We start from the raw sequence: 57509 nt of genomic DNA, 5'->3' as shown, positions 1-57509 counted from the left end.
GTCGACACCAACGTGCGTTCGCTGAACAAGCTGCATCATGCGCTGGCCGATTTTCCCGACCACACCATTGTGACCTGCGATGATGACAAGCTGTACCCGGCCGACCTGCTGGAAATACTGGTGGCAGCTCACACAAGGTTTCCCGGTTGTGTAGTCTGCAGCAGGTCGCGCGAGATTGTGCTGGACGAAAACGGCAGCGTTGCACCTTATCGCTCCTGGCCGATGGTGAAGGCCGTGCAACCGTCCATGTCACTGTTGCCGATGGGCGTGGGCGGCGTGCTGTATCCGCCCGGTTGCCTTGATGCCCGGGTAAGGGATGTGCAGCTGTTTCTGCAGCTGTGTCCAAATGCCGATGATCTTTGGCTCAAGGTCATGGCTGTGCTTGCGGGAACGCCGGCGGTTCAGGCCGGACCGCAGCCTCGGGTGTATCCGTCAATTCCGTTCTGGAACGGACAGAAACTGTCGCCGCAAAACATCTGGAATGACGGCAACAATAACGCCCTTACCAATCTTGTCCGGCATTTCAGAATTCCACCTGAAGCATTCCGGGAGCCGGCAAGTTGATCCTCTATTCCACTGATCAGGTGTTCCTTCCCCTGGTATGCATTTCGATCGCATCCATGGTCGAGCATTGTCGCGGCAACCGCCCGCCGGTCACCGTGCTGCTGCACGATGTCGATGAAACGGCCCGAAAAGGCGCTTCATCGTTTCTCGAGGAGCTTGGTCTGCAGTTAGATCTTGTCGATGTGGACGGCAGCTGGTGCCAGCCGTGGGCGAAAGCGCGCGGGCAGTCCCCGGCCAAGTTCGGTTTTCTGCGCATGCACGAGCTGCTTCAAAGACCGGTCGGCAGGGTTGTGGTTGTGGATGCCGATACCCGCTTCATGGACGATGTAAACAAACTGCTCGCACACCCGCTCGATGGATGCGCGGTGGCAGCGGTCAACGACATGGCCGTCGTTGCGGAAGGACGGGTGCCGGATCTGTGTGCAAAACTCGGTATTCCGCAAAGCCCCGGCTACTTTAACTCAGGTCTTCTGGTCATTGACCTGGAAAAGTGGCTGCACGCGAATACCGGGCAGGCCGCCATTGATGTTTTTACACAACGATCCGAGATCCTGACCTTCAACGACCAGTGCGCGCTGAACGCGGTACTTGCCGGCAACTTCAGGCAGCTGCCGATTCGCTGGAATGCGCTGCAGGGCACCCATCGCGCCGACTGGCCGGTCTCGATGCATCACTTTGCCGGCCACTTCAAACCCTGGAAAATGGGACTTTGCAGACGTTTGCCGTCGGTGGAAAAAATTATGGGTGCGCCAAATATCGACTTTTACCGTGCAGCATGCCGGTCAGCTCGCAGCCACAACCTTGATCCTGCCGGCAATCAGCTGCTCGAAACCATCAGTGCCGGTCTCCTGCTGGGTAAAATGAGTGTCAACGGCAGGTTGCGCCAGCACACGCTACGGTCCTCGTCATCGCTGCTGACAAGCTTTGCGTCGCAACACCCGCATTTAATGGAATGAGATCACGGCTCAATAGTCTTGTTCATGCTGTAGGAGGATAACTTGCACCTGACAAAGCCCGTCCTGACCGGTGCCGCAGTGCGGCTTCGGCCCCTGGTCGCCGACGACGCAGCGGCCATGTATGCAAGCCTCGATGATCCGGAGAGCATGCGCCTGACCGGCACCCAGTCGGCTTTTACGTTTGAGCAGGTCAAGCGCCATTGCGAACACGTCGAACATGCTGATGATCGGCTCGACTATGCCATTGAGGTTGCAAGCCAGCCTGTCGGAGAGGTGGTCCTGAACTGCGTCGATGATATCAACCGGTCAGCCTCGTTTCGAATAGCGATCTGGTACAATGACCACCGGAACCGGGGCATCGGAACCGAGGCAACCCGGCTGCTGGTCAGGCACGGGTTTGACGTGGTCGGCCTGAACCGGATCGAACTTGAAGTCTACTCGTTCAATCCGAGGGCCAGGCGGGTCTATGAAAACGCCGGCTTCAGACTGGAAGGCACCCGCCGGCAGGCGCTTTTGTGGGACGGCGAATTTGTCGACGCTCATACCATGGCAATGCTCAGGGAAGATTTCCCGGTCGTGTGATCTCCTTCATCTGCGGCCAGTTGGCCGGAATCGGACTCCATAATACATGTCATCTGGTTCACCGGGAGATGGTTGGCTAACATGTTGCCATGTTGGATTTTGATCTGTGCAACGAAGCCCGGCTGCGGCGGGACCCGGCCTATGACGGTGTGTTTTTCATAGCCGTCAAGACAACCGGCATCTATTGCCGGCCGGTCTGTCCGGTAAAGCAGCCGTTGACGAAGAACGTCTGTTATTACCCGACAGCACCCGCCGCCGAACGTGCCGGCTTCCGGCCCTGTTTGCGCTGCCGCCCGGAAACGGCGCCTTTTTGTCCAGCCTGGAACGGTACGCAGACCACTGTCGAACGGGCGCTGCGACTGATCAATGACGGCGCGCTTGACAACAGCAGCGTCGAGCGGCTTGCGCTGCGACTGGGGGTCGGATCACGACAGCTGGCCAGGCTGTTCAAGCGCCATGTCGGCGCCAGCCCTGTGCAGACAGCGAACACCGTTCGCCTGCAGCGGGCCAAGCGGCTGCTGGACAATACCGGCCTGTCAATGACCGAAGTCGCCGACCAGGCGGGCTTTGGCAGCGTGCGGCGTTTCAATGCCGCTTTTCACGGTCTTTACAAACGGTCTCCCTCTGAGCACCGAAAGATGGCAAGATCAGCTGGCTGAAGGAGGATCACCTATTGACGGGCAAATCTGCGGAACCACTGGTTTACGGCTATCTTGACAGCCCGGTAGGGCAACTCCTGCTGGTCGCGGATGCAGATCATCTGCGTGGCATCAGTTTTCCCGAAGGCAGCAGGAAGCAGGAGCCGCAAACGGGTTGGCGCCGCGATGATGCCTGGTTCCCGGACACCACCGCGCAATTGCGGGCATATTTTGCAGGGGAGTTGAAAGAGTTCAACTTGCCGCTGTTGTTCGACGGCACGCCGTTTCAGAATTCTGTGTGGCAAGCCTTGTGTGATATTCCTTACGGCGAGACAACCTCTTATGGCGCATTGGCGTCAACGGTTGGCAATGCCAAGGCCAGCCGCGCGGTCGGCGCAGCCAACGGCGCCAATCCGTTACCAATAGTGGCGCCCTGTCACCGCGTCATCGGTGCCGATAACTCCCTGACTGGCTTCGGCGGTGGTGTGGATGTGAAGCACTTCCTGCTGACCCACGAAAAGGCCAGGGGCTACCAGGGTCAGTTGTTCTGACAAGCGCAAAATGAGGTCACAAGCCTGGCACAGGCCCGGGCTACGTGAAAACCGTTGTGTGGCTCAGCATTGTCAATCCGCTGGTGGCTCTTCAAAATCTTCCCACGGATCCCGTTTGTTAATATGGGCATGCTCGGGGTCGGACCGTGTCCACTGAATTGTCGAGACGCCGTAGTCTTCAATTGCAATGACCGGACGTTGCTCATGGTGTACAGGCAGACCTCGCAAGGCCGACCTCCACAAAAGCTCGTCGGAAGGTTGAACGCCCTTCCTCCGGGTTTGCGCCACGGCCAGATTGGCCCCGGCCGGGGTTAGCAGGTAACCGGCTGTTCCCGGTGCGTCTGCGACTTGATAGTTCACCGCCAGCGCGCCTTCGGGTATCTCCGGAACCGGGCCAACAAGTATCGCGTCGTGTTCCAGGACCAGTGTCGGTTCGCTTGCCCTGGCCGCCTTGCACCAGACCAGGTAGTGCGACAGCGCACAGCCCAGTTCGGGTCTGGTCAGATGCCATTGGCCTTTCTGCTGCGTGGCCCTGTCACCGATCGGATCGTCGGCGATGCGCGAATAGGTGTCCGGGTTTGGAAACAGCCCCATATCATGCATGAGCTTTTCCGCCTTGAATTTGTTGACGGCCGCAAACGCCTTGCCAGTGATCCCGTGGCGGTGTCCGGTTTCAATACACCTGGCCGCCCCGTTTTCCGAATGAGGCAGGCCGAATATGGTAATGACATAACCGATCATGGGTTGATGTGGTTATCTTGGCTTCGTTGTGACATCCATGGCCGGAAGAGCCAATCCTGTCAAACTGCGCAGGCGTTTGGCAGCAATACTCAGTTTGCAACTGCCAAAAACAAAAACTGTCTGTTCGACACCTGAGCCAGTATCGAGAGAAGGTAATGGTGCCCAGGGGCGGAATCGAACCACCGACACGCGGATTTTCAATCCGCTGCTCTACCAACTGAGCTACCTGGGCATGTGAGCCGCGCGAAGAATCCTTCGTGCGACCGCAGCGGTTTATAGGTGATCGCCCGGCACCTGTCCAGCATCAACCACCATACATCATGACGGTTTTCCAAAGCAGTGCGGATTGGCTGCCTGAGGCACCGGTTATGCGCTCTCGCCGCCATCGTCGCGCTTGGGCGACAGGCTCTCTCCGGTCTCGTCGAAATCAGGCGGATCGGCGGCCGGAATGGCGTATTGGCCGCCCAGCCAGCGGTGCAGGTCGATGTCGGCACAGCGGGCTGAACAAAACGGATGATATTTCTGTTTCGAGGGTTGCTGGCACAGCGGACACGGGCGCCTGGTGCGCAACCTTACCGGCGGTTCCGGCTTCCTGCCGCCCGGACCTTGTGGATCGCTCATATCAGGTCTCCGTAACCCACTTTCCGTAAACCGGATATCCGCCGGCCTGCAGCATCTGCACGGTTTCATGCAGCGGCAGGCCGACCACACAGGTGTATGACCCGCTCATCCAGCGCACGAATGCGGACGCCTTGCCCTGGATGGCGTAGCCGCCGGCCTTGCCGCGCCATTCGTCGCTCATCAGGTAGGCATCCATGTCGGCGCGCATCAGCCGCTTGAAGCGGACCTTGGTGTCGACAACCCGGGAGCGCTCGCGCCCGTCCGGCGACACCACGGCAATGGTCGTGAACACCCGGTGTGAACGCCCCGACAACAGCCGCAGCGCATCACGCGCCTCGTCCGTGGACTGCGGTTTGTCAATCACCCGCCGGCCAACGCTGACCACCGTATCGGCCGCCAGGACGAAGACGTTCTCGCCGAGATTGCGCACCAGCGGCGCAGCACGGGCAGCTTGTGCCTTCTCGCGCGCCAGCCGCAGCGACAGCGCCCTGGGAGATTCACGTTTGCGCCGCGTCTCGTCAATATCCACCGGATTGAGCAGGTCCGGATAAATGCCCACCTGTTCAATCAATGACAGCCTGCGCGGCGAGGCGCTGGCCAGTACCAGCTTTGCATCGGTAATCGACATATCCTGAGCCTTCTGAACCCTGCTGTATGCATCATCCTAGATTGATGCGGTATGTGCTACAGATTCTGGGTAGTTGTCCAGCACCACGGACAATCACCGCCCGCCTCATCTCAGTTTCGGCAATCCGGTTTCACCGAAGCGGTCCCGCATCCGCTTGATCAGATGGTCCCGGCATCTGCGATAGGCGTCCAGCACCTGTTCCCTGCTGCCCATCTCCAGTGACGGGTCGATGGTCGGCCAGTACACCACGTCAATGGCCATGGTCCGGGTCAGTTCCATGGCCTTGTGATGGGCTTCCGGAGACAGCGACACCACCAGGTCGAAGCTGGAATCGACAAGATCATCGAACGACTTGGCCTTGTGTTTGGAAATATCAACCCCGATTTCGTCGAGGACCTCGATGATGAACTCGTTGCGCTGGGTGGGACGCACACCGCAACTGTCCACAAACACCCGGTGGCCGTAGTAATATTTCATGATGCCCTCGGCCATCGGCGAGCGGATGGCATTGTGCGAGCAGCAAAACAGCACAGCACCTGGCAGGTCCGTGCTCATATGGCTGGACTCCGCATTATCAGCCGCGCCAATGCAGCACGCAGACCAGCGTGAACAGGCGCCGTGCTGTGTCGAAGTCCACGGCAATCTTGCCGTCCAGCCTGTCCATCAGAACCTGGCTGCCTTCGTTGTGCAGCCCGCGCCGGGCCATGTCGATGGTTTCGATCTGGCTCGGCGTTGCCGTGCGAATAGCCTGGTAATAGCTTTCACAGATGCCGTAATAGTCCTTCACGATGCGCCGCAGCGGCGACAGGGCCAGCGCGATGACGCTCAAGGTATCGCCGGCCTCATTGCACACATTGAACACAAGCTTGGTGCCGTCGATTGACAGATTGAGGGAGTAGGGCCCTTCAGGCTTGCCGACGACCTGGAAACTGTTGCTCTCGATCAGGTCGTAGATTGCCACCTTGCGCTCGTGGTCCACGTCGGCCGAGAAGGTCTTGGACAGCGTATTGTCCAGGTTGACGGCGACCAGTCTGTTATTGTCGGTGTCCATGTCCCCGGCTTCCAGAGCGTTTGCGGTGTGTAGGGCGATTTAGCTGCCTTATTCGCTTCGCACAAGTGCGGGGGTCAGGGCAAGTTCAACCGCATGGCTACCGACCGTGCATGGGCCTCCAGGCCTTCCGCGCGCCCGATGGTGATGGCGTCCGGGCCAATGGCCCGCAGCGCATCCGCGCTGCATTTCAGGATGGATGTGCGTTTCATGAAGTCGAGCACGTTGAGCCCGGAAGAATATCTTGCGCTGCGCGCCGTCGGCAGTACGTGGTTGGGCCCGCCGACATAGTCGCCGACGGCTTCCGGTGTAAAGGCGCCCAGGAAAATGGCGCCGGCATTGTGAACGGCTCCGGCAATCTCGTCTTCGTTTTCGCAGACAATCTCCAGATGCTCCGGTGCCAGCCGGTCTACCAGCGGCACTGCATCCAGCAGGTTGTCGACCTTGATGATGCAGCCGAACTCGCGCCAGCTCGCCCCCGCAATGTCGGCCTTCGGCAAGGTCGCAAGCTGGGTATCGACAGCATCCGACACCTCGCGCGCCAGTTGCTCGCTGTCGCATATCAGGATCGACTGGGCCGACGGGTCATGTTCAGCCTGCGCCAGCAGGTCGGCTGCAATCCAGCCTGCATTGGCGCTGCTGTCGGCCATGACAAGAACCTCGGACGGGCCGGCAATCATGTCGATGCCGACGGTGCCGAACACCTGCCTTTTGGCGGCTGCCACGAAGGCATTGCCCGGGCCGACGATCTTGGCGACCGGTTCGATGGTTTTGGTGCCGTAAGCCAGCGCCGCCACGGCTTGTGCCCCGCCGATGGTGTGGATTTCGGTAATGCCGGCAATGCGTGCTGCTGCGATCACCTGGGCGTTGATGACACCCTTTGGTGTCGGCACCACCATGACCAGCCGTTCAACGCCGGCCACCTGCGCCGGGATGGCATTCATCAGCACCGAGGACGGATAGGCGGCAAGCCCGCCCGGCACATAAAGCCCGGCTGCCTGAACGGCGCTCCAGCGGTGGCCAAGCTCGACACCCTTGTCGTCCGTGTAGCGTTCACTGTCTGGCACTTGCCGGCGATGATAGGCCTGGATGCGGGATGCCGCGGCCTCCAGTGCGGCCAGCACGTCCGCCGGGCATTTTTCGGCTTCCTGCTCGATCTGGTCCGCCGACATGCGCGCGCCGGTCTCAGGCAGGTCGAACCCGTCGAACTGTTTTGTGTAGTCAGCCACCGCGGCATCACCACGGGTTCGGACATCTGCCAGAATGGCTGCCACGGTATCGTTGACGTCTGCGGCCTGCTCACGCTTGTCGCCCAGCAGCCTGACAAAATCCGCCTCGAACCCGGCGTCGTTGATGTTCAGCCAGCGTGTCATTTCCGTGCGCCCTTCGAACTGGTGTCTTCAGGTCCAGCGTCATGGTCCGGCCGGGCCCGGGCCGGCCAGGCCTCACTCAGGTCTGCCATTGCCACTTCAATGCATTCGACCTCGATACGCACCGCCCCGCCGCCTGCGAACGACAGCTCGATGGTGCCTTCCGGTGCATCGGCGCCGGGGATGAATGTCATGGCGAGCAGGGACACGATAGCCGTCTTGTCGTTCATCATGATGTTGCGCGAACTTACCCGGCGGACCCGGGATATCTGTACCCCGCACAACCGCCGCTCGCCGCTGCCGCCCTTGTTGCCGAAGTGGACATAGCGGTTGGCCACGATTGCCAGCTTGCCGGTGGCCTTCATCCAGCGAAGATCGCCCACCGGCATCACCGCATCCTGCAAATGCGCGGAAATGACCGCCAGATCCTCATCATCCAGTGCGGCAATCTTTATAGCGGGAGTGTCGCCCATCTTCTTTGTCGCTTCTTGCTTTCAGCCCTGTAACAGGAAGGGTTTCCGGTTGCGGCAACCAGAAACCACAAACCTGATCGTTTTTAAAGAGTGAGAGCGACAAAGGCCCTTGGATCTTGAGCCTAGTCGGAGATGCGCGAGATATCAGCACCACACGCGCTGAGCTTGTCTTCCAGTGTTTCGAAGCCGCGATCGAGATGGTAGACCCGGTGCAGCATGCTTTCGCCTTCCGCCGCCAGGGCCGCAATCACCAGCGATACGGATGCGCGCAGGTCGGTTGCCATCACTTCCGCCCCATGCAGCTGATCCACGCCCTTGACGGTTGCGGTATCGCCACTGAGTGAAATATCGGCTCCAAGCCGGGCCAATTCCTGAACATGCATGAAGCGGTTTTCAAAAATGGTCTCGCGAATGACTGACGTGCCGCCGGCGCGTGTCATCAGCGCCATGAACTGGGCCTGCAGGTCGGTCGGAAAGCCGGGATAAGGCTGGGTTTCCACATCAACAGGTTTCAGGCCGTTGCCGTTGCGCCTGATCCGCATGCCATTGTCTTCGACGTCGATCGTGGCACCTGCCTGCTCCAGCACCGAAATCATGCTGTTCAGGTTGTCCGGGCGCCCGCCGCGCAGTGTCACATCGCCCCCGGTCATGGCAACCGCCATGGCATAGGTGCCTGTCTCGATCCGGTCAGCCAGCACTTCATGGGTCGCGCCATGCAGTTCATCGACGCCCTGTATGGTCAGCGTCGAAGTGCCGATGCCATCGATCTTGGCACCCATCTTGACCAGGCATTCGGCAACATCGATGACCTCCGGCTCGCGGGCGGCGTTTTCGATCACTGTTTCGCCTTTGGCCAGCGTGGCCGCCATCAGGGCGGTGTGGGTTGCCCCGACAGACACCATCGGGAAGGTGATCCTGTTGCCTTTAAGGCCGCCGGGGGCCTTGGCCACCACATAGCCGTTTTCGATGTCAAGCTCGGCGCCCAGCTCGCGTAGCGCCATGAGGTAGAAATCCACCGGGCGGGTGCCGATGGCACAGCCGCCTGGCAGGGAAACGCGGGTATCATGAAAGCGCGTCAGCAACGGCCCGAGAACCCAGAAACTGGCGCGCATCTTTGACACGAGATTGTAGGGCGCGGTGGTGTCGACAATATCGGCAGCGGTAAAGTGCACCGTTTCACCGGCCTGGCTGCACTGGCCGGCCCGTTTGCCGTCAGTGCGCTGGTCAACACCATGATTGTGCAGGATGCGCTTCAGCAACTGTACGTCGGCCAGCCGGGGCAGGTTTTTGAGCGTGAGTGTTTCAGCAGTCAGAAGGCTGGCAATCATCAGGGGCAAGGCGGCGTTTTTCGCACCCGAAATCGGGATTTCGCCATTCAATTCGTTGCCGCCGCCGATTCTGATCCGGTCCATGCTCTGTTCGTGCCTTTTTGGTACAATGTGGAAGGTATGCTGCGATAGTCCTGCTTTGTGGCGCTTTCATGCACCTAAAGTGCCAGTTCGGGCAAGAGGGCATATTACGCTGCAAAAATCGTTGGTTTTCAGCCCTTTTTCCTGTCGGATTTGTTTTTCTGACCGCCTGCTGCCGATGTTTTGCCGCGGGCCTGCTGCTTGCGCCGGGCAAGGTTGCGCCTGAGCGCCTCCGCCAGGCGCTTTTCGCGTTCAGCCGCTGTCTCACTGGCCATGCCTTGAGCCACTTCCCGGTTAGCAATTATTGAACCTTGATAATGTAGGCTTCGCCTGTGTTTTTGTCATGCAGGTTCAATCATGCTTGCACAGTTTAAGCTGCTGTGGCATTACGCCTGCCACATGGCCGGGTTCGGTCGGTTCAAGCTGTCGTAGCTCAGGGGTAGAGCACTCCCTTGGTAAGGGAGAGGTCGAGAGTTCAATTCTCTCCGACAGCACCAGAATTATCCAGAAAAACTGCCGTTTTAGATGGCTCTGCATGACGGCATGCCTCAAATGACCGGGAACAGACCAACACTACACTTGCTCGTCGGGAAGATCGCCGCTGGAAAATCGACCATGGCGGCTGAACTGGGCCGGGCGCCGGCTACCGTTGTTGTAAGCGAAGACCATTGGCTTGCTGCACTGTTTGCAGAAGAGCTGACTTCAGTCGGTGACTATGTCCGCTGCTCCGCCCGGCTTCGAACCGCCATGGAGCCGCATCTGGTTGGGCTTTTGCAGTCCGGTGTTTCCGTGGTTCTTGATTTTCCTGCCAACACACCTGAACTGCGAAAATGGGTCCGAGGCGTGCTGGACGAGGCCGGTTGCGCCCACAAGCTGCACTTCCTGGATGTACCGGATGATGTTTGCCGGGACCGGTTGCGCAGGCGCAATGCGGCGGGAGACCACGCCTTCGCGGTCACGGATGAACAGTTTGATCTCATAACGAAGCACTTCGTGGCACCATCTGACGAAGAGGGGTTCAAGGTTGTCGTGTACACTCATGATGAACCCGGCTGAAAGTGACCGGCCACTGGTTTCCTGTGCGCGGTTTGCAGTGGGGCCGGTTTTCGGTTGTTGAATTCCCCTTGCAACTGTAACTTGCAACATGTGCGCCGAAATCGGTAAGCACAAGTCGGCGGTTAATGGCAAAATTACTGTATTGAAACAGCGTTTACCTCTCTTTGTCGGTAAATCAGTGTGTGTTGCGTTCGCATCAAGTCACGTAAAACCACTATTACGGCAATGTTCGAGGGGGCAATGCAGGAACTGGACCCGCTGGGGATCAACCAGATTGTGACGCGGTTGCATATGCATGTCGTCGCTGTCCATGGCATAGAGATCGCGACCAGTGTTGACTTTGACCGGTTTGCGACGGTCAGGGCGCAATTGCGCGATGATGCCATTTCACCCTACTTCGACCCGCAACATAACGGCCCCGAACTGTCGCAGTCGGCGTTCTGGATCGAGGGGCGCAAGGATGGCGAGCCTGTCTATGTCGAAGCCTATCGCCTGTATGAACCAAGCGGGCCGTTCAATCACTGGTGCCGTGCCTGGCTCATGGAAGCCCACACCAGGGCCGGCGAAGACGTGCATATTGGTTCGGTTGCCGAACCGATGTCCGATCCAGTATCGAGACTGGGCGGCCGCATGGCCTATCGCGGTGAACTGTTCATGTCGCCTGCGCTGCGCGGAGGCCCCAAGAGCAGGTTGATCAACGACATATCACTGCTGCATCACGCCCTGGTCTGGGGCTACTGGAAACCGGACTACATATGGGGTCTGACGACCGAGAACAGGGCCCAGCGCGGCATGCTGCGCCGTATCTATTACAACCACCTGGAAGAAGGCTTTATTGTCTGGAAGCGCCGGCCTGAGTGTGTGGAACAGGACCGTGAGACCCTGTGCTACCAGCCCCGCCACCAGATCATCAGGGATCTTGCCGCGGTCGGTTCGCGTTATGAAATGTCTATGGGCACTTCGTAACCGGCCCGCCCGAACGGTTCCAGGCGATCGGGCTGGGTTTCACCCTGCATGAGCAGTGACCCGATCGCTATTCCATCTCCGCTTTGAACCGGAAACAGAACCCGGTGATAGCGCAGCCAGTAGGCCTCTGCCTGTCCCTGCGCCGGTATCAGCGCCATGCATTCATCAAACAGCACCCGGCGATGTTCCGACACTTCAAGATACCTGTCATGGACGTGTTTTTCCGTCTGCGTGAAGCGCTCATCCAGCTGAAACTGCCTGCCCAGGCACCAGTCCACGCCCATGATTTTCCCCAGCGGTGTATGCGTACCAACCGCGCGGATCGGAAAACCGCTGTCCGGATCGTCCTCCGAGAGCACCAGCCTGGACCCGATCAGGCGCGGTGACTTGATGGCCTGCCTGGCGTAACCGGGTATAGCGTCCGGGTCCCGCGGCGCCTGCAATGCAGGCTGCAGCAGCGAAACTCTCATATCCTGCAGAAACGCCATCCGGTCCGAAGCTGCCCCGGGCGTGTCGAAGCGCTCTGCAAACCATCCCCGATTGTAGAATTTCAGGAAATAGGGCGCCGGCATTGCGCCGAGGTTTTCCGCTGCAAACTGCAGGCTGTCGTGGGTGGCGTAACCGGCATCCCATTGAATCTCGGTTGCGCAGATACCGTTCGCCGTAACGAAGGGTCTCATGCAGACCAGGCCGAATCCACGGAACGGCAAATCATTGTCGCCAAACGGGTATCCCGTCAGGTCCCGAACCAGACGACCGCGATCAATCCAGTTGTATTGATCATGATTTACGCCGGATGTGGTCACGTTTTTCATTTGTCGCGTTCGATTTTTGGGAACGGGATAATGTTGGAGTCTTCGGTCGGTCCGAACAGGTCTGTCAGAGACAGGCCCAGTACCTTGCCCATTTCAATGATCGTTGACGAATGCCCGAGTGTGGCACCGGCCTCGATATCCAGAATCGTCTCGATCGCAATGCCCATTTTGCCGGCCAGTTGCTGGACAGATACCTTCTTTGACGTTCTCGCGGCGCGCAGTCGCGCCCCTATGTAGCCATGTTTCACCTTTGTCCCCCCAATATTGTTTCCGGCACTTCTGTCGACGTTTGCATGACTTTGCGGTCATACGTCTTTACTGAAAACAACCTGCCGCCGTTCGGTTCTGGAACCTGGCGGGTATCTCGTCGTGAGCTCATTATATCCATAAGTTCCGGCAGTTTCATCAATCAGGTCGGACTTTTCGGGGGAATGACCTGTTTATTGTGCTTGCAACGAGATTTGCACGCTGGCGGACCGCAGTGATCACCAATTCGCTGCCCATTTCATCCCGACTCCGGACCGGTTTCTTGCGCCGCAGACTGGTGCCCTTGCCCACAATTCTCACTAGCTAACGCTACGTTAGTCTGCACAGAGGTGTCAATCAGTGCTCTTGTTCGCTGGATATCCCGGCATGCTCAGGTTACAAGGCTTCAATGGCAGGGACTTTCAAACCGACTCAGTCTTCCGAACGCCGCTTCGCGGATCAGGGAATCCAGCTGTCGCGCATCTTTTTTGTCATCGGCATGATGATGCTGGTGCTGACGCTGTTCATGTTTCCACCTGCGGTGTCGGACCTTGTGGCTCGAAACGACGACTGGCACGTGTTCGCGGTCTCCGCTTTCGTAACCGGTTTTCTCGGCCTCATGCTGGTGCTGGTCAGCCGCGGCGGCTGGTCGGACCATGTCACCCTGAAGGAAGGCTTCGTGCTGACGGTGCTCAGCTGGATTGCCCTGTGCCTGATGGCGTCCATCCCGTTCATGTTCCTGGGCCGCGATGCCAGTGTGGCCAATGCGCTGTTTGAAGCCGTTTCCGGCCTGACGGCAACCGGCGCAACGGTGCTGACCGGTCTCGATCACCTGCCGCCCGGCATGCTGCTGTGGCGGTCCATCCTGCAGTGGATCGGCGGTGTCGGTATCGTCGTCATGGCGCTGGTCATGCTGCCGTTTCTGCGGGTTGGCGGCATGCAGTTGTTCAGAACCGAAAGTTCGGACCGCTCCGACAAGTTCATGCCGCGTGTGGGCGAGGTCATCAGCCTTATCGCGGTAACCTATCTGACACTGACATTTGCCTGCGGCTTTGCCTATTACTGGGCCGGCATGAATGCGTTTGATGCGCTCAACCACGCCATGACAACCGTGTCGACAGCGGGGTTTTCAACCCATGACCGGTCATTTGCGCATTTCGCCGACAACAAGGCCATTCACTGGATTGCCATTGTCTTCATGCTGGGTTCGTGCATGCCGCTGGTGCTGTACGTCAAGATGGTGCGGTCGAGGTCGCTGGCAGTGTGGAATGACGCCCAGGTGCGCGGTTTCGTTCAGATCGCCGGTCTTGCAGTCTTCACCGTGACCTTGTGGTATTATGTGCGTCACGACGAGCCGTTCCTCGATGCTCTCCGGGTCGTCAGCTTCAATGTCGTATCGATTATTTCGACGACCGGATATGCCTTGGGTGATTATACCAATTGGGGCAGCGGCATCATGGGGCTGTTTTTCGCCCTGATGTTCCTGGGCGGGTGCACGGGATCGACAACCGGTGGTCTGAAAACCTTCCGCCTCCAGGTCATGATGATGACGGCGTCGGGCTATATTCGCCAGCTGATGAGTCCGAACCGGATCGTGGTCCTGAACTTTAACGACACCAGGATCACCAATGAAATCGCCACCTCGGTGCTGGCCTATGTGACCGTCATGTTCATTTCGGTCATGGTGTTCACCATTGCCCTGTCGTTTTTCAACCTTGACCTGATTACCGCCCTGTCCAGTGCGACGGCCACGATCACCAATGTTGGCCCCGGCCTGGGTGATATTGTGGGGCCTGCCGGCAGTTATGCCAACCTGGATCCCGGCGCCAAGCTGCTGCTGACGGTGGCCATGCTGCTCGGACGGCTGGAGTTTTTCACCGTGCTTGTGGTCCTGTCACGCTCGTTCTGGCGTTGACAATTCGAGCTCAATCCGGCTCGCCCGGGCTGCCTGCACTGTCGGACCTGTTGAGCCTGCGCCAGTTTTCCGGTTCATCAAACTCGCCCTGCCACATACCCTTGCGCGCTGTCTTGGCGTTACGTTCGGAACGAACATATACCGGAAGCCTGTAGGCCACTGCCCATCCATCGGCCACCATCTGCCGGTTCAGCTCGGTCCCACCGGCATGGCAGACGGAAACCGATCGCTGATAACGGTCGACGTCCATGGTACGGCAGCTGACATCGCGGCCGGCAATAATGGATTTCAGGTGTGTCCTGGCTTTGCGCCCGCAATCATAATCGCGTCCCGCCTTGTCGCGGCAGCGCTGGCCGATCTCGGGCGCATCAATGCCTTCAAGGCGAATGTCATGACCGTTGTCGCCCGGGCGCAGGCTGTCGCCATCGATGACCCGCATATTGCCGGCAACATTGTTTCCGGGCAGGAATTCCATCACGCCAAGCACCAGCACGGTCAGACCCACAACAACCAGCGCGTCGAGGCCGGTGCGCCACAGCGGTCGCCCCCGTCGGCGGCGGCTCATTTTTCTTCCCTGCTCCAGCGGTCAGCCGCCTTGTCGTCGCTTTCGCGCGCATCAACCCATTTGGCGGCCTCAGTGTCACCGCCTTCCTCAAGCTTCCAGAACGGTGCCCTGGTCTTCAGCCAGTCCATCAGAAACTGGCAGGCCTCAAAGGCGGCTTCACGGTGCGACGAACAGGTGATCACCAGCACGATATCCTCGCCCGGCTGCATGCGGCCATAGCGATGCACAATCAGGCTGGCATCCAGCGGCCAGCGCTCATTGGCCTCGGCCTCGATCCCGGCCAGCGCCTTCTCGGTCATGCCGGGATAGTGCTCCAGTGTCATGGCAGACACCTGTTCGCCCAGGTTGAGGTCGCGCACGGAGCCGGCAAACAGCGCCGTACCGCCGATCTTGTGGTTGCCGCTGCGTATCGCGTGCAGTTCTGCGGCGATGTCAAACGGTTCTTCCTGTACCCGTATCATGTGGCGGACATTTCCTATTCCTGCGGCTTGCTGAGCAGGTTCTTGAACAGTTCGCCACCAAGTTTTTCCGCCTTGCCGGCACCTTGTTCACCGAGCGCCTTGGCGGCTTCGTCGCCGACCACGCCGCGTGCCTGGTCCTCGATCGCTTTCGACACCTTGCCCTTGGCCTGTTCCTTCAGTTCCTTGCCGGCGGCTTCAACATTGATGTCGCCGGTAGAGACCCCGAGCTTGCTCAGCGCATCGAGCGCGGCTTGCGGGTTTTCCAGAATGCCCTGCACATCAGGGTAAACCTTCGGGTTTGCCCACGGGCCTTTCACGATAACCGGCACGACAAGCCCGGAGAACTCACCGCCGGGACCTGACGCCGCGCTTGGCGCTACCTTGTAGTTCAACCGCTTGCGCAGCAGGTCGACCGTGCCCTTGCCCGTCACCCGTACCTGCGGACCTACCAGGTTCAGATCGTCATTGTTGCCAATGCCGTCGGCAAATTTGAAACTGGCGCTGAGGCTGGAAAACCTGGTGCCTGCATTGTCGGATGTGTCCCACCCGCCCAGCACGGCACTTTGCACGCCCTTGACCATTCGCGCCATGTCGATGCCGCGGACAATGCCGTCGGTCAGCCTGAAACTGGCTGTACCCGCCAGCGTTGACACCAGTTCGCGTTGCGACCGGCCGCTGGCCGCCAGGTTGAGCGTGGTGGCAAGCTTGCCCTCGAAGCGCGACGTACCGGCAAAATCCCTGAACAGGGCCAGTGCATCCAGCCCGCTTGTATCGAACTGTCCGGTCAGTCGCGGTACACGGGCCGAGCCGTCAAGGTTGAGCTTGCCGGTGGCTGTGCTGCCATACAGCGTAATCTTTTTCAGGTCGGCATTCAGTTTTCCCGCCGCCATGTTGATATCAAGCAGGGTTTCGCCGAATTTCACGTCGCCGTAGACAATGCCGCCAGTGCGCATTCGCAATTTTGCATCCACCGAGTTCAGGCTGCTGAAATCGATCGGTGCATCATTCCAGTCGGCTTGCGACTGGCCATTGCCGGATGACGGCTGCTTGCCGGTGTAGATGTTGGTATTCAGCCGGTCCAGGCCGAGGCTGGCGCTGACGCGCGGCCGGTCTCCGGCAAGGCTGAGCGCCAAATTGCCCTGTGCATTCATGCCGTCCATCGCAACGGTGGCCTTGTTGAGCTTTACGGTCTGCCCGCTGAGGTCGACACCGGCCTTGGCTGAAAACTGCTTCAACCCGGCCTGGCCGCCGATTTCAGTACCTGCCCACCGGGCGAGCTTTCGCAAGTCCGGCGATGACACTTCAAGCTTGCCGGCCAGGTTCAGGCCGTCGCCAAACCGGGCAAGGCCCGACAGCGCTGCGTCAAGGTTTGCCGACTGGATTGACAGGTCGACGGGTGAGCCCTTCGCGGCCAGACGTGTCGGTGACTTGGCAAACACCTGCAGGTCGATGCGCTCGCCGTTCCAGACCAGCGATCCCTTGACGTCCATCGGGGCTTGCGCGTTGGCCATGCTGACAACCACATTTACCGCGGTTGCCCTGAACTCGGAACCGGAACGCTCGTCCGCGTAGACGATTTCGCCGTCCTCAATTCGTATTGGCGCGATCTGTACGCTTTCAATGGTTGCGGCGCCGGTTCCGGAGCCGGTGGACGGTTCGGCGGCACCGTCGTCCTTGTTGAAATTCCAGTTGGCCTTGCCCTGCTTGTCCACAACCAGGTTGAGGCGCGGGCGCACCAGCGTCAGCTCCTGAAAATTGATCTGCCGGGACAGCAGCTCTGACCATGACAGCTGCACCTTCAGGGCCTGCGCGGAAATCGTGGTTCCCTCGAACATGGCGGGCGGGTTGGACAGCGTCGCGCCTTCAACTTCCAGCCTGAGGTTCGGCCACAGTTTGATCTCCGGCGGCTTCAACAGGGTCAGCTTGCGGCCGGTTGCCTGCTGCACGGCGCTGCTGAGCTGGGCGGTTGCAAACTCGCCGCGCACGAGCAACGGAATCGACACGATGCCGATTGCTGCAATCAGCACGATGACCAGGAAGGGAATGATGATTCGTTTCATGGTGCTGATTCTAGCAGATCAGGCAAGGTAATGAGAGCGCCGCGTTTGAACATGTCCCGTAATGAACTCTCAAAAAGTGACAGAAAATGGTTTTGGATTGTTTGCCGGGTGTCTATTGTGCCCGTTATCCAGGGCTTGTCCCCGATTCAATTCCACACTGATTTTGCGAGTTTTCCATGTCTGCTGAACCTCTCTGGTCCCCTGATGCTGCCCGAATTGCCGCCCATCGCCTGACGAAGTTCATGCAGTCCGTAAATGCCTCCAGAACCATGGACATGAAGACCTATGACGATGTGCACGGGTTTTCAGTGCGCCAGCCGGACAGTTTCTGGTCCGATGTGTGGGACTTTTGCGGCGTCAGGGCCGGAACCCGCGGCGAGCGCGTGCTCGTCGATCGCGAAAAGGTGCCCGGTGCGCAGTTTTTTCCCGATGCAAAGCTGAACTTTGCCCAGAACCTCCTGCGCCGCAACGACGATACACCGGCGATGATTTTTCGCGGCGAAGACAAGGTTCGCTATGAGGTAAGCTGGCGCCAGTTGACCGATCAGGTTTCAAGACTGCACCAGGCATTCAGGGACATTGGTGTTGAGGCCGGTGACCGTGTGTGTGCAGTGATGCCGAACATGCCGGAAACCATCATGGCGTTTGCCGGTGCAAACTCACTTGGTGCGGTCTGGTCATCCTGCTCTCCCGATTTTGGCGAGCGCGGCATTCTGGACCGCTTCGGCCAGATCGAGCCGAGCATCCTGATCGTGTGTGACGGCTATTACTACAATGGCAAGACCTTCGACATCACCGACAAGATCGAGCAAGTGGTAAAGGGCCTGCCGACGCTGAAGCAGGTGATTGTCGTCAACTATACCGGAAATGCAGCCGCAACAGCTGCAAGACTGCCCAATGCGGTCACGTTCGATGAGTTCATCGACGCGTATGCGCCGGCCCCGATCGACTATGCAATGCTGCCGTTCGACCATCCGCTCTACATCCTGTTTTCATCCGGCACCACGGGGGTTCCCAAATGCATCGTGCATCGCACCGGCGGTGTGCTGCTGAAGCATCTGGCTGAACACCAGCTGCATGGCGGCATCAATCCCGGTGACCGGGTGTTCTATTTCACCACCTGCGGCTGGATGATGTGGAACTGGCTGGCCAGCGCGCTGGCGTCCGAAGCCACGCTGATGCTGTATGACGGGTCACCGTTTGCGCCGTCTGAAACCGTGCTGTTCGACTATGCCGATGAAGAACGCTTCACCGTGTTCGGCACGTCGGCCAAGTTCATTGACGCGGTCAAGAAAACCGGCTGGCGCCCGATGGATACCCATTCGCTTGCGACGGTTCAGGCCATCATGTCGACCGGATCGACGCTGGTGCCCGAGAGCTTTGATTTCGTCTATGACGCCATCAAGCGCGATGTCCATCTGGCGTCCATGTCCGGCGGTACTGACCTGTGCGGTTGCCTGGTCGGCATAAACCCGTTCGGCGCGGTCTTTTCAGGTGAAATCCAGGCGGCGGGCCTGGGCCATGAAATTCACGTGTTTGATGATGACGGCACACCGATGCAGCGCGGCAAGGGCGAGTTGGTCAACGCTAACTCATTCCCGTCCATGCCGCTGGGATTTCTCAATGACGATGGCGGCGAGCGCTATCATGATGCGTATTACGCCCGCTTCGACAATGTCTGGTGCCAGGGCGACTTTGCCGAGTGGACCGACAATGGCGGCATGATCATTCATGGTCGCTCCGACGCCACCCTGAACCCCGGCGGCGTGCGCATCGGCACTGCTGAAATCTATGCCCAGGTTGAACAGATACCGGACGTCATCGAGGGTCTGGCCATCGGTCAGGACTGGGACAATGACGTTCGCGTGGTGCTGTTTGTGCGCCTTGCAGACGGTGTCGTGCTCGATGAAGCGCTGGAAAAGAAAATCCGCACCCAGATCCGCACCGGTGCATCTCCGCGCCATGTGCCGGAAAAGATTGTCGCGGTAGCCGATATTCCGCGCACCAAGTCCGGCAAGATAACCGAGCTTGCCGTGCGCGACGTGGTGCATGGCCGAACCGTCAAGAATGTCGAGGCCCTGGCCAACGCCGAGGCGCTCGACCTGTTCAGGGATGTGCCGGCCTTGCAGAGCTAGGAGCAGGATCCGCCAAATCGAGCTGAATTTCAACGCCGGCTTAGCGGACAAAGTTGCCGTTCCCTACAGCTTCTAATTGTCTTGAAGCTTGGCTGGTTGATGATGAAATTCTAAGTCAACAAACCTCATTAGCGCAGCAACAGAAAGAGATATCTGGCTATGCGCCCTGCATCGACGTCCGGCAGGTAATCTTCACGCGACTCTCGAATGAGGCCTTCAGCAATAAAGCCGTTCCCCTCTTTTTCGTAAAGCGGTCGTAGCTCTTCTGCAGCGGCGCAGTTTCTCTTCCAAAACTCACCAATCTGCCTGGTGTAGTCAAAACTCTCATAAGGATGGCCCAGCATGTTCAGCGCAACAGCCAGATCGGAGTATTCTACAGCAAGACGATCAGGTGGTTCAGGTGGGGCGATATGGTGGTTCATGAATATGCCCATACGTCCGCCCGGTTTTAAAATTGAGATCAGGCAAGCCATAACGTCCGTTAGATTCGCTGCCCAGTAGAGCGTATCCAGTGATACGATTGCGTCAAAACTTTCGTCGGGAAAATCCAGATCATTGAAATTGCCTGTTTCAAAATCCAGCCGATCGCTTTTTGCGAGCGTTCGATTTGCAGCGGCCTCAATTGCCGACTGAGAGTAGTCGAGGCCAACGACCTCAGCACCCGTTTCATCCGAGATGTACTCGGAAATCACACCAGCGCCGCATCCCAGGTCAAGAACCCTGTCTTTAGGGCGCAATTTAAGTAACTCCAGAAGATGTATCAGGGCGGGCATATCTGTCTGGCCATCCTGACAGAGGTCCTTGCCAAAGACACGCTTACAAAGTTTGGAATGTGCCTGGCTCGCATGCGCAGCGACGTAGAATTTTTGATATTGATACCAGTACATGTCGGGCCGTTCTTTGCGAAGCTTCTCGGCATGTGGGCGGCCTGTCTCAGTCAATTCCAATCCCGCCTCGCCGGTCTCAATCAGTCCTTTCTCTGTGAGTGTCTCAAAGGCCCCTGACCAGTCTTCTTTGTATATCCGGTATGCTTCTCCACGCGCCTCAATATCTTTTCGGGATATCGGTTTTGACTCAGCCTCTAAAACGGCAAAGGAAGCCAGGACTTGGATTTCGGCCTCTGTCAGTTCCATGAACTCCTCCTTGCGTATCATTCAGAGTCTAACTGAAAAGAGGAAGATGACAAATTCACATGGTTATTATGTAGCGCTTCATGTCCTAGTAAGGATGACCACTATGGGCTCAAACAGTCGTTTCGCTCAACCTGAATTGATAGGTTTTGGCGCTGGGCGTATCCAGCCTTGATAGAATTCTCTGGCCATTTTTTATGGTCGCTGGCGAGTCACGGTTCCCACGATGATCTGGCTCAGCTTGTTAGTACGCGGGTCGTGGGGAACGTGGTGTCGATGCGGGTGCCCATGAGGCTTCGCCGGAAATGGCAAACGATGTCCGGTCGGCCTCGACCAGCGCATTGTTGGGTGGCAGCTCGAGGCGGGTTCCCTGAACGTTGGGCCGGCCGGCCACTTCGATCCTTCGAAACGGCTCAGGCCCAGTGTTTAACTGTTCCTCATCCATGTCGACACCGGTATCAGGTCCGACAGCAAGTGTCTTGGCATCGCGCCACTTACGGCAGTGTCAGTGTGGATTTCATCAGCACGACCCGATACGGATTCCATGTCGAAATGTTCCAGTAGATTGTCGCTGAATTCGCTTCCGGTCCCGGTTTCGTAAACGTCGAAAGTATATTGACCCCGTATTCGACGCCGAAATCCAGGTTGGGGTTTGGCGAGGGAGCCGGGCACATGTTCAGGCCACCGGGTCGAAACGGGTCGGTTTGCGCGCATCCGCCACCCAGGGCCGGATACAGGGTGCCGTCCGGGCAGCCGCCATAGGCGCCTTCAGCGGTTGCATTCCAGAGGAGTTGCGGATCGGACCAGGGACCCCATGGATGCGGTGCTGTGCGAAGCTGGATACCGGTATTGGGGTTGTTGGGGACAAGAGTGAACGGAAACGGCAGGCGTCCTCCGTACAGCATCACGAACTGGTTCAGGCTCGGAACCCAGGCAATGGAGTGCTGCAGGACCTGACCGATCTCCTCGTCTTCAATAACCGGCACGGCGTCGGCCTGATCGCTGCTCCAGATGGGCTGGCCTGCTTTCAGTCCGGCGAAATAGCGCGGTTGCCAGCTTGAAGCGCCGCTTGGTCCCTGCAGGCCGGGGACCGGATGGTGCAGGAGATACAGATCGGCCGAGGTGCCCACCGTGGCGCTGAAAGCCGGTCGCCCCCACATCAGCAGTTCGCCGTTGGACAATCCAAACCCCGCGGTTGGCGCAGTGTAATCGTTGGTCGCGGGGCTGTTCTCGTTGAAAGTTTTCACTGCCCGCGATGTTGCGTTCAGGAATTTTCCTGTCACGAAAGTGTGCCGGATCCTGTAGCGATGCACGTTGAATCCAAACGGTAAAGGCGTGCGGGCGATGTGCCGTTCGGCTGCGGCTGCCGCGGGCATTGAGCTGGTTGGATCGACGCAGACATTCGCCGCCCCGCACGCCAGATCGGACGGACACGCATTTCCGGGACCGCATTGAACCTCGTTGTTGCCGGTGAAGTAACCGTAGGCGCGTCGGTTGTCGCTCCAGCCGGTAATCGGCGTGCGGAGCGCGCCCATCGGTTGCTCGACGGCACCTTTCAATACCCGGATCGGCCGGGCGCCGTTCGCCGCGTCCGTGCGGAAGCGCAGGTTCAGGCAATCGTCGGGATCGTTGTCGAGGCCCAGAAACAGCGAGCCGACTGAATCGTCGGAAAGCGGTGGCGGCAGGCAGATCGCATTGTCCTGCACCCAGGTGTCTCCGAACAGCATCACCAGGCGGTGACGGTGGCGGAAGCTGAAACCGAGGTCGGTACCGTACAGTTGCAGGTTCGGCTGGTGGTTCGATGTCGGGTTGGTGCCGTTATGCGCGCCGTCGCCGACCAATGTGCAGATGAATTCATTGTTGGTGTCGAGCGCATGGGCAAGAGCCGGTGCGAGAAGAGCCGCGGCGAATGCAGCAGCCCGTACAAAGCCTGTATTCAGTTTATGCGTCATGGTGCACCTCGTGATCGCCCCCACGGAGATCGCCCCTGATACGCCCAACCCTTTACTAAAGGGATCGCCACATGCTGTATGCGATATTTGTCACACAGCTTCTGTTTGTTGGAAATCAGGCTCGCCTGCGCGCCACCGGATTGGCTCCGGCTCAGCTTGCCGGTAGGCGGGTCGTGGGGAAGGTGATGTCGATGCGCGTACCCATGCGGGCTTCTCTGGAGATTTTGAAGGACGCCCGTTTGGGCTCGACCGGCGCCCCGGTCAGCGGCAGCCCGAGACCGGTGTCCGTGACAGACAACAGAAGCTCTCCGTTCTCAATCTGCTGCAGGTGCGGCTATTGGCTGAGGATTTTTTTCAAGTCGGGCAGGTCGGGTTTGGTTGCCGTCAAATCCAGCCCGTCCTGAATGTGCATCAGGTGTTTGCAGACAAGATTTTCCGCCAGTGCCGCATCTCCTGCTTCAATGGCACCAAGTATCTTTGCGTGTTCGCCGTCCGGACATGTCGATTTGCCGGAATCGCCGAATAAACCAACAATCAGGGATGTTCGGGTTACCAATTCGCCAATCATTCTGATCAGAACCGCGTTCCTGCTGACGGATGCCAGCTTGACGTGAAACTCACCGGACAGGCGGATGATTTCGGCCCGTTCGGGGTTGCTGCGCGCTGCATCTTCCATCGCTATGTGTTTTCTCAGATCAGCAAGATCACTTTTGCTGATTACCGAGGTGACCACGCCGATCAGGCCGGGCTCTATCAGTTTGCGGGCCTCGAAAACGTCGTTCGCCTCTTTCGCATCGGGACAGGCGACGAATGCACCTCGGTTGGCTTGAAGGTCGATAATGCCCTGGCTGGCCAGCAACAGAAGTGCGCGGCGCACACGCATGCGTCCCACGCCGAAACTATCACACAATTGCGACTCGCTCAGCTTGGTTTTCGGGGCCAGGCGTTGCTCCATCACTGCTGTGTAGATGCGATCAACAATAACCTGTTCGTCAGGATCTGACGCAAACCGATGTATCAAGGCATATCCTCTGGGTCCAAAATCCCGGGTCAACTAACTGTTTCTGCAAGGAATCGCTCAACCCGCTTTGCATCATAGCTCATGAGTATTGTTAACGGAAACAAGAATATCGCTAACGCCGGACCCGAAAATTGTTGACGATCATTGTTAACAATCGTTTGATTGACGAGATACGAAACTTGGGAATCCTGATTTTCGATCGATTCCGGCGTGTGATCCGCCGGACAAGTAGAAACCCTATGGGAGGTGAACATGAAACGCAGAGAATTGTTCAAGACAACACTGGCGGCCGTGGCACTGACAGCTTTGTCGTCGGTTGCTATGGCTGATAACCCGGTTCTGAAAATCGGGTTTGTCGGTGTAACCAGCGGGCCGGCGGCGGCCTGGGGCATATCCAACCAGCGCTCGATGGAAACCCGCGCGGCCTGGATCAACGAGACCGGCGGTTATACCATCGGCGGGACCACCTATGACATCGAAATTGTCTCGTTCGACGATCAGAAAGACCCCAAGCGGGCAATCGCCGGCATGGAGAAGATGGCCCAGGCCGGAATTCACTATGTGGTCGGGCCGAATGTGGATGACGGGGCTGCTGCCGTTCGCCCGGTCGCGGAAAAAAACGGAATCATGTATTTTCCCTATGCGTTCCCCAAATCGCTTTACACGGCGCCCGCGTCCAACGCCATTCTGGGCATGATCGCCAACTACCAGTCCGGTCCGGCGATCTACAAACACCTGATGGAAAACAACGGTGTAAAGACCGTGGCCTTTGTTGCGGCCAACGAATCCGACCCGCTGAGCCAGCGTGACGGTGGTGTTGCGGCTGCCAAGGCCCTGGGCCTGGACGTTGTGTCGGACAGCGTGACCTATCAGGTGGATACCACCGACTTCACCCCGGTGCTGACCCCGGTCATGCGCACCAAGCCTGATCTGCTGGTCCTGTCCGGTGTGGCCCCGGCCAACGCACCGCAACTGATCCGCTCGGCGCGCGAGCTCGGGTTTACCGGTTTGATTTCCACCGAAACCGCCCAGGACGCCGGTGTGCTGGCTGAAGGTGCTGGTGATCTGGCCAACGGTTTCATTTCGGTCGGCGGTGCATCCACGCCCGAACTGGCCTCGGACATGATGGTGGAATTTGTCGACCGCTACACCAAGATGTTCGGCGAGTACAACGACGAGTCCAACACCAAGGTTTACGCGCTTGAGTACATTCTTGAAACGATCAAGGCCAACCCGGCGGCGATGAAGGACGTTGAAGCGTTCAAGACGACAATGGACACATTCGAAGCGCCGAACCCCTACATGAAGGGCGATGCCAAGTTGACATATGTCGGTTCCACTTCGTTCGGGCAAAAGCGCCAGGTTTCTGTTCCGCTGGTGGTGAACGTTTATCAGAACGGCAAATTCGAAACCATGTTCGTGGCACAGGTCGACTGATCCCGACTTCCTTGACTGTGCAACAAGGTTACCCCGGGCTGACCGCCCGGGGTTCACTAAAAAGGCTGTCCGATGGAACAGATATTGGCCAATGGCGTCTATCTGGGTGCCCAGTATGCGATGATCGCACTTGGGCTGACCCTGATATTTGCCCTGATGAACGTGCTCAATTTTGCCCACGGGCAAATGTATGTGATCGGCGGGTTCATCACTTACACGTTTTACGGGCAGCTTGGGATTCCGTTTGTCCTGGCGCTGCTGGCATCCTGCGTAACACTGGCAGTCCTGGGTGCATTGATAGAAAAATTCCTGTTCGGGCCGGTAATAAAAGGGTCCGCGCGCGAAGAAAGCACTATGCTCCTTGCCGCCGGAATCGCCTTTCTGCTGGACGCTGCCATCTTGCTGGTATTTGGCGAAAAACAACGGGGCGTTCCGAAAATTGTTGATGGCGTGTTCAACTGGGACTGGCGCATCATCATGCCGTATGACCGGATACTGGTGGCCGTATTGGCGATCCTGTCGGTCGTGGCGTTCATTTCTTTCATGCAGTACAGCAAGACCGGGCGTGCCTTGCGGGCTCTCGCTCAGGACCGCGTGGCGGCCGAGTTGATGGGTGTCAATGTTGACCGTTACTCCATGATCGGTTTTGCCATGGGGGCCATGCTGGCGGGGCTGGTCGGTGGGCTGCTGGTGACAATTACCGGTGTCAATCTGGGCATGGGGGGTCCGACTTCGATCAAGGCGTTCATGATGGTGATGATCGGAGGAGCGGGCGTGATATCCGGCGCCATCGCCGGGGGCGTCATCCTTGGCTTCATGGAGGCAGCCGGACTTGTTCTGCTGGCATCGTATGGAGACGTCACCTATCTGGTGATCTTCGTTTCGCTGATGATCTTTCTTGCAATCCGGCCGAATGGCCTGATGGGCAAACCATGGGGTTAGCGACATGACCAACTTAAGCTCCAGACAAATCACAGGTGTCGTCATATTCCTTTTGGCAATATTCGTGGCGGTGCCGGTTCTGATCTCGGTCACCGGTCGATGGGACTTCTATTTCACCCTGACATCGGTTGCCTTGCTGGCCATCGCCAGTGGTGGCGTATGGCTGACATTCTACATCGGCCGCATCCATATCGGACAGGGCGCATTCGCGCTTGTAGGCGCCTATGTTTCGGCCATTCTTGTAACCAAGGCAGGGGTTTCGTTCTGGATTTCCCTGCCCATTGCGGGTCTGATTGCAGCCGGTATCGGCATCCTGATCGGCCTGCCTATCCTGCGGCTGCGAGGTGTCTATTTTGCCATGATCACGCTGGTGTTGACTCAAGTTGCCACGTTAAGCGCTCTTGCCTTGCCCATTACCAATGGCGCCCGCGGCATCACCTCGATACCGCTGCCAGGGGCTGTTTCGATCTTTGGGCTTACGCTCATCCCCGATTTTGGCGCACTGGAAAGCCCAAAGCTGGCCTTCTACTATACCGCCTGCATCCTGATGGTGATCGTTTTCGCCGCCATGTACAGGCTGGTGAATACGCGGCTGGGACATCTGTGCCGCTCGATGCAACAGAACGAGGAACTGGCCTCGTCCATTGGCGTCAACATTGCCTATATCCGCATTATCATCTTTGCCATCGCGTCGTTCTTTGGCGGTATCGGCGGGGCGATGTTCGGCTCCATCGCGCAATCGGTCTACCCGTCCACTTTCGTGGTCACGGATTCAATCAACTTCATGCTCAACACCTTCCTTGGCGGGCTGGGCTATGTGTTTGGCCCGATGCTGGGCACGCTGGTTCTGTATTTCGGCTGGGACTTGCTGTTCACATTCGGCAAGTATCAGTTGCTGATCTACTCCGCTGCCATGATCCTGTTAATCCGGTTTTTGCCAAACGGTCTGCTGAGCCTCCGGTTCAAAGTGCCGACGGGGGATAAGCAATGACCCCCATTCTGCAAGTCAGGAACGTCACCAAAAAGTTCGGCGGACTTACCGCCAACAACAACATCAATTTCAACGTGGCCGAGCACGAAATCCTGTCTGTGATCGGTCCCAACGGTGCAGGCAAATCCACGCTGTTCAAGATGATTTCCTCGTTTCTTCGAACAACTTCGGGCGAGGTGCTGTTCAAGGGCGAGCGGATATCAAACCTGCGGCCCCACATTGTGGCCCGAAAAGGCGTTGTGCGCACGTTTCAGGAGACCACAATATTCAAGAGCATGACAGTGCGGGAAAGCGTGATCGTGTCCCAGCATTTACGTGCAAAGGCAACGCTCGCCGGGTATTTCCTGGGCTCAAGAACCGCCAGGGAGGATATCCGGACATTCGGCAGGAATGCCGATGAGATCATTGATTTTCTGGAACTGGGCGATATCCGCCACGAACTGGCCCACAACTTGCCCCAGGGCCACCTGCGCGCTCTTGGTGTCGCCATCGGGCTGGCTACTGATCCCAAGGTGCTGCTGCTGGACGAACCGTTTGCAGGCATGAACCACGACGAAACCATGAACATGGTCCGTTTGGTCAAATCTGTGCGTGACCGGGGGGTTACCGTGTTGCTGGTCGAGCATGACATGGCTGCCGTGATGTCGATCTCCGACCGGATTGTCGTCCTCAATTTCGGCGAGATGATTGCCGAGGGAACGCCAGCAGAAATCCAGAACAACGACAAAGTCATCGAGGCCTATCTGGGCAGCGAAGACGATGCAATCGGGATGTAGGCCATGAGCGATATGCTGGAATTCAAAGATGTCGAGCTCTACTACGATCATGTCTACGCGCTGCGCGGCGTTACGATAAACCTGCAAGAGGGCGAAACCGTCGCACTGATCGGGGCAAACGGTGCCGGCAAGTCTTCCATTCTGAAAGCGATCACCGGGCTGGCAAGGCCGGACAAGGGCTCGATCCACTTCATGGGTGAGCAGATCGACGGCCTGCCTGCATCTGACGTTGTGAACAGGGGCATCACCATGGTTCCCGAAGGACGCCGCGTGTTTGCGTATATGTCGGTAAAGGACAACCTGATGATGGGCGCATTTTCCCGGTCGGACAAAACCGAGATCAGTCAATCACTGGACGGCGTTCTTGAACGGTTTCCGCGGCTAAGGGAACGATATTCGCAGGCTGCAGGAACCTTGTCGGGCGGCGAGCAGCAGATGCTGGTGATCGGGCGCGCCCTTATGGCCCGGCCAAAGCTTTTGCTGCTGGACGAACCATCGCTGGGGATCGCTCCCAAACTGGTGCAGGACATTGCCCGTTCGATCGTCGCGATCAATCGGGATGAGGGTGTATCAGTGCTGTTGGTTGAGCAGAATTCCAGAATGGCACTTAGCATTTCCAATCGGGCCTATGCGCTGACAACCGGCAATGTGGCCATATCAGGCGTGTCCAAAGACCTGCTGCACGATGATCGGATCAAGGCAGCGTATTTGGGCAGCGAAGTGTGAGATAGCTTATGAAAATTCTTGTTGTTAATCCAAATACCACAGCCTCGATGACGCGGAAAATAGCAACCGCGGCAAAGGCGGCAGCCCGGTCGGATACACAGATTATTGCCACCAACTCTCAAAATGGCCCTGCCAGCATTCAGGGTTATCTGGATATTGCGGAGTGTATTCCGGGCTTGATTGCCGAGGTAAAGCAGCACCCGGACGTTGATGCCATCGTCATCGCCTGTTTTGATGACACGGGCCTGGACGCGGTACGCTGCCTGGTTGATGTGCCGGTGATTGGCATTGGCGAGGCAGCCTACCATGCCGCCAGTATGATTGCGGCGAGGTTCAGTGTCATCACCACACTGTCGCGGTCCGTATCAGGGCTCGAGACCAATTTGACCAGGTACGGGCTGGCATCGCGGTGCGCAAAAGTCCGGGCAACCGACATACCTGTTCTGCAACTTGAACGTGGAGACGTCGCGACTATCGACAAGATTCGTCAGGAGATAAAGTCGGCGATCAACGAGGACAAAGCCGAGGCAATTGTTCTTGGCTGCGCCGGCATGACCGATTTGATGGATCAGCTGGCAAAGGAATTTGGCTTGCCGGTCGTGGATGGTGTCGCCTGTGCGGTTACTCTGGTGGAAGCGCTGGTTGCTGCCGGTCTGAAAACATCCAAACTGGGGACATATGCTTCACCGGAGTTCGTGTTATCAGATGAGCAAAACTCAAGTCTTGCTATCTGACTGACCGCTATTTTCTTAGGGCGGTTTCGATTCTGAACACGCAAGCAGGCGCGGCTGACGAATGTTGCCGTGCGGCAGAACCGCTTGGCGCGAATGGCCGGATGGGGCCGTTTGCAAGGAGTGCAAATTCCTGAATCTGAAACATAACGCCGGGCGTTTCCAACCCAGACAGAATCTTGCGGCGATTTGTTAGGGTCGCTGGCAAGTCGCGGGTTCCCGCTGTTGTTCCGGCTCAGCTTGCCAGTACGCGGGTCGTGGGGAAGGTGATGTCGATGCGCGTGCCCTTGCGGGCTTCGCTGGAGATTTCAAAGGATGCCCGGTTGGCCTCGACCAGCGCCTTGGTGAGCGGAAGGCCGAGGCCGGTTCCCTGAACTTCCGGCCGTCCGGCCACTTCGACCCTTCGAAACGGCTCCAGTGCCGTATTCAACTGTTCCTCGTCCATTCCGACGCCGGTGTCCGTGACGGACAGCAGAAGCTCTCCGGTATCAATCGCCTTGGCGGTTATGATCACCTGGCCGCCGGGGTCGGTAAACTTGATCGCGTTTGAGGTCAGGTTCAGCAACACCTGCTTGATCGAGCGTATGTCCGCCACGACCTGGGGCAGGTTTGGCGCAACCGACTTGCGCAGCACGACGCGGGCCCCGGTGGCTTCGTCCTGCATCAGTTTTATGCAGGAATCGATCGCCTGGCCCAGGTCGACGGAGATGAAGTTCAGCTCCAGCTTGCCGGCTTCCACCTTGGACAGGTCGAGCAGGTCGTTGACCAGCGACAACAGGTACTCGCCCGAGGTGTGGATATCATTGGCGTAGCCTTCGTAGCGCTCCGACCCGAGCTTGCCGAACTGCCCGTTGCGCATGATATCGGAGAATCCGAGAATGGCATTCAGCGGCGTGCGCAGTTCGTGGCTGATACGCGCCAGGAATTCGGACTTCTGCCGGCTGGTGTGTTCGGCCTCGTCGCGCGATGCGCGCAACTCTGCTTCGGTCTTCTTCCATTGGGTAATGTCGCGCATCACGGCGCAATAGGCTGATGCAGGAATGCCCTGCATGCCAACCGCGATCTTGCGCATGGTGATGAAAATCGGCACATCGCCGCCATCATTGACGTTGGCAATGATCTCCCGGCCGCCATTGAACAGCATGGCAAGGCCGCTGTCACCGAGCGCGGCCAGATAATCACGCACCACTTTGGCGCTTGCCTTGTCCATCAGGCCGGCGAGCGGTTTGTCGATAACACTGGCCGCATGGACACCAAACAGTGCTTCTGCTCCGGCACTCATATGCGTGATGCTGCCGTCATCGGCCAGGAACACGATACCGTCCGTCGCCGTGTCCAGAATAGACATCAGTTCCGATGTGCTGACGGCCGGTTGCGGGCCTGCCTGCGCCTCTGGCTGCAGCGTTTTTGCATTCGTGCTGGTTGGCGCAGTCGGCTCTTTTGCGTCATCCTCCGCAGATTGTGCAGGCTGCGTTACCGCAGCGGCCCTGGGCGTATCACTGTCGGGCGATGCTGTGGTGTCGGGCTGTGCTGCGTCGCTGCGCGAAACCGGCACGGCGACCGGCCCGTTCGGCTTCTTGCTGTCTGTCTCAGTCAGTATTGCCATCGGCATGGCGCCGTCATTCCACGGGAACGTCGATTTATCCACGCCGAGCTCGATTTCCTCACCGTTCCGCCGCTTGAGCGTGACTGTGCCTTGCTTGTTCGCCAGCGAACCCAGAGCTGCGGCAATATCGTGGCGCCCGGCCAGGTCATTTTCACTGGCGCAGCCCAATGTGGCGGCGATCGCCTGGTTGGCATAAACGAGCTTGCCGGCACGGTATAAAACGATGGCCTTGGGAATGTCTGACAGTGCCTTGCGCACGATGTCGGCCACGCCGAAGCCGGCGGTTTTTGCAGCTGGTGCGGCGGTCCGTGCTGGAGGCGCGCTGGATCGCGCCGGAGGTTTCGCATTCGCCCGGGCCGGGGCAGGCGGGGTTTCCGGCGCCACAGTCTTCGCCGGCGTGCCTGCGGACGTCTGGGCGGTTGCCGCTTCAACCGCCTGCCGCAGTTCTCTTATGGTTTCTGCCTGCTCTGCGGGTCCAACCGTAGCTGGTGCCGGGACAGGCATGCCGGATGCCGGTAATGCGCGCTCAAGCGCGCGGCGCTCGGTAACGTCCTCCAGTATCAGTGAAAACCTGCCATCAGTGTCGTCAGGCAAGGTGATCAGCTTTGCAGTCACCCTGATTTCGCGATTACCGTACCCGGTCGCCATCGTTGCAATCGAGCTGGCAATGCCGGCGCGCCGCGCACGGTCAAATATCCTGGCCGCAACGTCTTGCTCGGAGATTTCCGCAAGCGAGGCCGGCGTGGATTGCCCGAACAGGCTGCGGGCCATCGCATTGGCATAGCTGATCGCGCCATCATCACTGCAGATCACAGTTGCAACCGGCAGGCTCTCCAGCACTGAATTTGCCTGCCCGGTATCTTGTGCAGCCTGCGCCGAGCCCGAAGGCGGCGTTTCGGCAACCATCAAAAGCCCATTGCGCCCGTCGGCAAGCGCGTGCACATGCAAGGTCACGCTGAACGGCGCGTCGCTTACGGCTGACGCAAAGCTCACCATTTCCTGCCAGCTTTCGCCGGTTGCCGCGGTTCTGGCCAGTTCAGATACACGGCCCGCGCCGGGGTCGGTTTCGTCGAACGGCATGTCGATGAGGTCGAACAGGCTGTCACAGCCAAAAACCGCCAGACCAGCGGCATTGGCCCAGACAATACGCAGCCGTGCGCCGTCCCACAGCCATGCCGGCGTGACAGCATTATTCAGCTCATCAAGTGATGGCGCGGTCTCTACACTCAACACAATTCCCCAGGCCGGTCTGGCTTACCCAAAAACAGAGATCTAAATCAGGTCCCTGTCTCACCCGCCGCATCCGGAGCGCAGTTTAAGCCGGTTTTGCGCACGCCGTCCATGACTTCTTGAGGTGGTCGCGACTCTTGGCATAGCAGGGTGGTTAATGGGGTTGTCATCTGATCTGAAGGTTGCGTTTTTAGGGCCTTTTCGGTCGTTGCCTTTGTGACTTGCAAAACATCGGCCTTCGGCATAGTTTGCGGCCCGCTGAACGAGTTTTTGTGCAGGCGTAGCTCAGTTGGTTAGAGCGCCGGATTGTGGATCCGGAGGCCGTTGGTTCAAATCCATCCGCCTGTACCATCTCGTTTTCAGGTTTCCATCAGGCAGATTGTCGTTTTGTTGCGCAGATTCGTAGCATGTGGACTCACGCGCAGAACCGACATAGGCTCCCGTTTCACTGTTTCGTGAAAAGGGAGTGTTTACATAATGAAATCAATTCTGAAATACACACTTGCAGCAGCTGTTGCTGCTGGTTTTGCCGTTTCGGCAAACGCTGCTGATCAGCAATTCGTCTCAATCGGCACGGGCGGGGTGACCGGCGTGTATTATCCCACCGGTGGCGCCATCTGCCGTCTGGTGAACAAGAAGCGCAAGGAACACGGCATCCGCTGCTCGGCGGAATCGACCGGTGGCTCCATCTACAATATCAACACGATCCGGGCCAACGAGCTCGAATTCGGTGTCGCGCAGTCGGATTGGCAATATCACGCCTACAACGGCACGTCCAAGTTCAAGGACAAGGGCAAGTTTGAAAAGCTTCGCGCCGTATTCTCCGTTCACCCGGAGCCAGTAACGGTCATCGCCCGAGACGATTCCGGCATCAGCAATATCAGCGATGCCAAGGGAAAACGCCTCAACATCGGTAACCCGGGGTCCGGAACGCTCGGCACCTGGGATGTGATGGAAGCAGCCTTGGGCTGGAAACGGTCAGACCTGGCGCTGGCTGCCGGCATGAAGTCTGCCGAAACTGGCGCAGCGATGTGCGATGGCAAGATCGATGCCTATTTCTGGCTGGTTGGCCATCCTTCGGCTTTGACCCAGGAATCCCTGGCTTCTTGCGCGTCGCACCTGGTCAACGTGACCGGCCCGGCGATCGACAAGTTGATTGCCGACAAACCGTATTACCGGAATGCCACCATTCCGGCCGGCATGTACAACAACGATAAAGACATAAAGACCTTCGGTGTTGGCGCGACTTTCGTGACCAGCTCTGACGTGCCGGAAGAGGTTGTGTACCAGGTCGTGAAGGCTGTGTTCGAAAACCTCGACCAGTTCAAGAAACTTCATCCCGCGTTCGCTAACCTGAAGGCCGAAGAAATGATCAAGGACGGCCTTTCAGCTCCGCTGCACGACGGTGCGATGAAGTACTACAAAGAAAAGGGCATGATGTAATTGCTCCTAAGGCGGGAAGGCGGTTACGCCTTCCCGTTCCATTTTTTTGGCACTTTTTATTTGGTTAAAAAAATAGAAGCTCGACCGAATCGAGCTCGTAAATGCGGTGGGTTGCTGGCGTGCCGGGAGATACGGCGCAAGAGGGAGATGGGATAAAATGGCTGCGGAACAAGAACTGTCGAAGGCAGACGCGCTCGTCGCGGAGGTTGAAACCGGAGGCAGAAACCTAAGTGGGTCGACGAAGAATCTTATTCCAATCATTTGTTTCGTATGGGCGATCTACCAGCTCTACATATCCTCACCACTGCCGGCCGAACTGACCGTTTCGACGGGAATCTCGTTCTTCCAGTTCATTGGCAATCTGTCGATATCGCGCAAGATTCATTTAATGTTCGCGCTGGTGCTCGCCTGCCTCGCATTTCCTCTCTACAGGGGCGCACCAACCAAAAGGATTCCGCTTTACGATTGGGTGCTCATTGCCCTTGGCAGCTTGTCCATCCTGTACATGGTGGTGATGGATTCCAATATCGCCAACCGCGCAGGCGATTTTGCCCACGAGAATATCCGTATCGACATGACTGTTGCTGTCATCGGGATGGTGGCGCTGGCGCTCTCGGTGTACCGCTCACTCGGCCTGCCGCTGGTGATCGTTGCGGCCATTTTGATGGGCTACGCCTATATTGGCGGCGGCAACTGGGGTGGTGCCTCCTTCGTAAAAGGCACGTGGCATTTCTGGATGCAGGAAGAAGGGGTGTTCGGGAAACCGCTGGCGGTTTCAACGCAGATGATCTTCCTGTTTGTTCTTTTCGGTTCAATCCTTGAGAAAGCCGGGGCGGGCGGTTATTTCATCAAAATCGCATTCGCCCTGCTCGGCTCCTTCAGAGGAGGACCTGCCAAGGCTGCCGTGATCGCATCTGCTCTCAGCGGGCTTTACTCGGGTTCCTCGATCGCCAACACGGTGACGACCGGCACCTTTACCATTCCCCTCATGAAGCGGACAGGCCTTTCGGCTGAAAAGGCCGGCGCCGTCGAAGTGGCGTCGTCAACCAACGGGCAGCTCACACCCCCGGTGATGGGCGCTGCCGCCTTCCTGATCGCCGAGTTTACCGGCGTGGAATACACAACCCTGCTCAAGCACGCGCTGATCCCGGCGATCGTGTCCTACATTGCGCTGATCTACATCGTGCATCTGGAGGCCTGCAAGCTGAACCTTCAGGGCATCCCGAAGCCCAAAGACACCATAGTAAGAACTCTGGCCCAGAAGATGATTGGTTTCCTGACCGGTTTCCTGGTCCTGGCGTTCCTCTTCATCGCCGTCTACTACACGCTCGGCTTCATCAAGGAAGCTTACCCGGGCATCTCCATGTTCTCGGTCATCGTCATCTCCGGTATCGCCTACCTGGTGCTGGCGTGGTTTGCCTCGAAGCGTCCCGACCTTGAAACAGATGATCCGGATGCCCCGATGACGGTGCTGCCGAAGGCCGCAGACACGGCGTGGACCGGCCTCTACTACATTCTGCCGATTGTCATTTTGCTGTGGTGCATCCTGCCGACACCGGACCGGCTCTCGCCCTCGACAGCCGCCTTTTTCGCCTGCCTTGCCATGAGTTTCATCGCGCTGACGCAGCACATAATCAAGGGTGCGTTCCGCGGCAACATGGATTTGGCATCGAACTTCCGCAAAGGTTTGTCGGAATGGGTGGACGGCATGATAGCTGGCGCCCGCAACATGATCTCAATCGGCATTGCAACGGCCGCAGCAGGCGTGATCGTCGGGGCGATCTCGCTCACCGGCGCGCATGCCATGGTTGGCGAATTGGTGGAGTTCCTCTCCGGCGGTGTTCTCATCGTCATGCTGCTGCTGGTCGCCGTGATGAGCCTCATCCTCGGCATGGGATTGCCGACGACCGCCAACTATCTGGTGGTGTCGTCGCTTATGGCACCGGTTATCGTCGCACTGGGGGCCAAATCTGGCCTGATCGTGCCGCTGGTTGCCGTGCATCTGTTCGTGTTCTACTTCGGCATCCTGGCAGACGATACTCCGCCGGTTGGGCTCGCCGCTTACGCAGCGGCGGCGATCTCCAAGGGTGATCCGATCAAGACCGGTGTCCAGGGCTTCATGTATGACATCCGAACTGCCCTGCTGCCGTTCCTGTTCCTCTTCAACACCGACCTTCTGCTGATCAATGTCGGGCCAATGAAGGCGCTGTTCGTCTTCGTCGTCGCGACCATTGCAATGATGTTATTCGCATCGGCCACCCAGGGGTGGTTCTTCACCCGCAACCGGATGTGGGAAACCGTTGCGCTGCTTGCGATTGCGCTGACCCTGTTCCGACCGGGGTTGCTGCTCGACCGGGTGTCGCCGCCGTTCGATGAAAGGCCAGGTGTTGAAGCATTGAAACTGGCGGAGGCTGCGCCTGACGGCGGAACCTTGCGCGTCAGACTGGTGGGACCGGATTTCGACGACATTGATGAAAACAATTCCACCTTCCTTGAGTTGAACCTCGGTGCGTCGGGCGATGGAGAAACCCGTTTCACCCAATCCGGCCTCAACGTTCTTGAAGACGATGGCAAGGTGGCGGTCGATGGCCTGACCTGGGATTCCAAGCTGAAACATCTGGACAAGCTGTTCACCATGGGTGACCTGGATAAACCGCTGTTCATCGAGAAGGTGTTGGTGAAGCGGGATCGCATGCCGAAGGAAGTCTTCTACATTCCAGCGCTTCTGCTTCTCGGTCTGATCATCTTTCTCCAGCGGCGTCGGCACCGTGAGGATGATCCCGACGCTGAAGCTAAAGCCGCAGCGGCGTAACAGGGGAGAAAAACAGGATGTACAAGTCCATTCTTTTGCCGGTTGATCTCGGCCACAAGAGTTCGTGGGAGAAAGCCGCTCCCGAAGCCGTCGCGCTTGCAAAGCAGCACGGTGCGAAAATTCATTTGCTTACCGTTATCCCGGATTTCGGTATGGCGGTTGTCGGGAGCTTCTTTCCGTCGGATTATGCCGAACAGGCTCTGCAGTCCAGCAGTGAGAAGCTCGCCTCGCTGGCATCCGAGATCGTCCCTGACGATCTGCTGGCCAAAGTGCATACCGCCCACGGATCTGCCTATCAGGAGATCATCAACACCGCAAAAAAACAGGGCTGCGACCTGATCGTGATGGCATCTCACCGCCCTGAAATGTCCGACTATCTGCTGGGCCCCAATGCGGCCCGGGTCGCGAGACATGCAGATCAGTCGGTCATGATCGTGCGCAACTGATGCCTGCCTTTCCTGTTGCCGGGTACCGGGCACTCAGGCTGGTCTAACCGATATAAAGAGAAGTTGCCTGATGCCGGACCGGGATCTGTTGAGAACTCTGTGTGATGCAGCCATAGAAGCCGCACAGCCGTTGCTGTGCCTGCCCCGGTATCTGCCCGCACCACCAAAGGGCAGGACCATTGTGGTGGGGGCAGGCAAGGCGTCCGCGGCCATGGCGGCTGCGGTTGAAGCCAACTGGCAAGGTCCGCTTGAAGGCCTTGTGCTGACACGCTACGGCCACGGCTGTCCGTGCCGGCATATCGAAATTGTCGAAGCAGCCCATCCGGTACCGGACGAGGCCGGTTTCGAGGCAGCCGCCCGCATTCACGACATGGTACAGGACCTGACGCCGGATGACCTGGTGCTGTGCCTGATCTCCGGGGGCGGATCGGCACTTTTGACCGCGCCGGCCGCCGGCATCAGCCTGGCTGAAAAACAGGCCGTCAACAAAGCCCTGCTGGCCAGCGGGGCGCCCATTGGCGAGATGAACTGCCTGCGCAAGCATCTCTCTGCGATCAAGGGCGGCAGGCTGGCCGCCAGTGCTTATCCTGCAAAGGTCGTGTCCCTGCTGATTTCCGATGTGCCCGGTGATGATCCTTCCACGGTTGCGTCCGGCCCCACCGTGGCCGATCCGACCACCCGGGCCGATGCATTGGCCATTCTCGACAAGTACAATCTGGATGTTGCGCCTTCGGTGCGCTCTTTCCTGGGAACAGATGCGGCAGAAACCCCGAAGCCTGGCGATCCCCGGCTGGCGAGCGCCGACACCCGCATGGTCGCCACCCCGCGCCTGTCCATAGATGCAGCGGCGAAAGTCGCCCGCGAGCACGGCTATCATGTCATTGACCTGGGCGATGATCTGGAAGGCGAGGCGCGCGATGTGGGTGCCGCTCACGCACGGATTGCGCTGGAAACCACCGGCCCTGCCATCATCATGTCCGGCGGTGAAACCACCGTGACGCTGAAAGGCAAGGGCCGGGGCGGGCGCAATGCGGAGTATGCGCTGGCCCTGGCCATCGGCCTTAAGGGTGCCGGCAACATCTCCGGCGTTGCCATCGATACCGACGGCATTGACGGGTCCGAAGACAATGCCGGCGCGCGCATATCACCCGATGTGCTGGCCCGGGCGCAGGACAAGGGCGTGGATGCGCACGCCATGCTCGCCGACAACGACGCCTACGGGTTTTTTCAGGCCACCGGCGATCTGGTGATGACCGGGCCGACGCTCACCAACGTCAACGATTTCCGCGCCATTATCGTCGGGGCCTGAGGCGGCTTTACCCACCAAAGTACCAGGCTCTTCAGGTTGCAAGTGCTGCCGAAGGTCGCCGAAGCGGTGTCCATGATAGTGGGTTGCCGCGGTAACTCGCCACATCAATGCGCAGTTGATTGTTGCTTGTACGGACAGTATCGCAAGTTTACGTAATATTGACAATGTAAAATTTATGTCATATAAAGGTATCGTTATAGTCTCCCCTTTTATCCCCCTATGTAAATGGAGATGTCGCATGAGGAAAAAATCCGGAAAGGAGGCCGACTTTAGAACGGGTGACCTGGTCAGGGAAGTCGACCTCAGGAGTAGGCGTTGTGAATTTGAGTGTGAAGATGTTGATATTGTTATAGAATATGAGATAGAGAGCCACTACGGAAAGAGGATTTTGGTTCAGGTGAGTTTGTTGACGGGAAATTTGGTGAAATTCATGCCTTTGCATCACTGATGCGTTTGTTGGTGATCTTTGGTGTGAATAAAGAGGGCCTTGGCCCTCTTTTTTAATGTTCCACAATGTGAAATACATTGACTATGAATGTAATTTTTGATACTTTTTGCCCAGAGTAAGTGGCAATTGTACGTCGGCGCGCCTCACGTGCTACATCCGTAAGCAGGCGCTGAACTTAGAAAGCATGAAAGGTGGCGTATCAATGAGCGAGATTGCGAGTGAAGCAACCGTCGATACTGTGGACGCTAAAGTTGGAAAGTTCGCGGACGCTCCTGAGTCAGAGGCAAAAAGGCCCAGGACTCGATCGAAAGGTCTCCGTCGAAAACCCAACGGTGAGAAGTACAAGATACAGATTCAACTAGGAGACAGAGCAAAAGACAGGCTTTTTGCGCTCGTCGAAGAGACGGAAGTTGAGTCTGCCGCGCAGGTCGTGCGAGACGCTGTGCGAGTTTATGACATTCTGGTGGAGGAGATTGTCAGTAACAACAATGAACTTTTTCTTAGGGACAAGCAGACTGGTCAGGAAGTTCGTTTGAAACTCTTCTAGCTCAGGGCTTGCATTACTAAATCTGAGCCCCGCAAAACGGGGCTCTTTCTTTAGGTGGACGGCAAAAATGTTAAAGCGTTGGTTTTACCTTTGGTTGAACATAATGCGCCAACCCGCAGACGCCAACACGCCCATGTTGGTGGCTACACTCGTCTTCATGGTCCTGTTTGTCTTCACTTTGTGGTTCCCGGATATCAGAACCGCAAATTCCTTCGGGTTTCTCTGGGACGCAATAACGGTTACGCCGCCATCCCTGGTGATCATCATGTACATCGCGTTTCTTGCATTCTGTTCTGGCCGAAACGTCAAGATTTCGAAGTCACCGCATCGGATGGTTTTGGACATTAGTGAAAAGAGTGGCAGGGGTCAGCGAGCGCGGAGAGAGATCGAAGACATAGAAGTTCAGGTACTCCCAAGAGAAATGGAAAATAGGGACAAAAACCCCACCAGCCAGGCGATGCCGGGAGAAGAATAGTCCTGGCCGCGCCATGTCGACCGGAATATGGGAAAACCATTTCAGGTATTTTTACCCAAACATGCGCAAGAGTTGTCCTGAAAGAGGGATCCAAAGCCCCATTTCAACATCTAGCCACGGTTAGTTGGCGAGATCCGCCAATGACCTTTTGGCAAGCGCGTGTTTGCCAATGACTACCATCTTGCAGCAAGTATACTAACCCAGCATTTTCAGGGCACGGGTGAAGAAGTCCTCCGTGCCGAAATTGCCGGATTTGAGCGTAATGGCGAACGTCTGGCCGTCGCGCTCGGCAAAGCACCACGGCACGCCGGGCGCTATTTCGCGACCCACGCCCAACCGGTCCGTGGCCAGCGCCTGCGTCACCGCACCCGAAGTCTCGCCGCCGGCCACGACAAATCGCCTGACACCGTGGCCGAACGCATCGCGCGCCAGTGTGGCAAGCGCGTCTTCCACGACCTGGCCGGCCTTGTCGCGACCCAGCTTCTCCTGTGCTGCGGCAACATCGGCAGGCTCCGCAGTGGCATAGATGATCTTCGGTGCAGACGGGTCCTGTTCTGCCAGCCATTGCCGGGCCTGGTCCAGCGCATCCGGACCGTCGGCCAGCGTCAGTGGGTCGAGACGGTAAGCCGCGGCATCGGCACTGTAGTCGGCAACCTGGGCGCGGGTCATGGCAGAACACGAACCCGACAGCACGATGTTGCCGTCCGTGGTTGCAGGCGAGATGATGTCGGCGTCGGTGGCTGCAACACTGCCTTTCGCCGCCAGCAGGCGCGGCAGGTCAAGAGCCAGCGCACTGCCGCCGGTGATCAGCTTGAAGTCCTGCACTGCTTCGGAGATTGCTGCCAGGTCGGCCTGCGAGATGGCGTCCGGTACCACGTGAGCGACGCCGCTGTCTGCCAGCGCGCGCAATCTGCCTGCTATATAGGCACCACCTTTGGCAATGTCCGGCCAGGCGATATGTCCGACCTTGCCCGCAACCTGGGGGGCCAGCAGGCGCATCAGGTTGGCGTCTCGCATCGGCGTCAGCGGATGGTCCCGCATCGGGCTTTCATCAAGCGGCACGTCGCCCACATACAGGTTGCCCATATAGATCGACCGGCCGTTTTCGGGAAATGCCGGGCAGTAGATGGTCTGGTCTGCGCCCAGCCGCGCCATCAGGGCTTCCGATACCGGGCCGATATTGCCGTCAGGCGTTGAATCGAAGGTCGAGCAGTATTTCCAGTAGAGCTGGCCGGCACCGCGCGCCATCAGCCAGTTGGCCGCCTTCTTGGTTGCCGTCACGGCGTCGTCCACCGGCTCGGTCCGGCATTTGAGTGCGATAACCTCGAACGGGGACGGCGGGCTGTCTTCGTTTGCCGGTGGCACGCCGATGCGCAGGCCCACCTTGTGGCCTGACCTGGCCAGGATGGCGGCAAGGTCGCTGGCGCCGGTAAAATCATCGGCGATACAGCCCAGTGCGATACTCATGTCCTGCCACCCTCTTGCTTGCCCGGCGTCATGCCGCCATGTTGCGCACGCGACATCTGTTGTTCGATTTGGCTCACTGTTTAGAAGTAAACCACATGACACTCAAGGCACTCACCCTCGGTTCGGCCGTTATAGACATCATCGTCACCATCGCGCCGGAGCGCATCGAGCATATGCGCATGCGCAATGCGGAAGCCTCATACCTGCTGGTCGAGGAAGGCCGCAAGGTCGATGCGGAATCCGTGACCCGCCATATCGGCGGCGGCGGCGTCAACACGGCAGTGTCCCTGTCGCGGCTGGGCTTTGACACCGCAGCCCTCGTCAAGACCGGTGCCGGCCGCAACGCCGAAGACGTCATCGAGCGGCTTGAACGTGAAAACGTTTCGCGGGATTTCCTGATCAGCGACGGAGAGCTTGCAACCGGTTCTTCGGTGCTGCTGTCGTCGCATGAACACAATGCCGGTATTTTCACCGCCCGTGGCGCCAATACGGCGCTGTTGCCCCGAGACCTTGCCGATGACGCATTTGAACGAGACCTGGTGTTCATTTCCGGATTGTCCAATGAGTCCGCCGACTGTTTTCCCCACGTTATCGGCAAGGCCAGTGCAGCCGGCGCCCGCATTGCCACCAACCCCGGCATCCGGCAGTTGTCGTCACGCGCCGACGAGTTTTTTGCCTGCCTCGACCGGATTTCCATCCTGACCCTGAACCGGGTCGAATCGGAACAGCTTGTGCCACGCCTGATTGCCAACGGCACCGCCGACCAGCGCACCGTGATCAAGCCTGCCGGAGACCCCAATTCGCTGGTCGACAGGGGGCTGATGGCGGGTGGCTTCAACCTGCCGTTTGACAGTTATGTCCGGGCTATTACGTCCCTGGGCGTCGACATGCTGCTGGTCACCAATGGGTCGGACGGTGCCTATGCCGGCACGGCCGAGGCCATCTGGCATTGCACGGTGCCGAGTGTTGAGGTGGAGGGAACCGCCGGCGCCGGGGACGCTTTCGCCTCGACGTTCGCCGGCATGATTACCGCCGGCGCCAGCATTGAAGACGCGCTCAAGTCAGCCACCTGCAATGCAGGCTCGGTAGTGAGCCATCTCGACACGCAGACCGGTTTGCTGAGCCGCAAGGGGGTCTCCGAGCGCGTGAAGAAGTATGAAGACGGGTTGGTGGTGACTAAATGGGATATTGTTTGAGCTAGTTAGTCTTTTTTGGGGGTCGAACAGCTTTCCTCGCTTCGCTCGGGCCGTTCTCCGTCCCTGAACAACGGTAGTGATGAATTCCCCTCCGAGGCACGGAACGTGCCGAGGCAAGCGCGACTGCGCGTCGCGCGAAGCGCGCCCCAGCGGAGCGCAGCCGCAGGCTGCTGGCGTGAGCGGAATGAACCCTGGCACGTTAGTGCCGAGGCAAGGCCGACTGGCCGCCGCGCGAAGCGCGCCCTAGCGGAGCGCAGCCGAAGGCTGCTTGCGTGAGCGGAATAAACTCAATTCAACCCGAGCAACTGGCTCCACCCAGCACGCAGAACTTTGAACAGTGCGGGTGGTTCAGTTTCACCGCGCCGTCGGCAAAGTTGCCGCCTTCGGCCTTGAGTGATGAGGCAAGGTCGGGGCCCATTTCAAAATCCCCGTCATAGGGCAGCAGCGTGCAGGGCAATACAGCAGGCGCATCGGCTCCCTTGCGCTTGACCACCATGCGGCTGGTCGCGCACATCTGCTCGTCCGGGCGTTTGCTCAGAATGTCCCAGCAGGCGGTGGTTATTTCAGGCACATCGGCCTTGTCGTTCATTTCCGGAAACAGCACCAGCTGGCCCCGGTCGGCCGGGTCGATGCGCCAGCCGCGCACGGCGATCAGGTCGCGGTAGCCGGTTCGGGAAATATCGTCGGTCTCGCCCCAGCAGGTGCGCCCGGCAATGGCGATCTGGAAGCCTTGTGCGTTGAGCCAGTCCATGCCGGCAACCGCCTTGTCCCAGGTTTTCGGACCGCGCTCAGCTTCGTGCAGGGCCTTGCCGTAATGGTCCAGGCTGACCCGCAGGGTGATGCGGCCCGGATAGCGTTCGTTCAGGTCGACCAGCCCGGTCTTGATTTTCAGCCGCTGCATGGGCTGCATGGCGTTGGTCAGCACCAGAACGTCATGGCCGCGGGCAAGCGCTGCCTCCATCATGGCCGGCATGTCCGGGTTCATGAACGGTTCGCCGCCGGTAAAGGCGATTTCCCTGGTGCCCAGCTTGAGGGTGGCAATCTCGTCGAACAGCGACACCGCATCGGCCAGTTTGAAATACTCCAGCCGGTCATTGGTCGGCGAGGATTCAATATAGCAGTTGGCACAGGTGATGTTGCACAGCGTGCCGGTGTTGATCCACAGCGTCTCCAGCGCACTCAGGCTGACACTGGCGCGCACCTCGCCCAGGGCCGTGAGGTCCGGGTTCTTGAACTTCGCCGGGTCGATAGGTTCAAACTCGGCGACAAGTGGATTGGAGATTTCATTCATGGGCGGGGAAACTAGCGTTATCAAAGCCCAGAGACTACCATGAAATCCACGTGATGACATAATTGTCAGGATGGCGTGATCCTGGTTGACAGATTGCAGAAGGAATGTCGTTTACTCGTGAAGCGTGTTGCGGGTGTAGCTCAATGGCAGAGCAGAAGCTTCCCAAGCTTAAGACGAGGGTTCGATTCCCTTCACCCGCTCCAGCTATCCTGATCCAATGCCGCGTCAGTATTTTGACTTGCGGGTACTCGTGATCATTACTTTTCCAGTTTAACCTCGAATACAGTCCGTCAGGTCTTTCTATGCCGCTGCAAATTGGGTACTGCTAGTCCGTGTCCGCACTCTGTTGATTTGCGTGGCATGAACGATGTGGTTTGAGCCGAGGCCGGAATGAACACTGTTGCACAGCACATCCGCGCAAGCGGGTGGCTCTCATACATCAAGATTGCCGCTGTTGCCGGTCTGATCGGCGTCACAGGCAGTGCCGCGCCTGCCTTCGCAGCGGATGAACTGCCCCTGTTCCGGCAGGTCGAAAAGGCCGATGTGACCACCAGCCTGCGCAAGGTGCGCCGTGTCCGGTTTGCAGTCGATACCCAGTTTCCGCCGTTTGCATTCCGCGATACCGCCGGCGCCCTGACCGGGTTTCTGCCGCTGTCCGTCGATGCCATGTGCACCGATCTGAAGATAAAGTGCGAGTTCGTAATCCAGGATACTGTCAATATGGAAGGCGCCCTGACCGCCAATGAGGCCGATGTCGCGGTCTACATGAAAGGACGTGACGAACTGGATTTTGAAAAACTGGAGTTTACCCGGCCGTTCCTGCGCCCGTTCGGGCGGTTTGCGACACGAACCTCAAGCCCGATCAGAAAAACCGATGTTCGCACCCTGGCCGGTAAGCGCATCGGGGTTCGCGAAGGCACAACCCACGCCAGCTTCATCAAGCAGTATTTCAACCGCTCATTGCTGGTGTCCTATCCAAACCATGAAGGCCTTTACGAAGCGGCCCGCACCGGCAAGGTTGATATTGTGTTCGATGACGCGTTTCGCCTGATGTTCTGGCTGCAAGGCACGATTTCCAGGCAGTGCTGCCATTTTGTCGGGCGTGGATACGTCGACAGGTCGCGGTTTTCAAAGCCGCTGTCTATGGTAGTTCGGCGCGAAGACAATGATTTGCGCAAAGTGCTGGACTATGGTCTCGACCGCTTGCAGACATCCGGACGGTTCACCCTGATCTACAATCGCTTCTTCCCGCAATCTCCATACTGATCCTGGGGTCGCGACCCGGGTTGGCCAGCGGAGGGTTCATCATGCCGGCACCCACACCTCTTCTGCAGGATGGTCCTGCTACTGGCCCGATCCTGCTGCTGGCCCACGGCGCAGGTGCGCCGATGGACTCAGACTTCATGACCGAGATGGCAGGCCTGTTAGCTGGCTGCGGGGTTCATGTGGTGAGATTCGAATTCGCCTATATGCGCGCACGACGGACTGACGGCAAGAGACGGCCGCCACCTCGCATGCCGGGCCTGATTGATGAATTTCAGCAGGTCATGTCCCGGTTCCCGGATGGTCCGGTATTCATCGGCGGCAAGTCCATGGGGGGGCGGGTGGCCAGCATGATTGCTGCCGACCCGCAGGACGGCAGCAACATAGCCGGGCTGGCATGCCTGGGCTATCCGTTTCATCCGCCCGGCAAGCCTGACAGCTTGAGGACACAACACTTGCCGGCAATCACCTGCCCGGCGCTGATCGTGCAGGGCGAGCGTGACCCGTTCGGCAACAAGGATGATGTTGCAGGTTATGAACTGCCGGCCAACATGCAGGTTTTCTGGTCGGCTTCGGGCAATCATGATCTTACACCCCCGAAAAAATCCGGCCGCACGGCACAGGAGAACTGGACCGAGGCTGCGCAGGCGATTTCAGGCTTTATCGACGGTAATACCTGAGGGCAGGTCTGTGGGATGCAGGGCCCGGGGGTGGAACCCTGCATCCCGAATTGGTTGCATCAGCTAAATTGCTGCAATGCAGCTCTTATACTTCTGCCACCAATAACTGGATCCTGCGGCTCTCGCTGTTCGCAAGTATCTGTAACAGCTGGTTTTTTCGACTTCTGCGGCCTGTTGATGCGGTATCATGGACACCACTTTGGAAACAATGTTGGGTTGTCTGTCGAGGGAGGCATTGGTCACCCAGATCATTGCAACAACAGACAGGCCGATGATCAGCGACAATGGTAGAATTTGGTTATGTGCAAAAAGCGTCATGTCAAATCACCTCCATGTTTGTCTGCGTCTTTTCGTTGCCTGAAACCTTAGGACCGCTCACGTTTTTGTTATGTGAGAATTTGCACATCCTGCGCAAATTCGATTTTACGTGCGGTAATGGTTGAAAAAAAACTCATTGCAGCACATCATCGCCGCCGTGGATGAGATCAGAGAAATACCATTGTTTACGGCACTGGGGGATGGAGACGCCCGCCGCTTGTCGGTGCATTGCGTCTGGCGTTCGGTTGCCGAGAACGAGCTTATTATCGACTATGAAGACGATACGGCTGAAGTGCTGTTTGTCGTCGATGGCCGGGTACGGATTCTGCTGCGCACGGCTTCGGGTCGCGAGGTTATTCTGGATGATATGCAGGGCGGCCGGTATTTCGGGGAAATGGCGGCCATCGACGGGCTGCCGCGGTCGGCCAATGTGACAGCGCTGGAAAAAACCCGGATCTGCGTGATGCCGGATGCGGTGTTCCGCGATGCCTGCACCACCATACCGTCGGTCGGGCTGTCGGTGATGAAAATGCTGGCGGATCGGGTGCGAACCTTGAACCAGCGTCTGGGCGAGTATGCCTTCCTCACGGCGAAGCAGCGCCTGTGCGCCGAATTGTTGCGATTGTCACGTCCCAGGATGGGCAATGAAAAGCAGCGTATCGTGTCGCCACCGCCGCTGCAGCGTGAACTGGCTGACAGGATTTCCACCCAGCGCGAAGTGGTGACGCGTGAACTGGCCAGCCTGGCCCGCAAGAGTGTTATTGAGAAGACCCGAGGTGGCCTGGTGCTGGTCGAGCCGGACCGGCTCAATGCGATTATCGACGAAGCCCAGTCGAAATAGTACCGCCTGACTGTCCGGAGACAGTTTTGTCAGTTGAGGTCGCGCGCGATGTCTTCTGCGAAGTCACGTTCAAACACCAGTTTTTCATTGTGCCAGGCTTCAATGCGGGCGGTCAGGTGAAAATAACCGGCCGAGGAATGCATTGTCGACCAGGTTTCCGTGCGCAGCACAATGTCATCACGCTGGATTTCCTGTGTCCAGTGAGTTGTCATGCGGGCCGATAGCGGGTCGTCCGGGCGAATGCTGTGGGTTTCGCGGCCCACTTCACCTGTGATCAGGCCGTGTTGTGCATTCCGGTACAGGCCGAAATCGTCCTCGATTGACATGGTGACTTCGCCTGTATCTGCATCCTCGGTCTGTTCCCGCGAGTTCGATGGTACGCGCAGTTCGACGAGGTCCACAGGTGGTGCCGATACCGGTTCGGGAAACACCGGCGCATTTTCACCGGGCACCGGTGCGCGCACAGGCACCGTCAGCCAGGATCTGGCAGTATGTATATCCAGCGTGACCGGTTCCGGCGCCGGCCACATCATCGGCCAGTAGCAGGTGGACAGGGAAAGTCGCAGCCTGTGGCCTTCTGGCAGGGTGCGTGCCACGTCGTCCAGCCTGATCCGGCAGAAATATTTCTCACCCGGCTCGAGTGGCTCAGGATGTTCGTGGCTGACAATATGGGTCAGGTTCTGCAGTGCGTAAGTGATGCGCGATACGCTGCCGTCCGGACGCACATCGTTCAGGCGTACGGCCAGCAGGGCGACCGGCTTGTCGCTGGAAAACTCCAGCTCCAGTTCGACCGGGCCGACCAGGTCCATGTCGGCTCCCAGGGGCTGGCTGTCAAACACAACCGAACCTGCATCGTCGCGCGCCTGGTCGCCGGCAAATTCCGGTCCCATCCAGATGACGCAGAACTCACCGCCGTCGCGCCCGGTTGTCTGCGGTGAACTGAGACTGAGAGCCTGTTCTTCGCCAGGGGCCTCACGCAATCCGTCCGGGGTGAGGTAAAGCCGGTTCGGCTGGCTCGACTGGCCCGGCCAGCTCGCTTCCGATATCCATTTTCCCGGAATATGGGGCGGCAGGGCGGCAGGCGGTGTCGATGCCATGACATAGGTGCGCACGGCCGGGTCACGCAGCACACCCGTCGCCTCGCCTTTCAGCCAGAAATCCCACCATCTCAGGGCTTCTTGCAGGAAACCGATGCGCGGGCCGGGAACGGCAAAATGCGGATACTTGTGCGCCCACGGCCCGATAATTGTTTTCACCGGTGCCTTCAGGTGCGCCAGCATTCGGAATATGGCGTTGGAATAGGCATCGTTCCAGCCGCCGACCGCCAATACAGCAGCCTCGATGCCGGAATAGTCCTCGCATATCGAGCCATGCTTCCAGTAGTCGTCACGGCGTTGATGGCGCAGCCACCGCGCTGCCAGGAACGGCTCGTTATCCAATCGCTGCATCCAGGTGTCGAACCAGCCGTCGCCAACCAGCGCCGGATCCGGCGGGCGTGATGAGTACGACAGCATGGTGGCGCCCCAACCCAGGTTCTCATTGATCAGGCAACCGCCCTTGAAATGAATGTCATCTGCATACCGGTCATCGGTTGAACACAGGGTGATAACCGCTTTTAGCGGTTCAGGCCGCATGGCGGCGATCTGCAGGCCGTTGAAGCCACCCCACGAAATTCCCATCATGCCGACTGTGCCGCTGCACCAGGCCTGTCCGGCAAGCCAGCTGATCACTTCGACGCCGTCATCCAGTTCCTGCCGGCTGTATTCGTCTTCCAGCACACCGTCGGACTCGCCACAGCCGCGCATATCGACCCGCACGCAGGCATAGCCGTGGCCGGCAAAGTAGGGATGTGTCAGCTGGTCCCGCTCCACGGTACCGTCGCGCTTGCGATAAGGCAGGTATTCCAGGATTGCCGGAACCGGGTTGTCTTCGGCGTCAGCAGGCAGCCAGATGCGGGCCGCCAGCCTTGTGCCGTCCGTCAGGGTGATCCACTGGTTCTCAATCTCACGCACCTGGCGCGGGAACTGGTCGATGATTGCGGTGTCCTGGCTCAAGTCATTGCGCCATGTCTGAAATTGCAGCGCTGATCGCCTCGAACATGGCTCTGGCCGCGGGCGATGTGTGGCGCGCGCGCAAGCAGGCATGCACCAGTTCCGGTTCATGACGCACCTGCGCTGCGACACCTGCCGAACGCAGGCGGTCCGCATAGTCAAAACAGTCATCACGCAGCGGGTCCCATTCGCACGCTACCAGAAAGGCGCGCGGGAGCCCTGCACAATCGGTCTCAAGCAGAGGTGCGTGAAATTTGGGCGATCGGGTGCCTGCTGCCACTGTCCCCAGATACATCTGATCGTAGTACTCGATGTCGGCTGTTGTCAGCCCCGGCGCATGTCGTCGCGATACATAAGACCCTCTGGATCTGTCGCCACCGAGTGCCGGATAGACCAGCACCTGGCCGACCGGCATTTTCTGCCGCTGGTCGCGTCTTGCAATGCAGACCGCGGCGGCCAGATTGCCACCGGCAGAATCTCCTGCGAGCACGATCCGGCCGGCATCGATGTCCAGCATGCCTGAATTGTCGAAAACCCACTCCACCGCCGCCATGCAATCATCAAACGCCGCCGGGAAGGTGTGTTCAGGAGCTAATCGGTAGTGGATTGCAATTACGGTGATGCCAGCCTCGACGGCAATGCCGCAACAGATATCGTCATGGCTGTCGAGGCCGCCCAGAATGAAACCGCCGCCGTGCATGTATATTGCGCTGCCGCCATTGCAGTTTTCAGGCACATATTGGCGTAACGCAATGACACCGGCCGGACCTGGGCAGGTCAGGTCTGTCACCTTCAGGCCGTCCGGTCTCCCGGCATGAAAGTGGGTGCACAAATTGTCATAGCACCGGCGTTGTTCGCCGATTGACAATTCAGTCGTGTCGGCCGGGTAAAACTGTGTCCCCGCCTCCATGAAGTCCCAAATCTCGTCTTCGTCCGGACCGCTGCGTGGGTCATCTTGCAAGTTTGTCATATTGCCATGGCATGATTTTAAGATCATGTTTCCCTTTATGATCTGGAACCGACACCCGTCAGGCGATGACGCACGGCCCCAGCCTCCAGATGATGAGGCTGGTCGTACCAGACTGCAACCTGATACTGCAGCTATTCTGGATACCATCATCCGTGCTGTGCCGGATCCGTTCATAATGCTGGACGACAGCGGTACTATCCTTTCCCACAATCAACCGGCAGCTGAGCTGACCGGCCAGAACATGATTGGCCAGCACCTGTCTCAGCATATCCGTGCGCCGGCAGTCCTGGAAGCGATAGAGCGCGTTGTCGACAGTGGGGCACCGGATCAGGTGCACTATGAACGCCGCACCGGTGGCGGCAGGCTGTTCGAAGTGTTCATTACGCCGGTTGCAATGATCGACGGGCCCCGAGCGCCAGCGGTAACCGTTTTGTTGCGCGATCTGAGTACACAGCAGCAGCTTGAAAAAATGCGGGCTGATTTCGTTGCCAATGCCAGTCACGAGCTGCGCACGCCGCTGGCATCCATGACCGGGTTCATCGAAACCCTGCAGGGATCAGCCAGAAACGATGCCAGGGCGCGCGAAAAATTTCTCGGCAGAATGCTGGAGCAGGCTCATCGCATGCGGCGGCTGATCGACGACCTGTTGTCGTTGTCACGCATTGAAATGAACTTGCACCGTACCCCGTCCGATCATGTCGACATGTCGGAAGTGGCGCGCTACTGCGTGGAGCTTCTGGCCGTACGGGCATCAGAATCTGATTGCGAAGTAAGGGTGGATGCACCTTTGGGCATGATCGTCAATGGCGAGCGCGACGAACTGATCCAGGTCACGCAAAACCTCATCGAAAACGCCATCAAGTACGGCGCATCAGAGCGTGGCATAGACGTGTCTGTCGCCCACAACTCCGGACGCGGGCAGATTGAACTGGCTGTAGCCGACTACGGTGCCGGCATTGATGCACAACACCTGCCCAGGCTGACGGAAAGGTTTTACCGGGTGAGCGTGCAGGAGAGCCGTTCCGGCGGTGGAACCGGCCTCGGACTGGCTATCGTCAAGCACATTGCGCTGCGCCATCGTGGCCAACTCGACATAACGTCGCGCAAAGGGGAAGGCAGCATCTTCAAACTGACGCTGCCGGTGTCCGGTGAAGTGGCAAGAGCTGCGGAATAATCTTTTTATTATCAGTAACTTAAACTGTCATTCAACTGTCATGTAACTGTCACACAATTGCATGGTGCCAGGCATAGTGATTGTGCCGTTAGCTTTGAGAGAGTGTCCACGACGGGCCTCTTGTTCAATCTTAAACAGTCACAACAGGGAATTCATCATGCTCAAACGCACCCTTCTTACGGCCACCGTTGCACTGGCGGCCATTGCAGCGGCAAGTGCTGCGCAGGCTCGCGACCAGATTCGCATTGTTGGCTCATCCACGGTGTATCCGTTCACCACCGCTGTCGCTGAACAGTTCGGCAAGTCGGCCGGCAAGACGCCGGTTGTGGAGTCTACCGGTACCGGCGGCGGCATGAAGCTGTTTTGTGCAGGCGTCGGTGCAGAACATCCCGATCTTTCCAACGCATCCCGTGCAATCAAGAAATCAGAATTTGAAATGTGCCAGAAGAACGGCGTCACCGACATTATCGAAATCAAGGTCGGTTTTGACGGCATTACATTCTCGCACTCAAAGGGTGCATCCGACGTAACGCTTTCCAAGCAGCAGATTTTCCTGGCCCTGGCCAAGGAAGTCCCGGGTGCGGACGGCAAGATGGTGCCCAACCCGAACAAGCTGTGGTCTGACATTGATGCATCGCTGCCGGCCAACAAGATCGAGGTCCTCGGCCCTCCACCAACGTCCGGTACCCGTGATGCTTTCGTTGAACTGGTCATGCGTCCGGGCGCAAAGAGCTTTGAAAACCTCAAGGCGCTGCGCAAGGAAGACAAAAAGGCATTCCGCAAGATCTCCGACACAATGCGTGAAGACGGTGGTTTTGTTGAAGCCGGCGAGAACGACAACCTGATCGTTCAGAAGCTGGAAGCCAATCCTGACGCGTTCGGCATCTTCGGTTACTCGTTCCTTGAAGAGAACCAGGACAAGATCAAGGGTGCCGCTGTCGAGGGCGTGAAGCCGGATTTCGACGCCATTGCATCCGGTGAATACAAGGTGTCGCGCCCATTGTTCATCTATGCCAAGAAACAGCACGTCGGCGTCATTCCCGGCATGCAGGAATTCATGGATGAGTATGTGTCCGAAAACGCAATGGGCGAAGATGGCTACCTGCCTGCCAAGGGTTTGATCCCGTTGCCGGAAGAAGAGCTTTCCAAGGTTCGCGATGCTGTCAAGAACGGCACCGGACTTTCCATGTAGTTGTCCGTTGTTTGGCCGGCAACCCGATAGGGGTTGCCGGTTCTTTACCTTGCAGGCTTTCCGGCTTGATTGATGTTCCGCCAGGCCGCTGGCTCAAGAAAGTTTCGAGGTTGTAATGCTTGTCCTTGTTGCCGTTCTGGTCGTATTGGCGTTCTTTTATGGAAAGTCGCGCGGCTCGGCGCTGGGCGGCACGGCGGGCCAGTTGCATTCTCTGCCCTATTATCATGGTTACTTCGTCGCCCTCATGGTGGCCATTCCGCTGTTGCTGATCGCGGTGTTATGGCCTGCCCTCGGCGGGGCCTACATCACAAGTCAGGCACTGTCTGCCTTGCCTGCGGACCTGCAGCCGGCCAACGAACTGGCGCGCGATGCAGTCATGCGCGACATTCGGTTGATCGCATCAGGCGCGATTACTGATGCCGATCGTTTAAGTGCCTATCCTCAAGGCGTGCGTGCTGCAGGTGAGGTGTTCGGAAACCTCCGGTCCGTGTCGGGCTGGCTGCAACTTGCCGTCGCCTTGCTGGTCGGTGTCGGCACAGCCGTCCTTGCGTCGCGAAAATTGTCCATCAAGTTCCGCGCCCGCAATTCCGTGGAGCGCATTTTCCTGGTGGTGCTGATTGCCTGTTCGGCAGTCGCCATCCTGACCACTGTTGGAATCGTGTTCTCGGTCATATTCGAAACCTTTCGGTTTTTCGCCAAGGTTCCGGTTACCGAGTTCCTGTTCGGCACCCAGTGGAGCCCGCAGACAGCCTTGCGTGCAGACCAGGTAGGATCGTCCGGTGCATTCGGTGCGGTGCCGCTGTTCATCGGGACCACGCTGGTCATGTTTATTGCCATGTGCGTGGCGGGGCCGATCGGATTGTTTGCGGCCATTTACATGGCTGAATACGCCAGCCCGCGCGCGCGCTCGGTCGCCAAGCCGATACTGGAAGTCCTGGCTGGCATTCCAACGGTCGTGTTCGGCTTCTTTGCAGCCCTGTCCGTCGCTCCGCTGATACGCCGATGGGGTGAGAGCATCGGCCTGGAAGTGGCATCTGAGAGCGCTTTGGCTGCGGGCATCGTCATGGGCGTGATGATCATTCCGTTCATGTCGTCACTGTCTGACGATGTCATCAACGCCGTGCCGCAATCCTTGCGGGACGGGTCCTACGCCATGGGCGCCACCAAGTCTGAGACGGTGAAAAAAGTGGTGTTGCCAGCCGCGCTGCCGGGCATTGTGTCGGCCTTCATGCTGTCTGTCTCCCGTGCTGTCGGAGAGACCATGATCGTGGTCATGGCGGCCGGTCTTGCAGCCCATGCGGTCAGTTGGGACCTGATCGAGACATTCAATCCGCTGCAGGCAGTGACAACGGTCACCGTGCAGATTGCGACCCTCCTGGTTGGCGATCAGGAATTCGACAGCTCGAAAACGCTATCGGCATTTGCACTCGGCTTCGTCCTGTTCTTCTTCACGCTCATTTTGAACATGATCGCCCTGCGCGTCGTGTCGCGCTTTAAGGAACAGTATGACTGACATGGCCAATCCAGTTTCTGCACAGCCCGGAAAGCCGATGTCGCAAGCGCTCGATGCATCCCGCATCAAAAAACGCTATCGGGCGGAAGCCAGGTTTCGCTGGTACGGCCTAGCCGCGATTGGTTTTGCCTGCGCGTTTCTGGTCCTGTTGCTGAGTGACATTCTGCTGAAAGGCCTGCCGGCGTTCGAGGCCAATACGGTTACGCTTGATGTCGCCCTGGATGACAGCAAGATCGACGCCGATGCCATCAACAAGGGCAACTTCAACTCCATCGTCAACAGCGCCATCCGCGCCCAGTTCCCTGGTGTCAAGTCGCGCAGCGACCGACGCGCCTTGCCGAAACTCTTGTCATTTGATGCAGCCGACAAGGTACGCAGGGAGATCATCGCCAATCCGGCACTCATTGGTACGACACAGCGCCTTGACCTGAAGCTCTCCGACGAAGCGGACCTGTTCCTGCAGGGCATGAGCACTGATGAAGCCGCTCTTCCGGTGAGCGGCAGCCTCTCGGTGGAAGAGGTTGGCAAGGATTTCAGGCTGACTTCAAGTGGTGACGATTTTACCGGTGTCCTGGCCAGGGTGAAGCAACAGCTTGAAACCCGGCGGGCCAGATTGTCGCTGGACGCATCGAAACTGGAGCGGGTACGTGACCGGCTGGCGGCCGAAACTCCGGTTGCCGAAGCCGCCGTCGCTGAAGCAGGCACCGCGGCAACCGATACCCATCCGGCGAAACGGCGCCTGGCAAAGCTGCGGGCTGACACAAGCAGCGTGGCGGCCGCACTGGAGCGTCTGAAAGCGCAGACGGACAAGCTTTCTGCGAGCATAGAAAACCCGTCAGGCGCAGAAATACTGACATCTGCATTGCCGTCATACTTTGTCTGGTTACCTGAAAGAGGCGTGGTCAAGATTGCCGAAGTCGGCAGCAACTACATCACCGGCCAGGCTTACATGCCGGTCGCGGCAACCGACGCAGTTGCGGCTGGCAACTGGTCTCTGGTCGAGTATTCCCAGCCGGAAGCAGATCGCCGGATCAATGATAAGGAAATCATCTGGCTGACCAGTCTGCGGGATGCCGGGATGGTCAACAGCGGTTTCAACTGGCCGTTCTTCCAGCGTGGCGACAGTCGCGAAGCCGAAGTGGCAGGCGTGCTCGGCGGCATGATCGGGTCGGCTCTGACCCTGCTGGTTACCTTGATATTGTCCCTGCCGATCGGTGTCGCGGCGGCTATTTACCTGGAGGAGTTTGCACCCCGCAACCGTATTACCCGCCTGATCGAGGTGAACATCAACAACCTCGCGGCTGTACCGTCGATTGTCTTCGGTTTGCTGGGGCTTGCTGTTTTCCTGAATTTCTTCGGCCTGCCGAGGTCATCCGCGATGGTCGGCGGCATGGTGCTGGCGCTTATGACACTGCCGACAATCATCATTGCCTCGCGTGCTGCGCTGCGCGCGGTACCGCCATCGATACGCGAAGGTGCCCTCGGGGTCGGTGCGTCGCACCAGCAGGCGGTTTTCCATCATGTTCTGCCGCTGGCCATGCCGGGGATTCTGACCGGCACCATCATAGGGATGGCCCAGGCGCTCGGAGAGACGGCACCGCTGCTGATGATCGGCATGGTCGCCTTTATCGTGGATGTGCCGACCGGGTTCAGTGATGCCGCGACGGTTCTGCCGGTTCAGATATTTCTGTGGTCTGACCTGCCCGAGGCGGCATTCCAGGCCAAGACGGCCGGCGCGATCATGGTTCTGCTCGGTTTTCTGTTCCTGATGAATGCGCTTGCCGTTTTCCTGCGCAGGCAGTTTGAGCGCCGTTGGTAGTATTTGTCATTCTTGAGTTTGGTTCGATTGGAGAAATAAAATGGACGCTGCGGTAATGGAAACTGACACACGCCATAAAACCATCATGACGCCGGCCGAGCCGCTGATCATGAAACAGGGCACTCCGAAAATCGTGACCAGGGATGTGACAGTCCACTATGGTGAAAAGCAGGCGATCTACCCGCTGGACATCGCCATTCCCGACCGTGCGGTGTCTGCCTTTATCGGCCCGTCAGGGTGCGGCAAGTCGACGTTCCTGCGCTGTATCAACCGCATGAACGACACCATCCCGATCTGCCGGGTTGGGGGTGAGATCACTATTGACGGCAATGACATATACGACCCCGACCTTGATGTCGTGCAGCTGCGAGCACGCGTCGGCATGGTGTTCCAGAAACCCAACCCGTTTCCGAAATCGATCATGGAAAATGTCGCCTATGGCCCGCGTATTCACGGCCTGGCCCAGTCCAAAACCGATCTTGAGGAGATCGTCGTCAATTCTTTGAAGCGCGCCGGTCTGTTCGAGGAAGTGAAAGATCGTCTCGATGCGCCGGGGACCGGGCTGTCCGGCGGCCAGCAGCAGCGGCTGTGCATTGCACGCGCCATCGCGGTCAATCCGGATGTCATTCTGATGGACGAGCCGTGCTCGGCACTGGATCCGATTGCCACAGCCCGTATCGAGGAGCTCATAGATGAGCTGCGGCAAAATTATTGTATCGTGATTGTGACTCACTCCATGCAGCAGGCGGCACGCGTGTCGCAGCTCACCGCCTTCTTCCATCTGGGAACGCTGGTGGAAGTGGGTGACACCGAAGCCATTTTCACCAACCCGCAAGAACGTCGCACCCAGGATTACATCATGGGCCGCTTCGGCTGAGTTGCAGCCGGAGCATTATCCATATCAGAAAGGTTGACCCCGAATGACCACGCACATTGTTTCTGCATTCGATGAGGATCTCGGAAAGCTGCGCAATCTGATTGCCCAGATGGGCGGCCTGGCGGAAGATCAGTTCGGCAAGGCCATTGAGGCATTGTCCACGTCGGATCGCACCAAGGCGGAGCATATCATTGCAGCCGACGACAAGATCGATGCCCTGGAAAAGGAAGTCGAGGACAACGCCATCAAGCTGATCGCCATGCGCCAGCCCATGGCGGCAGATTTGCGCGCCATCATGGTTGCCATCCGCATTTCGTCCGACCTGGAGCGGATCGGCGATTTGGCCAAGAACATCGCCAAGAGGACGCTTGCCGTGAACGAGCCACTGCCGCGCTCGGTCAATGCGGGGATGAGCCGGATGGCGGACCTTGCCCTGGAACAACTGGCCGATGTGCTGGATGCCTACGCCAGTCTTGATACCCAGAAGGCCAACGATGTCTGGCATAATGACAGCCGCATCGACACTCTCTACAATTCGGTGTTTCGCGAACTTTTGACCTATATGATGGAAGACGCGCGCACCATCGGCATGTGCACCCACCTGCTGTTCGGCGCCAAGAACATTGAACGCATCGGGGATCACACCACCAATATTGCTGAAAACATCCATTATCTGGTGACCGGCGATACGCTGGACGGACCCCGGCCAAAGGAGGACAGCACCTCCCTGACCCCTATCGAGGCGCGTGCCAAGAAGTAATTGTTTGATCGGCTAGACGGAGCCAGCGAATGCCTGCAAGTGTATTGATTGTCGAAGATGAAGAGTCGATCCAGGAGCTGCTCGCCTACAATTTTGAAGCCGAGGGCTACACCGTGCGTACTCTCGACGGCTCGGAGGACGTGGTGCGTGACGTGCTCAATGATACGCCTGATATAATTGTGCTGGACTGGATGCTGCCCAACCTGTCGGGCATTGAAATATGCCGGTCTCTCAGGGCGCGCTCTGAAACCCGCGAAGTGCCGATCATCATGTTG

55 protein-coding genes and 4 tRNA genes (2 of these 59 running past the window's edge) are annotated in these 57509 nt (G+C 58.3%); 34 read left to right on the top strand and 25 right to left on the bottom strand.

Annotation, left to right across the window (positions count from 1 at the left end; translation table 11 throughout):
* From DHN55_RS02510 to DHN55_RS02490, 5 genes are all read left to right on the top strand, one after another.
* Positions 1–564, top strand: partial view of a hypothetical protein gene (locus DHN55_RS02510; protein WP_337659844.1) — the 3' portion only. 318 nt of this gene lie to the left of the window's left edge; only the last 564 of its 882 coding nucleotides appear in the window; its start codon lies beyond the left edge, outside the window; the stop codon is at positions 562–564.
* A complete protein-coding gene (locus tag DHN55_RS02505) occupies positions 561–1520 on the top strand; it encodes a glycosyltransferase family 8 protein (protein WP_337659843.1) in 960 nt (319 codons plus the stop codon). The genes DHN55_RS02510 and DHN55_RS02505 overlap by 4 nt, the downstream gene beginning before the upstream one ends.
* Before the next feature lie 42 nt (positions 1521–1562).
* The gene (locus DHN55_RS02500; RefSeq protein WP_337659842.1) at positions 1563–2102 is read left to right on the top strand and encodes a GNAT family N-acetyltransferase; all 540 of its coding nucleotides are present in this window, start codon (positions 1563–1565) and stop codon (positions 2100–2102) included.
* An 89-nt stretch (positions 2103–2191) separates the two neighbouring features.
* Positions 2192–2761 carry an Ada metal-binding domain-containing protein gene (locus DHN55_RS02495; protein WP_108879811.1) on the top strand — a complete coding sequence of 190 codons (570 nt, stop codon included), beginning with the start codon at positions 2192–2194 and terminating at the stop codon, positions 2759–2761.
* Between the two features lie 14 nt (positions 2762–2775).
* Positions 2776–3291 (top strand): methylated-DNA--[protein]-cysteine S-methyltransferase, encoded by a 516-nt coding sequence (locus DHN55_RS02490; protein WP_337659841.1) that lies wholly within the window; start codon positions 2776–2778, stop codon positions 3289–3291.
* Between the two features lie 72 nt (positions 3292–3363).
* Here DHN55_RS02490 and DHN55_RS02485 read toward each other — a convergent pair whose 3' ends face one another.
* From DHN55_RS02485 to DHN55_RS22185, 10 genes are all read right to left on the bottom strand, one after another.
* Positions 3364–4032: a glycosyltransferase family 25 protein gene (locus tag DHN55_RS02485; RefSeq protein WP_108879810.1), complete on the bottom strand. Its 669-nt coding sequence runs from the start codon at positions 4030–4032 to the stop codon at positions 3364–3366.
* A gap of 156 nt (positions 4033–4188) precedes the next feature.
* Positions 4189–4264: transfer RNA gene (locus DHN55_RS02480), tRNA-Phe, on the bottom strand.
* Between the two features lie 134 nt (positions 4265–4398).
* Positions 4399–4653, bottom strand: coding sequence for a DNA gyrase inhibitor YacG (gene yacG, locus DHN55_RS02475; RefSeq protein ID WP_108879809.1), 255 nt, complete (start codon positions 4651–4653; stop codon positions 4399–4401).
* A gap of 1 nt (position 4654) precedes the next feature.
* The gene (locus DHN55_RS02470) at positions 4655–5281 is read right to left on the bottom strand and encodes a Maf family nucleotide pyrophosphatase (protein ID WP_108879808.1); all 627 of its coding nucleotides are present in this window, start codon (positions 5279–5281) and stop codon (positions 4655–4657) included.
* A gap of 105 nt (positions 5282–5386) precedes the next feature.
* Positions 5387–5836, bottom strand: a complete 450-nt coding sequence (locus tag DHN55_RS02465) for an arsenate reductase/protein-tyrosine-phosphatase family protein (RefSeq protein ID WP_108879807.1) — start codon at positions 5834–5836, stop codon at positions 5387–5389.
* Between the two features lie 19 nt (positions 5837–5855).
* Positions 5856–6332 carry a UPF0262 family protein gene (locus tag DHN55_RS02460; protein ID WP_108879806.1) on the bottom strand — a complete coding sequence of 159 codons (477 nt, stop codon included), beginning with the start codon at positions 6330–6332 and terminating at the stop codon, positions 5856–5858.
* Between the two features lie 74 nt (positions 6333–6406).
* Positions 6407–7702: a histidinol dehydrogenase gene (hisD, locus tag DHN55_RS02455; protein WP_108879805.1), complete on the bottom strand. Its 1296-nt coding sequence runs from the start codon at positions 7700–7702 to the stop codon at positions 6407–6409.
* Positions 7699–8172 carry a DUF2948 family protein gene (locus tag DHN55_RS02450; RefSeq protein ID WP_108879804.1) on the bottom strand — a complete coding sequence of 158 codons (474 nt, stop codon included), beginning with the start codon at positions 8170–8172 and terminating at the stop codon, positions 7699–7701. Before DHN55_RS02450 ends, hisD begins: the two co-directional genes overlap by 4 nt.
* A 122-nt stretch (positions 8173–8294) precedes the next feature.
* Positions 8295–9584 (bottom strand): UDP-N-acetylglucosamine 1-carboxyvinyltransferase, encoded by a 1290-nt coding sequence (gene murA, locus DHN55_RS02445; protein WP_108879803.1) that lies wholly within the window; start codon positions 9582–9584, stop codon positions 8295–8297.
* Between the two features lie 128 nt (positions 9585–9712).
* Entirely contained in the window at positions 9713–9856 is a 144-nt protein-coding gene (locus tag DHN55_RS22185) for a hypothetical protein (protein WP_337659840.1), read from the bottom strand.
* A gap of 147 nt (positions 9857–10003) precedes the next feature.
* Here DHN55_RS22185 and DHN55_RS02440 point away from each other — a divergent pair.
* The 3 genes from DHN55_RS02440 to DHN55_RS02430 all read left to right on the top strand — a co-directional run bounded on the left by DHN55_RS02440 (position 10004) and on the right by DHN55_RS02430 (position 11603).
* Positions 10004–10078 (top strand) — tRNA-Thr (locus DHN55_RS02440).
* A gap of 55 nt (positions 10079–10133) precedes the next feature.
* A complete protein-coding gene (locus tag DHN55_RS02435) occupies positions 10134–10637 on the top strand; it encodes an AAA family ATPase (RefSeq protein ID WP_108881666.1) in 504 nt (167 codons plus the stop codon).
* Between the two features lie 240 nt (positions 10638–10877).
* Positions 10878–11603 carry a hypothetical protein gene (locus tag DHN55_RS02430; RefSeq protein WP_337659839.1) on the top strand — a complete coding sequence of 242 codons (726 nt, stop codon included), beginning with the start codon at positions 10878–10880 and terminating at the stop codon, positions 11601–11603.
* Here the strand turns inward: DHN55_RS02430 and DHN55_RS02425 are convergent.
* A complete protein-coding gene (locus DHN55_RS02425) occupies positions 11576–12418 on the bottom strand; it encodes a hypothetical protein (RefSeq protein ID WP_108879801.1) in 843 nt (280 codons plus the stop codon). The two genes, DHN55_RS02430 and DHN55_RS02425, sit on opposite strands and share 28 nt — an antisense overlap.
* Complete coding sequence (locus DHN55_RS22180; RefSeq protein ID WP_337659838.1) at positions 12415–12666, bottom strand: helix-turn-helix domain-containing protein; 252 nt, start codon at positions 12664–12666, stop codon at positions 12415–12417. The genes DHN55_RS02425 and DHN55_RS22180 overlap by 4 nt, the downstream gene beginning before the upstream one ends.
* Positions 12667–13073: 407 nt before the next feature.
* Here DHN55_RS22180 and DHN55_RS02420 point away from each other — a divergent pair, with 407 nt between their 5' ends.
* Positions 13074–14579 (top strand): TrkH family potassium uptake protein, encoded by a 1506-nt coding sequence (locus tag DHN55_RS02420; RefSeq protein WP_337659837.1) that lies wholly within the window; start codon positions 13074–13076, stop codon positions 14577–14579.
* Positions 14580–14589: 10 nt separating this feature from the next.
* On the opposite strand, the gene DHN55_RS02415 is transcribed toward DHN55_RS02420, so the two are convergent.
* Genes DHN55_RS02415 through DHN55_RS02405 form a run of 3 tightly spaced genes read right to left on the bottom strand, consistent with a single transcriptional unit; the run spans position 14590 to position 17665 of the window.
* Positions 14590–15144 carry a thermonuclease family protein gene (locus tag DHN55_RS02415; protein ID WP_108879800.1) on the bottom strand — a complete coding sequence of 185 codons (555 nt, stop codon included), beginning with the start codon at positions 15142–15144 and terminating at the stop codon, positions 14590–14592.
* Positions 15141–15605 carry a molybdenum cofactor biosynthesis protein MoaE gene (locus DHN55_RS02410; protein ID WP_108879799.1) on the bottom strand — a complete coding sequence of 155 codons (465 nt, stop codon included), beginning with the start codon at positions 15603–15605 and terminating at the stop codon, positions 15141–15143. The genes DHN55_RS02415 and DHN55_RS02410 overlap by 4 nt, the downstream gene beginning before the upstream one ends.
* 14 nt (positions 15606–15619) lie before the next feature.
* Entirely contained in the window at positions 15620–17665 is a 2046-nt protein-coding gene (locus tag DHN55_RS02405) for an AsmA family protein (protein ID WP_108879798.1), read from the bottom strand.
* 176 nt (positions 17666–17841) lie between these two features.
* On the opposite strand from DHN55_RS02405, the gene DHN55_RS02400 reads away from it, so the two are divergent.
* Positions 17842–19800 carry an acetoacetate--CoA ligase gene (locus DHN55_RS02400; protein WP_108879797.1) on the top strand — a complete coding sequence of 653 codons (1959 nt, stop codon included), beginning with the start codon at positions 17842–17844 and terminating at the stop codon, positions 19798–19800.
* A 128-nt stretch (positions 19801–19928) separates the two neighbouring features.
* Here DHN55_RS02400 and DHN55_RS02395 read toward each other — a convergent pair whose 3' ends face one another.
* The 4 genes from DHN55_RS02395 to DHN55_RS02385 form a co-directional block, all read right to left on the bottom strand.
* A complete protein-coding gene (locus tag DHN55_RS02395; RefSeq protein WP_337659836.1) occupies positions 19929–20933 on the bottom strand; it encodes a class I SAM-dependent methyltransferase in 1005 nt (334 codons plus the stop codon).
* 491 nt (positions 20934–21424) lie between these two features.
* The gene (locus DHN55_RS02390) at positions 21425–22882 is read right to left on the bottom strand and encodes a DUF4185 domain-containing protein (protein WP_108879795.1); all 1458 of its coding nucleotides are present in this window, start codon (positions 22880–22882) and stop codon (positions 21425–21427) included.
* Between the two features lie 151 nt (positions 22883–23033).
* Positions 23034–23180, bottom strand: coding sequence for a hypothetical protein (locus DHN55_RS22175; protein ID WP_337659835.1), 147 nt, complete (start codon positions 23178–23180; stop codon positions 23034–23036).
* A gap of 36 nt (positions 23181–23216) precedes the next feature.
* Positions 23217–23903, bottom strand: coding sequence for a GntR family transcriptional regulator (locus DHN55_RS02385; protein ID WP_337659834.1), 687 nt, complete (start codon positions 23901–23903; stop codon positions 23217–23219).
* Positions 23904–24155: 252 nt separating this feature from the next.
* On the opposite strand from DHN55_RS02385, the gene DHN55_RS02380 reads away from it, so the two are divergent.
* From DHN55_RS02380 to DHN55_RS02355, 6 genes are all read left to right on the top strand, one after another.
* A complete protein-coding gene (locus tag DHN55_RS02380) occupies positions 24156–25340 on the top strand; it encodes an ABC transporter substrate-binding protein (protein ID WP_108879794.1) in 1185 nt (394 codons plus the stop codon).
* A gap of 72 nt (positions 25341–25412) precedes the next feature.
* Positions 25413–26282: an ABC transporter permease subunit gene (locus DHN55_RS02375; protein WP_108879793.1), complete on the top strand. Its 870-nt coding sequence runs from the start codon at positions 25413–25415 to the stop codon at positions 26280–26282.
* A gap of 4 nt (positions 26283–26286) precedes the next feature.
* Positions 26287–27273: an ABC transporter permease subunit gene (locus tag DHN55_RS02370; protein WP_108879792.1), complete on the top strand. Its 987-nt coding sequence runs from the start codon at positions 26287–26289 to the stop codon at positions 27271–27273.
* Entirely contained in the window at positions 27270–28049 is a 780-nt protein-coding gene (locus DHN55_RS02365) for an ATP-binding cassette domain-containing protein (protein ID WP_108879791.1), read from the top strand. Before DHN55_RS02370 ends, DHN55_RS02365 begins: the two co-directional genes overlap by 4 nt.
* 3 nt (positions 28050–28052) lie before the next feature.
* Positions 28053–28775: an ABC transporter ATP-binding protein gene (locus DHN55_RS02360; protein ID WP_108879790.1), complete on the top strand. Its 723-nt coding sequence runs from the start codon at positions 28053–28055 to the stop codon at positions 28773–28775.
* A gap of 8 nt (positions 28776–28783) precedes the next feature.
* Positions 28784–29509 carry an aspartate/glutamate racemase family protein gene (locus DHN55_RS02355; RefSeq protein ID WP_108879789.1) on the top strand — a complete coding sequence of 242 codons (726 nt, stop codon included), beginning with the start codon at positions 28784–28786 and terminating at the stop codon, positions 29507–29509.
* Positions 29510–29741: 232 nt separating this feature from the next.
* Here DHN55_RS02355 and DHN55_RS02350 read toward each other — a convergent pair whose 3' ends face one another.
* Positions 29742–32342 (bottom strand): ATP-binding protein, encoded by a 2601-nt coding sequence (locus tag DHN55_RS02350; RefSeq protein ID WP_337659833.1) that lies wholly within the window; start codon positions 32340–32342, stop codon positions 29742–29744.
* 274 nt (positions 32343–32616) lie between these two features.
* Between DHN55_RS02350 and DHN55_RS02345 the strand changes: the two genes are divergently transcribed.
* The 6 genes from DHN55_RS02345 (at position 32617) to DHN55_RS02315 (ending at position 39347) form a co-directional block, all read left to right on the top strand.
* Positions 32617–32693 (top strand) — tRNA-His (locus DHN55_RS02345).
* A 126-nt stretch (positions 32694–32819) separates the two neighbouring features.
* Entirely contained in the window at positions 32820–33785 is a 966-nt protein-coding gene (locus DHN55_RS02340; protein WP_108879787.1) for a TAXI family TRAP transporter solute-binding subunit, read from the top strand.
* Between the two features lie 157 nt (positions 33786–33942).
* On the top strand, positions 33943–36597 hold the full coding sequence (locus DHN55_RS02335; protein WP_108879786.1) for a TRAP transporter fused permease subunit: 2655 nt from the start codon (positions 33943–33945) through the stop codon (positions 36595–36597).
* 17 nt (positions 36598–36614) lie between these two features.
* Complete coding sequence (locus DHN55_RS02330) at positions 36615–37043, top strand: universal stress protein (protein ID WP_108879785.1); 429 nt, start codon at positions 36615–36617, stop codon at positions 37041–37043.
* Between the two features lie 70 nt (positions 37044–37113).
* Positions 37114–38352, top strand: a complete 1239-nt coding sequence (locus DHN55_RS02325) for a DUF4147 domain-containing protein (RefSeq protein WP_108879784.1) — start codon at positions 37114–37116, stop codon at positions 38350–38352.
* 650 nt (positions 38353–39002) lie between these two features.
* Entirely contained in the window at positions 39003–39347 is a 345-nt protein-coding gene (locus tag DHN55_RS02315; RefSeq protein ID WP_108879782.1) for a hypothetical protein, read from the top strand.
* A gap of 670 nt (positions 39348–40017) precedes the next feature.
* Here DHN55_RS02315 and otnK read toward each other — a convergent pair.
* A complete protein-coding gene (gene otnK / locus DHN55_RS02305) occupies positions 40018–41289 on the bottom strand; it encodes a 3-oxo-tetronate kinase (protein ID WP_108879780.1) in 1272 nt (423 codons plus the stop codon).
* A 95-nt stretch (positions 41290–41384) separates the two neighbouring features.
* Between otnK and DHN55_RS02300 the strand changes: the two genes are divergently transcribed.
* On the top strand, positions 41385–42485 hold the full coding sequence (locus DHN55_RS02300; RefSeq protein ID WP_337659832.1) for a carbohydrate kinase family protein: 1101 nt from the start codon (positions 41385–41387) through the stop codon (positions 42483–42485).
* Between the two features lie 292 nt (positions 42486–42777).
* Here DHN55_RS02300 and DHN55_RS02295 read toward each other — a convergent pair whose 3' ends face one another.
* Complete coding sequence (locus DHN55_RS02295) at positions 42778–43776, bottom strand: radical SAM protein (protein WP_108879778.1); 999 nt, start codon at positions 43774–43776, stop codon at positions 42778–42780.
* A 129-nt stretch (positions 43777–43905) separates the two neighbouring features.
* Here DHN55_RS02295 and DHN55_RS02290 point away from each other — a divergent pair.
* The 3 genes from DHN55_RS02290 to DHN55_RS02280 all read left to right on the top strand — a co-directional run bounded on the left by DHN55_RS02290 (position 43906) and on the right by DHN55_RS02280 (position 45719).
* Positions 43906–43979: transfer RNA gene (locus DHN55_RS02290), tRNA-Gly, on the top strand.
* Between the two features lie 187 nt (positions 43980–44166).
* A complete protein-coding gene (locus DHN55_RS02285; RefSeq protein WP_108879777.1) occupies positions 44167–45042 on the top strand; it encodes a transporter substrate-binding domain-containing protein in 876 nt (291 codons plus the stop codon).
* A 41-nt stretch (positions 45043–45083) separates the two neighbouring features.
* Positions 45084–45719 (top strand): alpha/beta fold hydrolase, encoded by a 636-nt coding sequence (locus DHN55_RS02280; RefSeq protein WP_108881663.1) that lies wholly within the window; start codon positions 45084–45086, stop codon positions 45717–45719.
* Between the two features lie 63 nt (positions 45720–45782).
* On the opposite strand, the gene DHN55_RS02275 is transcribed toward DHN55_RS02280, so the two are convergent.
* A complete protein-coding gene (locus DHN55_RS02275; protein ID WP_337659831.1) occupies positions 45783–46037 on the bottom strand; it encodes a hypothetical protein in 255 nt (84 codons plus the stop codon).
* A 121-nt stretch (positions 46038–46158) separates the two neighbouring features.
* Here DHN55_RS02275 and DHN55_RS02270 point away from each other — a divergent pair, with 121 nt between their 5' ends.
* Positions 46159–46878, top strand: coding sequence for a cyclic nucleotide-binding domain-containing protein (locus tag DHN55_RS02270; RefSeq protein WP_108879775.1), 720 nt, complete (start codon positions 46159–46161; stop codon positions 46876–46878).
* 29 nt (positions 46879–46907) lie between these two features.
* Here the strand turns inward: DHN55_RS02270 and DHN55_RS02265 are convergent, their stop codons facing one another.
* The gene (locus DHN55_RS02265; protein WP_337659830.1) at positions 46908–48932 is read right to left on the bottom strand and encodes a CocE/NonD family hydrolase; all 2025 of its coding nucleotides are present in this window, start codon (positions 48930–48932) and stop codon (positions 46908–46910) included.
* 1 nt (position 48933) lies between these two features.
* Positions 48934–49899, bottom strand: a complete 966-nt coding sequence (locus DHN55_RS02260) for an alpha/beta hydrolase (RefSeq protein WP_337659829.1) — start codon at positions 49897–49899, stop codon at positions 48934–48936.
* A gap of 37 nt (positions 49900–49936) precedes the next feature.
* On the opposite strand from DHN55_RS02260, the gene DHN55_RS02255 reads away from it, so the two are divergent.
* The 7 genes from DHN55_RS02255 to phoB all read left to right on the top strand — a co-directional run.
* The gene (locus DHN55_RS02255) at positions 49937–51073 is read left to right on the top strand and encodes an ATP-binding protein (protein WP_337659828.1); all 1137 of its coding nucleotides are present in this window, start codon (positions 49937–49939) and stop codon (positions 51071–51073) included.
* 157 nt (positions 51074–51230) lie between these two features.
* Positions 51231–52265, top strand: coding sequence for a substrate-binding domain-containing protein (locus DHN55_RS02250; RefSeq protein WP_108879772.1), 1035 nt, complete (start codon positions 51231–51233; stop codon positions 52263–52265).
* Positions 52266–52380: 115 nt separating this feature from the next.
* Positions 52381–53778: a phosphate ABC transporter permease subunit PstC gene (gene pstC / locus DHN55_RS02245; protein ID WP_108879771.1), complete on the top strand. Its 1398-nt coding sequence runs from the start codon at positions 52381–52383 to the stop codon at positions 53776–53778.
* Position 53779: 1 nt separating this feature from the next.
* Entirely contained in the window at positions 53780–55597 is a 1818-nt protein-coding gene (gene pstA, locus DHN55_RS02240; protein ID WP_337659827.1) for a phosphate ABC transporter permease PstA, read from the top strand.
* 85 nt (positions 55598–55682) lie between these two features.
* Complete coding sequence (pstB, locus tag DHN55_RS02235) at positions 55683–56474, top strand: phosphate ABC transporter ATP-binding protein PstB (RefSeq protein ID WP_108881660.1); 792 nt, start codon at positions 55683–55685, stop codon at positions 56472–56474.
* 43 nt (positions 56475–56517) lie between these two features.
* A complete protein-coding gene (phoU, locus tag DHN55_RS02230) occupies positions 56518–57234 on the top strand; it encodes a phosphate signaling complex protein PhoU (RefSeq protein WP_108879770.1) in 717 nt (238 codons plus the stop codon).
* A gap of 29 nt (positions 57235–57263) precedes the next feature.
* A protein-coding gene (phoB, locus tag DHN55_RS02225) for a phosphate regulon transcriptional regulator PhoB (RefSeq protein WP_108879769.1) crosses the window boundary here: on the top strand, positions 57264–57509 show its beginning. Its footprint extends 459 nt past the window's final position; the window shows 246 of its 705 coding nt (coding positions 1–246); it begins with the start codon at positions 57264–57266; its stop codon lies off the right edge, out of view.

It is taken from the genome of Anderseniella sp. Alg231-50 (genome assembly GCF_900149695.1).
In the GTDB taxonomy this organism is placed as follows: Bacteria; Pseudomonadota; Alphaproteobacteria; order Rhizobiales; family Aestuariivirgaceae; genus Anderseniella.
This window is presented reverse-complemented; position numbering and strand designations above follow the sequence as displayed.

Bases quoted from the DNA above. Each gene is read 5' to 3' on its own strand.
- DHN55_RS02285 (WP_108879777.1), top strand. From the start codon at position 44,167: ATGAACACTGTTGCACAGCACATCCGCGCAAGCGGGTGGCTCTCATAC.
- DHN55_RS02380 (WP_108879794.1), top strand. From the start codon at position 24,156: ATGAAACGCAGAGAATTGTTCAAGACAACACTGGCGGCCGTGGCACTG.
- DHN55_RS02375 (WP_108879793.1), top strand. From the start codon at position 25,413: ATGGAACAGATATTGGCCAATGGCGTCTATCTGGGTGCCCAGTATGCG.
- DHN55_RS02250 (WP_108879772.1), top strand. From the start codon at position 51,231: ATGCTCAAACGCACCCTTCTTACGGCCACCGTTGCACTGGCGGCCATT.
- DHN55_RS02470 (WP_108879808.1), bottom strand. From the start codon at position 5,281: ATGTCGATTACCGATGCAAAGCTGGTACTGGCCAGCGCCTCGCCGCGC.
- DHN55_RS02315 (WP_108879782.1), top strand. From the start codon at position 39,003: ATGAGCGAGATTGCGAGTGAAGCAACCGTCGATACTGTGGACGCTAAA.
- DHN55_RS02330 (WP_108879785.1), top strand. From the start codon at position 36,615: ATGTACAAGTCCATTCTTTTGCCGGTTGATCTCGGCCACAAGAGTTCG.
- DHN55_RS02410 (WP_108879799.1), bottom strand. From the start codon at position 15,605: ATGATACGGGTACAGGAAGAACCGTTTGACATCGCCGCAGAACTGCAC.
- DHN55_RS02295 (WP_108879778.1), bottom strand. From the start codon at position 43,776: ATGAATGAAATCTCCAATCCACTTGTCGCCGAGTTTGAACCTATCGAC.
- pstA (WP_337659827.1), top strand. From the start codon at position 53,780: ATGGCCAATCCAGTTTCTGCACAGCCCGGAAAGCCGATGTCGCAAGCG.
- DHN55_RS02260 (WP_337659829.1), bottom strand. From the start codon at position 49,899: ATGACAAACTTGCAAGATGACCCACGCAGCGGTCCGGACGAAGACGAG.
- DHN55_RS02420 (WP_337659837.1), top strand. From the start codon at position 13,074: ATGGCAGGGACTTTCAAACCGACTCAGTCTTCCGAACGCCGCTTCGCG.
- DHN55_RS02360 (WP_108879790.1), top strand. From the start codon at position 28,053: ATGAGCGATATGCTGGAATTCAAAGATGTCGAGCTCTACTACGATCAT.
- DHN55_RS02280 (WP_108881663.1), top strand. From the start codon at position 45,084: ATGCCGGCACCCACACCTCTTCTGCAGGATGGTCCTGCTACTGGCCCG.
- hisD (WP_108879805.1), bottom strand. From the start codon at position 7,702: ATGACACGCTGGCTGAACATCAACGACGCCGGGTTCGAGGCGGATTTT.
- DHN55_RS02400 (WP_108879797.1), top strand. From the start codon at position 17,842: ATGTCTGCTGAACCTCTCTGGTCCCCTGATGCTGCCCGAATTGCCGCC.
- DHN55_RS02255 (WP_337659828.1), top strand. From the start codon at position 49,937: ATGATCTGGAACCGACACCCGTCAGGCGATGACGCACGGCCCCAGCCT.
- pstC (WP_108879771.1), top strand. From the start codon at position 52,381: ATGCTTGTCCTTGTTGCCGTTCTGGTCGTATTGGCGTTCTTTTATGGA.
- yacG (WP_108879809.1), bottom strand. From the start codon at position 4,653: ATGAGCGATCCACAAGGTCCGGGCGGCAGGAAGCCGGAACCGCCGGTA.
- DHN55_RS02370 (WP_108879792.1), top strand. From the start codon at position 26,287: ATGACCAACTTAAGCTCCAGACAAATCACAGGTGTCGTCATATTCCTT.
- murA (WP_108879803.1), bottom strand. From the start codon at position 9,584: ATGGACCGGATCAGAATCGGCGGCGGCAACGAATTGAATGGCGAAATC.
- DHN55_RS02450 (WP_108879804.1), bottom strand. From the start codon at position 8,172: ATGGGCGACACTCCCGCTATAAAGATTGCCGCACTGGATGATGAGGAT.
- DHN55_RS02355 (WP_108879789.1), top strand. From the start codon at position 28,784: ATGAAAATTCTTGTTGTTAATCCAAATACCACAGCCTCGATGACGCGG.
- DHN55_RS02495 (WP_108879811.1), top strand. From the start codon at position 2,192: ATGTTGGATTTTGATCTGTGCAACGAAGCCCGGCTGCGGCGGGACCCG.
- DHN55_RS02395 (WP_337659836.1), bottom strand. From the start codon at position 20,933: ATGGAACTGACAGAGGCCGAAATCCAAGTCCTGGCTTCCTTTGCCGTT.
- DHN55_RS02335 (WP_108879786.1), top strand. From the start codon at position 33,943: ATGGCTGCGGAACAAGAACTGTCGAAGGCAGACGCGCTCGTCGCGGAG.
- DHN55_RS02300 (WP_337659832.1), top strand. From the start codon at position 41,385: ATGACACTCAAGGCACTCACCCTCGGTTCGGCCGTTATAGACATCATC.
- DHN55_RS02430 (WP_337659839.1), top strand. From the start codon at position 10,878: ATGCAGGAACTGGACCCGCTGGGGATCAACCAGATTGTGACGCGGTTG.
- DHN55_RS02435 (WP_108881666.1), top strand. From the start codon at position 10,134: ATGACCGGGAACAGACCAACACTACACTTGCTCGTCGGGAAGATCGCC.
- DHN55_RS22185 (WP_337659840.1), bottom strand. From the start codon at position 9,856: ATGGCCAGTGAGACAGCGGCTGAACGCGAAAAGCGCCTGGCGGAGGCG.
- DHN55_RS02275 (WP_337659831.1), bottom strand. From the start codon at position 46,037: ATGACGCTTTTTGCACATAACCAAATTCTACCATTGTCGCTGATCATC.
- DHN55_RS02485 (WP_108879810.1), bottom strand. From the start codon at position 4,032: ATGATCGGTTATGTCATTACCATATTCGGCCTGCCTCATTCGGAAAAC.
- DHN55_RS02340 (WP_108879787.1), top strand. From the start codon at position 32,820: ATGAAATCAATTCTGAAATACACACTTGCAGCAGCTGTTGCTGCTGGT.
- DHN55_RS02460 (WP_108879806.1), bottom strand. From the start codon at position 6,332: ATGGACACCGACAATAACAGACTGGTCGCCGTCAACCTGGACAATACG.
- DHN55_RS02405 (WP_108879798.1), bottom strand. From the start codon at position 17,665: ATGAAACGAATCATCATTCCCTTCCTGGTCATCGTGCTGATTGCAGCA.
- DHN55_RS02390 (WP_108879795.1), bottom strand. From the start codon at position 22,882: ATGACGCATAAACTGAATACAGGCTTTGTACGGGCTGCTGCATTCGCC.
- DHN55_RS02465 (WP_108879807.1), bottom strand. From the start codon at position 5,836: ATGAGCACGGACCTGCCAGGTGCTGTGCTGTTTTGCTGCTCGCACAAT.
- DHN55_RS02325 (WP_108879784.1), top strand. From the start codon at position 37,114: ATGCCGGACCGGGATCTGTTGAGAACTCTGTGTGATGCAGCCATAGAA.
- DHN55_RS02415 (WP_108879800.1), bottom strand. From the start codon at position 15,144: ATGAGCCGCCGCCGACGGGGGCGACCGCTGTGGCGCACCGGCCTCGAC.
- otnK (WP_108879780.1), bottom strand. From the start codon at position 41,289: ATGAGTATCGCACTGGGCTGTATCGCCGATGATTTTACCGGCGCCAGC.
- pstB (WP_108881660.1), top strand. From the start codon at position 55,683: ATGACGCCGGCCGAGCCGCTGATCATGAAACAGGGCACTCCGAAAATC.
- DHN55_RS02425 (WP_108879801.1), bottom strand. From the start codon at position 12,418: ATGAAAAACGTGACCACATCCGGCGTAAATCATGATCAATACAACTGG.
- phoU (WP_108879770.1), top strand. From the start codon at position 56,518: ATGACCACGCACATTGTTTCTGCATTCGATGAGGATCTCGGAAAGCTG.
- DHN55_RS02365 (WP_108879791.1), top strand. From the start codon at position 27,270: ATGACCCCCATTCTGCAAGTCAGGAACGTCACCAAAAAGTTCGGCGGA.